This window comes from Mesorhizobium sp. M1050, from assembly GCF_040318715.1.
In the GTDB taxonomy this organism is placed as follows: domain Bacteria; phylum Pseudomonadota; class Alphaproteobacteria; order Rhizobiales; family Rhizobiaceae; genus Mesorhizobium.
On sequence record NZ_JAMYMV010000014.1, the window covers coordinates 54959 to 110734 of the forward strand.

Annotated in this window: 48 protein-coding genes and 1 tRNA gene (1 of these 49 running past the window's edge); 37 read left to right on the forward strand and 12 right to left on the reverse strand. The window is 60.6% G+C overall.

The genetic code is table 11. From position 1 onward, the window contains the following. Positions 1-195 carry the start of a threonine synthase gene (gene thrC / locus NKH57_RS11130; protein WP_352944175.1) on the reverse strand. The gene continues 1203 nt to the left of window position 1, outside the view, so only the first 195 of its 1398 coding nucleotides appear in the window; it begins with the start codon at positions 193-195; its stop codon lies off the left edge, out of view. 128 nt (positions 196-323) lie between these two features. On the opposite strand from thrC, the gene NKH57_RS11135 reads away from it, so the two are divergent. Beyond that, positions 324-1052, forward strand: coding sequence for a hypothetical protein (locus tag NKH57_RS11135; RefSeq protein ID WP_352944177.1), 729 nt, complete (start codon positions 324-326; stop codon positions 1050-1052). Between the two features lie 42 nt (positions 1053-1094). On the opposite strand, the gene NKH57_RS11140 is transcribed toward NKH57_RS11135, so the two are convergent. After that, positions 1095-1784: an HAD family hydrolase gene (locus tag NKH57_RS11140; protein WP_352608446.1), complete on the reverse strand. Its 690-nt coding sequence runs from the start codon at positions 1782-1784 to the stop codon at positions 1095-1097. A gap of 162 nt (positions 1785-1946) precedes the next feature. Here NKH57_RS11140 and NKH57_RS11145 point away from each other — a divergent pair, with 162 nt between their 5' ends. Continuing rightward, positions 1947-3080: a site-specific DNA-methyltransferase gene (locus NKH57_RS11145; protein ID WP_023759150.1), complete on the forward strand. Its 1134-nt coding sequence runs from the start codon at positions 1947-1949 to the stop codon at positions 3078-3080. A 57-nt stretch (positions 3081-3137) separates the two neighbouring features. On the opposite strand, the gene NKH57_RS11150 is transcribed toward NKH57_RS11145, so the two are convergent. After that, positions 3138-3749 (reverse strand): HAD family hydrolase, encoded by a 612-nt coding sequence (locus NKH57_RS11150; protein ID WP_352944180.1) that lies wholly within the window; start codon positions 3747-3749, stop codon positions 3138-3140. Next, positions 3742-4899 carry an A/G-specific adenine glycosylase gene (gene mutY / locus NKH57_RS11155; RefSeq protein WP_352944182.1) on the reverse strand — a complete coding sequence of 386 codons (1158 nt, stop codon included), beginning with the start codon at positions 4897-4899 and terminating at the stop codon, positions 3742-3744. Before mutY ends, NKH57_RS11150 begins: the two co-directional genes overlap by 8 nt. 55 nt (positions 4900-4954) lie before the next feature. On the opposite strand from mutY, the gene NKH57_RS11160 reads away from it, so the two are divergent. From NKH57_RS11160 to NKH57_RS11175, 4 genes are all read left to right on the forward strand, one after another. Further along, positions 4955-5455, forward strand: a complete 501-nt coding sequence (locus NKH57_RS11160; protein WP_352608438.1) for a DUF721 domain-containing protein — start codon at positions 4955-4957, stop codon at positions 5453-5455. A 162-nt stretch (positions 5456-5617) separates the two neighbouring features. Further along, complete coding sequence (locus NKH57_RS11165) at positions 5618-6370, forward strand: DsbA family protein (RefSeq protein ID WP_352944184.1); 753 nt, start codon at positions 5618-5620, stop codon at positions 6368-6370. Between the two features lie 105 nt (positions 6371-6475). After that, positions 6476-9934, forward strand: coding sequence for a chromosome segregation protein SMC (smc, locus tag NKH57_RS11170; protein ID WP_352944186.1), 3459 nt, complete (start codon positions 6476-6478; stop codon positions 9932-9934). Between the two features lie 398 nt (positions 9935-10332). Next, on the forward strand, positions 10333-10725 hold the full coding sequence (locus NKH57_RS11175) for a hypothetical protein (RefSeq protein ID WP_352944188.1): 393 nt from the start codon (positions 10333-10335) through the stop codon (positions 10723-10725). A 218-nt stretch (positions 10726-10943) separates the two neighbouring features. On the opposite strand, the gene NKH57_RS11180 is transcribed toward NKH57_RS11175, so the two are convergent. The 3 genes from NKH57_RS11180 to NKH57_RS11190 all read right to left on the reverse strand — a co-directional run bounded on the left by NKH57_RS11180 (position 10944) and on the right by NKH57_RS11190 (position 13806). After that, positions 10944-13034: an O-antigen ligase family protein gene (locus NKH57_RS11180; RefSeq protein ID WP_352944190.1), complete on the reverse strand. Its 2091-nt coding sequence runs from the start codon at positions 13032-13034 to the stop codon at positions 10944-10946. A gap of 224 nt (positions 13035-13258) precedes the next feature. After that, positions 13259-13333: transfer RNA gene (locus tag NKH57_RS11185), tRNA-Gln, on the reverse strand. A 128-nt stretch (positions 13334-13461) separates the two neighbouring features. Then, on the reverse strand, positions 13462-13806 hold the full coding sequence (locus NKH57_RS11190) for a VOC family protein (protein WP_023760596.1): 345 nt from the start codon (positions 13804-13806) through the stop codon (positions 13462-13464). Between the two features lie 214 nt (positions 13807-14020). On the opposite strand from NKH57_RS11190, the gene ppdK reads away from it, so the two are divergent. The 3 genes from ppdK (at position 14021) to NKH57_RS11205 (ending at position 18963) form a co-directional block, all read left to right on the forward strand. Then, a complete protein-coding gene (gene ppdK / locus NKH57_RS11195; RefSeq protein WP_352944192.1) occupies positions 14021-16705 on the forward strand; it encodes a pyruvate, phosphate dikinase in 2685 nt (894 codons plus the stop codon). A gap of 243 nt (positions 16706-16948) precedes the next feature. Beyond that, entirely contained in the window at positions 16949-18052 is a 1104-nt protein-coding gene (locus NKH57_RS11200) for a glycosyltransferase family 9 protein (protein WP_352944194.1), read from the forward strand. Positions 18053-18216: 164 nt separating this feature from the next. Then, complete coding sequence (locus tag NKH57_RS11205) at positions 18217-18963, forward strand: polysaccharide deacetylase family protein (RefSeq protein ID WP_352944196.1); 747 nt, start codon at positions 18217-18219, stop codon at positions 18961-18963. Between the two features lie 73 nt (positions 18964-19036). Here NKH57_RS11205 and NKH57_RS11210 read toward each other — a convergent pair whose 3' ends face one another. Next, positions 19037-19426 carry a DUF427 domain-containing protein gene (locus NKH57_RS11210; RefSeq protein WP_352944198.1) on the reverse strand — a complete coding sequence of 130 codons (390 nt, stop codon included), beginning with the start codon at positions 19424-19426 and terminating at the stop codon, positions 19037-19039. Between the two features lie 142 nt (positions 19427-19568). Further along, on the reverse strand, positions 19569-19925 hold the full coding sequence (locus NKH57_RS11215) for a hypothetical protein (protein WP_352731114.1): 357 nt from the start codon (positions 19923-19925) through the stop codon (positions 19569-19571). Between the two features lie 181 nt (positions 19926-20106). On the opposite strand from NKH57_RS11215, the gene NKH57_RS11220 reads away from it, so the two are divergent. Beyond that, positions 20107-21735: a fatty-acid--CoA ligase gene (locus tag NKH57_RS11220; protein WP_352944200.1), complete on the forward strand. Its 1629-nt coding sequence runs from the start codon at positions 20107-20109 to the stop codon at positions 21733-21735. Between the two features lie 205 nt (positions 21736-21940). Further along, complete coding sequence (locus tag NKH57_RS11225; RefSeq protein ID WP_352944202.1) at positions 21941-22726, forward strand: DUF1499 domain-containing protein; 786 nt, start codon at positions 21941-21943, stop codon at positions 22724-22726. A 70-nt stretch (positions 22727-22796) separates the two neighbouring features. Here the strand turns inward: NKH57_RS11225 and NKH57_RS11230 are convergent, their stop codons facing one another. After that, positions 22797-23795, reverse strand: a complete 999-nt coding sequence (locus NKH57_RS11230) for a LacI family DNA-binding transcriptional regulator (protein WP_023760588.1) — start codon at positions 23793-23795, stop codon at positions 22797-22799. Between the two features lie 191 nt (positions 23796-23986). Between NKH57_RS11230 and NKH57_RS11235 the strand changes: the two genes are divergently transcribed. Genes NKH57_RS11235 through NKH57_RS11255 form a run of 5 tightly spaced genes read left to right on the forward strand, consistent with a single transcriptional unit; the run spans position 23987 to position 28692 of the window. Then, positions 23987-25027: an ABC transporter substrate-binding protein gene (locus tag NKH57_RS11235; RefSeq protein WP_352944204.1), complete on the forward strand. Its 1041-nt coding sequence runs from the start codon at positions 23987-23989 to the stop codon at positions 25025-25027. Positions 25028-25054: 27 nt separating this feature from the next. Next, a complete protein-coding gene (locus NKH57_RS11240) occupies positions 25055-26095 on the forward strand; it encodes an ABC transporter ATP-binding protein (RefSeq protein WP_352944206.1) in 1041 nt (346 codons plus the stop codon). After that, a complete protein-coding gene (locus NKH57_RS11245; protein WP_352944208.1) occupies positions 26092-26973 on the forward strand; it encodes an ABC transporter permease in 882 nt (293 codons plus the stop codon). Before NKH57_RS11240 ends, NKH57_RS11245 begins: the two co-directional genes overlap by 4 nt. After that, entirely contained in the window at positions 26966-27757 is a 792-nt protein-coding gene (locus NKH57_RS11250; RefSeq protein WP_352944210.1) for an ABC transporter permease, read from the forward strand. The genes NKH57_RS11245 and NKH57_RS11250 overlap by 8 nt, the downstream gene beginning before the upstream one ends. 14 nt (positions 27758-27771) lie before the next feature. Further along, positions 27772-28692, forward strand: coding sequence for a phosphorylase family protein (locus NKH57_RS11255; RefSeq protein WP_352731099.1), 921 nt, complete (start codon positions 27772-27774; stop codon positions 28690-28692). A 34-nt stretch (positions 28693-28726) separates the two neighbouring features. On the opposite strand, the gene NKH57_RS11260 is transcribed toward NKH57_RS11255, so the two are convergent. Next, positions 28727-29635, reverse strand: coding sequence for an MBL fold metallo-hydrolase (locus NKH57_RS11260; RefSeq protein WP_352731097.1), 909 nt, complete (start codon positions 29633-29635; stop codon positions 28727-28729). 123 nt (positions 29636-29758) lie between these two features. Between NKH57_RS11260 and NKH57_RS11265 the strand changes: the two genes are divergently transcribed. Further along, positions 29759-30349: a biotin transporter BioY gene (locus tag NKH57_RS11265; protein WP_352731095.1), complete on the forward strand. Its 591-nt coding sequence runs from the start codon at positions 29759-29761 to the stop codon at positions 30347-30349. 97 nt (positions 30350-30446) lie between these two features. On the opposite strand, the gene NKH57_RS11270 is transcribed toward NKH57_RS11265, so the two are convergent. Then, positions 30447-30719, reverse strand: a complete 273-nt coding sequence (locus tag NKH57_RS11270) for a hypothetical protein (RefSeq protein ID WP_352944213.1) — start codon at positions 30717-30719, stop codon at positions 30447-30449. A 186-nt stretch (positions 30720-30905) separates the two neighbouring features. Between NKH57_RS11270 and NKH57_RS11275 the strand changes: the two genes are divergently transcribed. The 20 genes from NKH57_RS11275 to NKH57_RS11370 all read left to right on the forward strand — a co-directional run bounded on the left by NKH57_RS11275 (position 30906) and on the right by NKH57_RS11370 (position 55524). Further along, positions 30906-32183 (forward strand): sugar transferase, encoded by a 1278-nt coding sequence (locus tag NKH57_RS11275; RefSeq protein ID WP_352944215.1) that lies wholly within the window; start codon positions 30906-30908, stop codon positions 32181-32183. A 41-nt stretch (positions 32184-32224) separates the two neighbouring features. Further along, on the forward strand, positions 32225-33064 hold the full coding sequence (locus tag NKH57_RS11280) for a nucleotide sugar dehydrogenase (protein ID WP_352944217.1): 840 nt from the start codon (positions 32225-32227) through the stop codon (positions 33062-33064). After that, a complete protein-coding gene (locus tag NKH57_RS11285; RefSeq protein ID WP_352944219.1) occupies positions 33064-34089 on the forward strand; it encodes an NAD-dependent epimerase in 1026 nt (341 codons plus the stop codon). The genes NKH57_RS11280 and NKH57_RS11285 overlap by 1 nt, the downstream gene beginning before the upstream one ends. 46 nt (positions 34090-34135) lie before the next feature. Then, positions 34136-35029 (forward strand): glycosyltransferase family 2 protein, encoded by an 894-nt coding sequence (locus tag NKH57_RS11290; RefSeq protein ID WP_352944221.1) that lies wholly within the window; start codon positions 34136-34138, stop codon positions 35027-35029. Then, positions 35026-36294, forward strand: a complete 1269-nt coding sequence (locus NKH57_RS11295) for an MATE family efflux transporter (protein ID WP_352944223.1) — start codon at positions 35026-35028, stop codon at positions 36292-36294. The genes NKH57_RS11290 and NKH57_RS11295 overlap by 4 nt, the downstream gene beginning before the upstream one ends. Beyond that, a complete protein-coding gene (locus tag NKH57_RS11300) occupies positions 36287-37063 on the forward strand; it encodes a class I SAM-dependent methyltransferase (protein WP_352944225.1) in 777 nt (258 codons plus the stop codon). Before NKH57_RS11295 ends, NKH57_RS11300 begins: the two co-directional genes overlap by 8 nt. Before the next feature lie 62 nt (positions 37064-37125). Continuing rightward, a complete protein-coding gene (locus NKH57_RS11305) occupies positions 37126-37878 on the forward strand; it encodes a class I SAM-dependent methyltransferase (protein ID WP_352944249.1) in 753 nt (250 codons plus the stop codon). Continuing rightward, positions 37856-39013, forward strand: a complete 1158-nt coding sequence (locus NKH57_RS11310) for a glycosyltransferase (protein WP_352831148.1) — start codon at positions 37856-37858, stop codon at positions 39011-39013. Before NKH57_RS11305 ends, NKH57_RS11310 begins: the two co-directional genes overlap by 23 nt. Beyond that, positions 39013-40155, forward strand: coding sequence for a glycosyltransferase family 4 protein (locus tag NKH57_RS11315; protein WP_352944227.1), 1143 nt, complete (start codon positions 39013-39015; stop codon positions 40153-40155). The genes NKH57_RS11310 and NKH57_RS11315 overlap by 1 nt, the downstream gene beginning before the upstream one ends. Positions 40156-40564: 409 nt before the next feature. Continuing rightward, a complete protein-coding gene (locus NKH57_RS11320; protein WP_352608091.1) occupies positions 40565-40744 on the forward strand; it encodes a hypothetical protein in 180 nt (59 codons plus the stop codon). Positions 40745-40892: 148 nt separating this feature from the next. After that, positions 40893-41387, forward strand: a complete 495-nt coding sequence (locus NKH57_RS11325) for a hypothetical protein (RefSeq protein ID WP_352608093.1) — start codon at positions 40893-40895, stop codon at positions 41385-41387. Then, the gene (locus NKH57_RS11330; RefSeq protein WP_352944229.1) at positions 41368-42405 is read left to right on the forward strand and encodes a polysaccharide biosynthesis/export family protein; all 1038 of its coding nucleotides are present in this window, start codon (positions 41368-41370) and stop codon (positions 42403-42405) included. The genes NKH57_RS11325 and NKH57_RS11330 overlap by 20 nt, the downstream gene beginning before the upstream one ends. A 38-nt stretch (positions 42406-42443) precedes the next feature. Then, entirely contained in the window at positions 42444-44816 is a 2373-nt protein-coding gene (locus tag NKH57_RS11335) for a GumC family protein (protein ID WP_352944231.1), read from the forward strand. After that, entirely contained in the window at positions 44704-45963 is a 1260-nt protein-coding gene (locus NKH57_RS11340; RefSeq protein ID WP_352944233.1) for a tetratricopeptide repeat protein, read from the forward strand. Before NKH57_RS11335 ends, NKH57_RS11340 begins: the two co-directional genes overlap by 113 nt. Continuing rightward, entirely contained in the window at positions 45849-47291 is a 1443-nt protein-coding gene (locus NKH57_RS11345) for an O-antigen ligase family protein (RefSeq protein WP_352944235.1), read from the forward strand. The genes NKH57_RS11340 and NKH57_RS11345 overlap by 115 nt, the downstream gene beginning before the upstream one ends. A gap of 135 nt (positions 47292-47426) precedes the next feature. Next, positions 47427-48308, forward strand: a complete 882-nt coding sequence (gene rfbA / locus NKH57_RS11350; protein ID WP_352944237.1) for a glucose-1-phosphate thymidylyltransferase RfbA — start codon at positions 47427-47429, stop codon at positions 48306-48308. Further along, positions 48309-48863: a dTDP-4-dehydrorhamnose 3,5-epimerase gene (rfbC, locus tag NKH57_RS11355; protein WP_352944239.1), complete on the forward strand. Its 555-nt coding sequence runs from the start codon at positions 48309-48311 to the stop codon at positions 48861-48863. It begins immediately after the preceding gene. A 27-nt stretch (positions 48864-48890) separates the two neighbouring features. Further along, positions 48891-49961: a dTDP-glucose 4,6-dehydratase gene (rfbB, locus tag NKH57_RS11360; RefSeq protein ID WP_352944241.1), complete on the forward strand. Its 1071-nt coding sequence runs from the start codon at positions 48891-48893 to the stop codon at positions 49959-49961. Next, positions 49958-50851 (forward strand): dTDP-4-dehydrorhamnose reductase, encoded by an 894-nt coding sequence (rfbD, locus tag NKH57_RS11365; RefSeq protein WP_352944243.1) that lies wholly within the window; start codon positions 49958-49960, stop codon positions 50849-50851. Before rfbB ends, rfbD begins: the two co-directional genes overlap by 4 nt. An 11-nt stretch (positions 50852-50862) precedes the next feature. Further along, the gene (locus tag NKH57_RS11370; RefSeq protein WP_352944245.1) at positions 50863-55524 is read left to right on the forward strand and encodes a glycoside hydrolase family 99-like domain-containing protein; all 4662 of its coding nucleotides are present in this window, start codon (positions 50863-50865) and stop codon (positions 55522-55524) included. Positions 55525-55776: the final 252 nt, after the last annotated feature.

Consider the following 55776-nt stretch of genomic DNA (forward strand, 5'->3'; position numbering starts at 1 on the left):
GTCGCCGAGAAACGGCGACAGCACGCGGATGGCAAGATCAGGATAGGCAAGGCCGCGCATGGCTCGGATCTCGGCCGCGGAAAACCGCGGCCACTCGCGCGGCACATAGAGCCCGCCGTCGCGCGCCAGGCCAGCCAGCACGGCGTCGGAAAATCCAAGAACGGGGGCTTCGCCTCGGGTACTCACATATTGCATGTCACAAATCCGTTACTGCTTGGCTTTTCCGTCCACTGCAAGGTGGTTAATTTCTGCGCTGGCTCAGTCGCATTTTTGCCGCGCGGTTGATATACGTCACCAGCTTTGCGAGAGGGAAGTGCAGTTTCATGGTGTTTCGTACATTTAGTGGTCGCTTTTTGGCGGGTCTTGCGCTCACCGGCTTTATGCTTGCCGCCGCCGGGTGCCAATCGGGCGACAATGGCATTCTGAACCTCGGCTTTGGCAAGAAGGACCCGACGGCGCCACCGCCGCCGCAGGATCCCAAAGTACTGGCCAGCCAGTTGCAAGCCTATTGTCCCAGAGTGACGGTGCGTGACGGCACGGCCTTCTTCAACACCTATTCCAAGGACGTCCAGAAGCCCAGGCCCAAGCTCAAGAAGACGGGCGACGCCGCGCAGGATGCCGCCGCCCAAGCAGAGGCCGACGCCGCCGCTGCTGCTCCGCCCGACGAGTCTGCGAACATCGTCTACCAGGCATCGGTCAGTGACGTGACACGCGACTGCAGCCGTGCCAACGGCCAACTGACGATGAAGATCGCGGTCGCCGGCAAAATTGTGCCGGGGCCGAAGTTCTCGCCCGGCAACATCACCATGCCAATCCGCATCGCCGTGATGCACGGTGCCGAGGTCCTCTATTCGCAGATCCACCAATATCAGGTCCAGGTTACCGATCCCTCGGTCGCAACCCAGTTCGTCTTCACCGATTCCAATGTTGTCGTACCCGAACCGACGGCGCAGGACTATCAGGTCTTTGCCGGCTATGATGAAAACGCGCCGAAGGCGACGACGGACAAGCTGAAGAAGACCCGCAGGAAGAAAGCTGTCGCGACGAACTAAGTCTCGGCATTTGGATGAAGCGTGCGTCGCGGCTCACGCTTTTCAGGCATCCGCCGACCACTCCGACAGCGCTGCGATCACGCTTTTCAGCTCTGCCCAGCGGCGTATCACCGTCTCGGCTCCGGCCTCGGTCAGCGCGTCGGCATGGCCGGGATAGCTGTGGGCGGCGCCGGTGAAGCCGATCACCCGCATGCCGGCCGTCCTGGCGCCATGGACGCCGTGCACGGAATCCTCGATGACGAACGTGTTCGCCGGGTTTGCGTTGAGTTTCTCCGCCGCAAACAGGAACACGTCTGGGGCAGGCTTGGTTTTTCCGGTCGGTGTTTCCATCGCGGAAAAAATGCGGTCCTTGAAGAAGGGCATCAGGTGAACCTTCTCCAGCATGAATTCGATGCGCTCGGAGCGCGAATTCGAGCAGACGCAGTGCGGCGCGGTGACCGCGGCGACTGCCTCGCGCGCGCCATCGATGGCACGTACGTCGCTGCGCAATTTGCGGTCGACCAGTTCTTCGGCGCGGTCGATCAACGATACCTGGAACGGGATGCTGGACTTCTCCTCGACCCGTATCATGATGTCCTTGAACGTCAGACCAGCGTAGGTCTCGGCGAGTTCTTCCGCAGAGATTTCGTACCCGGCTAAGGTCAGCAGCTCCGCCTCGACGCGGGCGGCAATGATTTCGGAATCGACGAGCACGCCGTCGCAATCGAAGATGACAAGGTCTGGCTGGGGCATGGTGATCCGGACAATGGGAGTATGAAGGGCCTCGGGAGGTGAGGCGGCGCGGCATACACCAACAGGGCCACCTTCGCAAACTCGGCAGTCTTCACCGAATATTTACGCTGATCGGTAACCATAACAGAGAGTAAAACAGTAACGCGTGCCCTGGGTGTCAGAATGTCTGCCGTGCGTCTTCTCGACGAGCTATCCCACGCTCCCCTGCAATCCGAATGGCTGGACACGATCCTCAAGGGCGACTGCGTCGCCGCGCTCGACCGGCTGCCCGAAAAGTCGATCGACGTCATCTTCGCCGATCCGCCCTACAATCTGCAGCTCGACGGCGATCTGCACCGCCCTGATCAGTCGAAGGTCGACGCGGTCGATGACGACTGGGACCAGTTCGAAAGCTTCGAGGCCTATGACGCTTTCACCCGTGCCTGGCTCCTGGCGGCGCGGCGGGTGCTGAAGCCCAACGGCACCATCTGGGTCATCGGTTCCTATCACAACATCTTCCGGGTCGGCGCCAAGATGCAGGACCTCGGCTTCTGGATCCTCAACGACGTGGTCTGGCGCAAGACCAACCCGATGCCGAATTTCCGCGGCCGCCGCTTCCAGAACGCCCATGAGACGATGATCTGGGCCTCGCGCGACCAGAAGGGCAAGGGCTACACCTTCAACTACGAAGCGATGAAGGCGTCCAACGACGACATCCAGATGCGCTCCGACTGGCTGTTTCCGATCTGCACCGGGGGCGAGCGGCTGAAGAACGACAATGGCGACAAGCTGCATCCGACGCAGAAGCCGGAAGCGCTGCTTGCCCGCATCATGATGGCGTCGACCAAACCGGGCGACATCGTGCTCGATCCCTTCTTCGGTTCCGGCACCACTGGCGCGGTCGCAAAACGCCTCGGCCGCCATTTCGTCGGCATCGAGCGCGAACAGGCCTATATCGACGCCGCCAACGAGCGCATCGACGCGGTGCGGCCGCTGGATGGCGCGGATCTCACCGTGCTTACCGGCAAGCGCGCCGAGCCGCGCGTCGCCTTCGTCAGCCTCATCGACACCGGGCTGATGATGCCGGGCGCGACGCTCTACGACGCCAAGAAGCGCTGGGCGGCCAAGGTGCGCGCCGATGGCACGGTGGCGATCGGCGACAGCGCCGGCTCGATCCACAAGATCGGCGCCGAAGTGCAGGGGCTGGATGCCTGCAACGGCTGGACCTTCTGGCACTATGAGCGCAGCGGCGGCCTGACCCCGATCGACGAGCTTCGCCGCATCGCACGGCTTGGCATGGAGCGGGCAGGGGCCTGATCTCCTGCCAATTGCTGCGAAAGTAGCAACGCAACGGATCGCTGGAAGCGGTTCAAATCACGCCTTGATTCCAAGGCGTTGAAGGTCTGCTCGAAGCGTCTTCGCATCGGTGAACAGCACCGATTGCCAGCCTGCCGCCTTGGCGCCGTCGACATTCTTCTGGCTGTCGTCGATGAACAGCGTCGCCGCCGGTTCGAGGCCGAAGGCGGCGACGTGATGGTCGTAGATACCACGATCCGGCTTGATCATGCCGATCTCGCCCGAGATGGTGACCCCGCGCGGCCGCTCGAGAAAATCGAAGCGCTCGCGGGCCTCGGCCAGCGTGTCGCTGGCAAAGTTGGTCAGCATGGTCACGTCGTGGCCGCTCTCGATCAGGCCGACCATGATGGCGACGCTGTCTTCGTAGGCATGCGGCACCATTTCGTGCCAGTGGCGGCGGAAACCGCGGATGTTTTCCGCGTGGTCGGGGTGGTCCGCTATCAGCAGCGCCTCGGCCTCTTCCCAGGTCCGGCCGCGGTCCTGCTCGATGTTCCAGTCATGCGTGCAGACATTGTCGAAAAACCACTTTCTCTCCTCGGCATCCGGAATGAGGCGGCTGAACGGAATGTTGGGATCGTAGTGGATCAGCACTCTGCCGATGTCGAAAACGATGTGGCGTATTTCAGTCATGGGGCCTCTTTGCACTGTGTGGCGACGGCTTTTTCGTCGCGCCGGGTATCGCAGCCTCGATTGCCTTTTTCATGACAGTCGGCAACGCCTCGCCGGAAATCTCGTGGGCGAGCGACCAGAAATGCCCTTCCGGCGCATCACCTTTGATGTGGGCGTGAAAGACTTCGAGTTCGAGAGCGAAATGGGTGAAGACATGGGCAATCTGGCCGGCACGCCGCCAGTCGGCAGGGAAAGGCGCGGCCGCTTCCGTGGTCCCCCCATCGATCCGCGCGGTCCAGCCTGTCGTCGGCACCTCGGTCATGCCGCCAAGCAAGCCCTTCTCCGCCCGTTTGCGCAGCATGATGGCGCCGTCGCCCCGCACGGCGACGAAGGCGGCGCCGCGCCGCAAGGGCTTCTCGGCCTTGGGCAGACGCACCGGGAAGTGCTCGGGATCGCCTGAAACGACGGCGCTGCAGTCTTCGCGCAGCGGGCACAGCATGCAGCGCGGCCGGCGTGGGGTGCAGATGGTGGCGCCGAGATCCATCATCGCCTGGGCGAAGTCGCCCGGCCTTGTCCCCGGCATCATGCGTTGGACATGGGCGCGGATCTCAGGCTTGGCCTCGCTCGGCGGCGTCGTGATCGAAAACAGCCGGGAGATGACGCGTTCGACATTGCCGTCGACGACGGCGGCGGGGCGGTCGAAGGCGATCGCCATGATGGCCGCCGACGTATAGGCACCGATGCCGGGCAGTTCTCTCAATCCCGTCTCGGTGTCGGGAAACCGGCCGCCACGCAGGGCCACCAGCTCGGCGCAGGCCTTGAGATTGCGGGCGCGGGAGTAGTAGCCGAGCCCGGCCCAGGCTTTCATCACGTCCTCGGTCGGCGCCGCGGCCAGTGCCTCGACATCAGGCCATTTCTCGACGAAAACCCGGAAATAGGCCTTCACCGCCTCGACCGCGGTCTGCTGCAGCATGACTTCGGACAGCCAGATGCGGTAGGGATCAGGCCTCACGCCCCGCGCATGCTCGCGTGGCGTGATCCGCCACGGCAGTTCGCGATGGTGCACATCGTACCAGCCGAGCAAGCGGGATGCGATATCGTCACGAACTCCAGATGTGGCTTTGCCACTATCTCGGGAGGCGGTCTTGCGGGTCTGGTCTGCTGGTGCCATTGATCGGGAATTGGCCTTGGCCGATACTGATGAACGTCGTGGCTGGAGAACGTACATGGCAGGGAGAACGCCCTACGGCAATCCCGTCCCGGTCAGCGACCTCGCGACCAAGATCCTCGATCCGGTGCTGCGCAAGCGGGCCGGCATTTCGATCGGCCTCGTCCAGTCATGGGAAGAGATCGCCGGCCCGCGTCTGGCCAGCCACTCGCGCCCTGAAAAAATCCAGTGGCCGCGCCGCATGCATGAGGACGATCCGTTCGAGCCGGCGGTACTGGTCATCGCCTGCGAAGGCATGGCGGCACTTCATCTGCAGCACGAGACCGGCGAGATCATCAACCGGGTCAATGCCTTCCTCGGTTTCACCGCCATCAGCCGCATCAGAATTCTGCAGAAGCCAGTGACAGCCGACAAGGCAAGGCGCAGACCGGCCCTTAGGCCGCTGACGGCAGCCGAGAAGACGAAACTGTCGGGGACTGTCGGTCTTGTCGACAATGACGGACTGCGCGCCTCGCTGGAAAAACTTGGCGCGACCATTATCGGGGAGAGGAAGTCATAAGCCGTTGAAGAAAGTCATGGATTTGTCGTCGATATCTCGCTTTCGTGATCGCCTTTGTCAGGTTTGGAGATTGGATTGGGGATGGAGATGCCTTAATTCGCGCCAACTCTCGCCTTTTCGTGTCTTTGCATTGCAAAATTCAACCCTTGTCAGGTGATTCGTATGAACCGTCCCCCGTTTGGCCAAAGTCTGTCTCGCAGAAACGTCCTGTCTTCGCTGGCGGCCATCCCGGCGGTTGCCCTGCTCGCCGCCTGCAGCGACTCCAGCGAGGAGGCCAAGGCCGCGGATGTGAAGCCAGCGACCCCGGCCGCTCCCGCCAAGCCTGCGACGGCGGCCACGCCGGCCGCCGCTACCGCGCCGGAAGCCCAGGGCACCGTGGACATGGCGGAACTGATGAAGCCGGGCGCGCTGCCCGACAAGCAGCTTGGCAAGGACGACGCCAAGGTCACCATCGTCGAATACGCCTCGATGACCTGCCCACACTGCGCGCATTTCGCCGAGACCACCTTTCCGGAACTGAAGACCAAGTACATCGACACCGGCAAGGCGCGCTACATCCTGCGCGAATTCCCGTTCGATCCGAGCGCCGAAGCCGGTTTCATGCTGGCGCGCTGCGCCAAGGATAACTATTTCCCGATGGTGGATGTCCTGTTCAGGCAGCAGGCGAACTGGGTCGGCGTCCAGAACACCAAGGATGCGCTGCTGCAAATCTCGAAGCTCGCCGGTTTTACACAGGAGTCCTTCGAGGCCTGCTTGACGGACCAGAAACTTCTGGACGATGTGAGATCGGTCCAGAAGCGCGGCGCTAATGAATTCAAGGTCGACTCGACACCGACCTTCTTCATCAACGGTAAGACCTACAAGGGGGCGATGTCGATTGAGGAAATGTCGGCCATTATCGACCCCTTGCTCTGACATACGGTCAGCGCTGAGGCGGCGCCGCTTCGGCGCGCGCCGCGTCTCGTTGTGCCGTGAATTCCCATCGCAAAACCGTGCAAACCCGCTTGATAGGCTGCGCGAATGAAGTTTTCGCGCCTTCGCCTTCTCGGTTTCAAGTCTTTCGTCGAGCCCGGTGAGTTCGTCATCGAACGCGGACTGACCGGCATTGTCGGGCCGAACGGCTGCGGCAAGTCGAACCTTGTCGAGGCACTGCGCTGGGTGATGGGCGAAAGCTCCTACAAGAACATGCGCGCGTCCGGCATGGACGACGTCATCTTCTCCGGCTCGGGCACGCGCCCGGCACGCAACACCGCCGAAGTGACGCTTTTCCTCGATAACAGTGACCGTTCGGCGCCCGCTGCCTTCAACGATGCCGACGAACTGCAGGTGTCGCGCCGCATCGAGCGTGAGGCGGGCTCGCTCTACCGCATCAACGGCAAGGAAGCGCGCGCCAAGGACGTGCAACTTCTGTTCGCCGACCAATCGACCGGCGCGCGCTCGCCGTCGATGGTCGGCCAAGGCCGTATCGGCGAACTGATCCAGGCCAAGCCGCAGGCGCGCCGCGCGCTGCTCGAAGAGGCGGCCGGCATTTCCGGCCTGCACACCCGCCGCCATGAGGCCGAGCTGCGGCTGAAGGCGGCCGAGCAGAACCTCGAACGGCTGGACGACGTCGTCGGCGAACTGGAAAGCCAGATCGAAAGCCTGAAGCGCCAGGCGCGCCAGGCGTCCCGCTTCAAGAACCTGTCGGCCGACATCCGCAAGGCCGAAGCAACGCTCCTGCATCTGCGCTGGACACTGGCCAAGACGCAGGAGGGCGATGCGCGCTCGGCGCTTGCGGTTGCCACGGCGCTTGTCGGCGACCGCGCCGCCGCACAGATGGCCGCCGCCCGCGAGCAAGGCATCGGCGCTCACCGTCTGCCCGATCTGCGCGACGCGGAAGCCGCCGCTGCCGCTGCCTTCCAGCGCCTGTCGATCGCCAAGTCGCAGATCGAGGAGGAAGCCGGCCGTATTCGCGCCCGTCAGACCGAACTCGAGCGCCGGCTGCAGCAACTCGACGGCGACATCGCCCGTGAGGAGCGCATGGTCCGCGACAATGCGGACATCCTCGAACGCCTTCGCACCGAAGAAGCCACGCTGAATTCCGAAAACGCCGGTGCGGCCGAGCGCGAGGCCACCACCCGCGCCGCTTTCGAACAGGCGGCATCGACGCTTTCGCAAAGCGAATCCAAGCTCGCCTCGCTGACCGCCGAGCGGGCGGAGGCCGCCGCCGCACGCAACCAGATCGAGCGGACGCTGCGCGACACCGCCGAGCGCCGCGACCGCTTCGGCCGTCAGCTTGCCGATGTCGACCGCGAATTGTCGGAGATACTCTCCAAGGTCGCCGGCCTGCCGGATCCGGCCGAGAAGCGCGTGCTGGTCGAACAGGCCATGGCGCTGCTGGAGGAAGCCGAGGCTGCCGTATTGGAGACCGAACAGTCGGTCATCGATGCGCGCGCTACCGAGAGCTCTGCCCGCCCACCGCTTCAGGATGCCAGGGCCGAACTGGCACGGATCGAGACGGAAGCGCGCACGCTGGCCAAGATACTCAATGCCGCCAGCGGCGACCTTTTCCCGGCCGTGCTGGAGCAGATCAGTGTCGATCGCGGTTTCGAGACGGCGCTTGGTGCGGCCCTTGGTGAAGACCTCGACGTGCCGCTCGACCGCAGCGCACCGGTGCATTGGGGCGAAAGCGGAATCCAGCCCGGCGACGCGGCTCTGCCCGAAGGCGTCAGGAGCCTTGCCAGCGTGGTTCACGCGCCGGCACAGCTCGCCCGACGCCTGGCGCAGATCGGTATCGTCGAGCCGGGCGATGGCCGCCGCCTGCAGGCGTTCCTTGCTCCCGGCCAGCGGCTGGTCAGCCGCGAGGGCGCGCTGTGGCGCTGGGATGGCTTTACCGCCAGCGCCGACGCACCGACCGCCGCCGCACAGCGGCTAGCGCAAAAGAACCGGCTGGCCGAACTCGATGCCGAGGCGATACAGGCGACGCTCGTCCTGCGCCAGGCCGGGGAGGCGCTTGCGCAGGCCGAACAGGCGCTCCGCCTGGCGAGCGAGGCCGAGCGCAATGCGCGCCAGGCCGGTCGTGACGCTCAGCATCGGCTGGACGCTGCCCGCAATGCGCTGGTTGAGGCTGAACGGGCCGGCGGCGAATTGCAGAGCCGCCGCGCGGCACTGGATGAGGCGCGTGCCCGCATCGTCGACAGCTATGAGGAGACCTCGGAAGCCTTCGCCGAGGCGGAAATGCTGCTGCAGGACGCGCCCGATCTCGGCGACCTGCAATTGCAGCTCGAACAGTCCTCGGCCAATGTCGCCCGCGACCGCGCCACGCTTGCCGATGCACGTGCGGTGCACGAGGGTCTGCGGCGCGAAGCCGAGGCGCGCGCGCGCCGGCTCGATGCCATTGGCGCCGAGCGCAGCAACTGGCTGGAGCGGGCTGAAAACGCCTCGACGCAGATCGCATCGCTTGGCGAACGCAAAGCCGAAGCCGAGGCCGAACGCGAACGGCTGGCGGATGCTCCCGATGAAATCGACGCCAAGCGGCGCGCGCTGCTGTCGCAGCTCACCGAGGCCGAGACCTTGCGCAAGGCGGCGGCCGACCGTTTGCAGGAAGCCGAGAACCGGCAATCCGAACTGGACAAGGCCGCCACCGGCGCCATCCAGTTCCTGGCCGAAGCGCGCGAGACCCGTGTTCGTGCCGAAGAGCGGCTGACCGCGGCCGACGAACGCCGGCTGGAGGTCGAGGCGCGCATCCAGGAAACGCTGAACACGCCGCCGCATCTGGTCATTCGCCACACCGGTCTGGAGGCCGACGGCCCGATGCCCGACATGGCCGAGATCGAGCGTCAGCTCGATCGGCTGAAGATCGAGCGCGAGCGGCTGGGCGCCGTCAACCTGCGCGCCGAGGAAGAGCAGAAGGAGCTTTCCGACCGGCTCGAGGCGATCGTGTCCGAACGCGAGGACATCATCGAGGCGATCCGCAAGCTCAGGCAAGCAATCCAGAGCCTCAACCGCGAAGGTCGCGAGCGATTGCTTGCCGCCTTCGACGTCGTCAACAGCCATTTCCAGCGGCTGTTCTCGCATCTGTTCGGCGGCGGCACGGCGGAGTTGCAACTGATCGAATCCGACGATCCGCTCGAGGCCGGGCTCGAAATCCTGGCCCGCCCGCCCGGCAAGAAGCCGCAGACCATGACACTGTTGTCCGGTGGCGAGCAGGCGCTGACGGCGATGTCGCTGATCTTCGCCGTGTTCCTGACAAATCCGGCGCCGATCTGCGTGCTCGACGAAGTCGACGCCCCGCTCGACGATCACAATGTCGAGCGCTTCTGCAATCTCATGGACGAAATGGCTAACACCACCGAGACGCGCTTCGTCATCATCACCCATAACCCGATCACCATGGCGCGCATGAACCGGCTGTTCGGCGTGACGATGGCCGAGCAGGGCGTCAGCCAGCTTGTGTCGGTCGACCTGCAGGCCGCCGAAGCGATGCGCGAAGCGAGCTGACCCGGTCCGGCTGTCGACTATCCGCCGTTGCGGTGCATGGCCCAGTTCGCGCACGTTGCGACCACAAGAACCGCACGCCATACAAATGCAATCGGTAGCCCAATCGAACACATCCAGATCGCGCGCTATCGGCGCCGTGCCCCTTAAGGGCCCCGATCATGGCCTGACCACGACCGGGCAGATGGGCTCGCTTCCGAGCTAGTTGCAGCCGCAATTCAACGCTCGATCACATCCGATAACATTTGCGTTCCAAGTCATTCAACGCCGGAGTGGCCTCCATATATGCCTTCTCGGGCCGAGGACCGCCGGCCGATGAATGCGCCACTGCGGCTCGACGCGACCAAACGGCCCTTTTGGAAAGCGGCTTCGCCGCTCGCTTCATCAAAGGAGATATCGTCATGCGCACCTTCATGCCAAAAATCATCGCGGCCGCATCGATCTTCGCGGCCATACCGCTTTCGAGCGCCTACGCTGTGCACCGTCACCACAAGGTAAAGGTCGACACCCAGACCACGGCATCGGTGCCAGCGGATCCGGAAGCGAGGGCGGCGTCAGAGCAGTTGCTCAGCGTGAAGCAGGGTATCCGCGTGGCCAGGAAAACTGGCAAGATCACGCAGGATCAAGCCCGCGACCTGATGCAGCAGGCGGATATTATCCAGCACACTCCGTCGACTTCAGCCCGTTCGAAGCTTGGGCAGATCAATGCGCTCGATCAGCGGCTTCAGGCTACCACCGGCCAAGGAACCTACATGGGTGATGGCGCGGATGGCGGCTACTATCCAAACGGCTGACCAACACACGCCCTTCAAAAGGTGACCGCCGGCGTGAACGGCTTCCTCAACCTCACGCCAGCACCGCGACGCGGCGGTGCGGGCCGGGCTCTTGCAGGGGCGCCCTGTGCGCGGGGCAGGGCGGTGGCGCCTTGCGACGATTGCACCGGATCTTTGAAAAAACGACGGAACCATCACTGAGTCAGACCAGTTGGCCGGATGCGGTGCCAGAGCCGGCCCTAGAAATAGGTTCGCGGCGCGACAAGGTTGTTCTGCTGGCGAACATAAAAACAGTAGAAGCCGAACGCTGCAGCGAACCACATGAAGGCCTCGCCCATAGCCAGCCGGTTGTTTGAATTGGTAAGGATGGTTATGGCGAAGAAGACCAGTGTTGAGATGTAGCAGGACCATGCGGCCGGAGCGATAAGCTTGGCCCGCATGGCCAGCAGAACCTGCCTGGACGACCAAGTGTAGAGGAAGGCAAAGAACGCCAGTCCGACCACACCATAGCGCACGGCAATCTCCAGATAACCGTTGTGGAAGACGTTTAGGATCATCGGATGATAGGTTCTGTGCTGCCATTCGGTCAGCCAGCTGGAACTGGCTCCGAAGATCGGGTGGCGTTTCCAGATCTCGATCGCATCCGCCCACAGCATCAGCCGTTCCTTGGCTGCAAGCGGCGTCGTATCGCTCGCGATGGCGCGGTCGAAGGCTGAGAGGACGCCATGCCCCAAGACATCCGGAACCAAGGCCTTGACGAAGATCATGGTGTCGCCGGCGGTGGACGAGAAGATGTTGTGGGTCGCGACAACGCCGGCCGCCACGGTCGCCAGCACTGCACCTGAAACCAACAGTTCGCGGCGATGGCCTCTCGCTAGGGTCATGACCGCCAACAAGAGCAGGGCAAGCGCAAGCGCAAGCCAGACGCCCTTCGACCGCATCTCAATGATGTTGACGAGGGCAAACAGCAGGACGGCTGTCGACAGCGCCCAATGCAGGTTCTTGGTTGCTTTCCCGAGGTCCGTTCTCTGGGCCGTGTATGCCATGAACTGCAGCGCGCAAAGGAAGATGAAGCCGGCAGCCACCGACGCGTGGATGGGATTGTTGAAAAGCCGCGGGGTCGGTTGGATACCTTGAAGCATGTCCGAATAGAAGGTGTCCGCCGCCAGGAAGACAAGACTGAGGATCATGAACCAGAATACGAGCCGCGCGGGCTGCCTGATAAACAGCAGAAACGCGAAGCCGGTCGTCGCATAGAACAGCGGAAACATGTAAATGCCTTCGGCGCCACCCAACTGGTGGGTGCCGAAATAGACGATCGCCAGCCGGATGAAGACGTAGAGCGACCAACCCAGACACAAAAAGCCGACCCAACCGATCAGCGGTTTGCTGTAGGTCCACAAATCCACCTTGAACCAGCGGATGACCGCGACCAGGGCCAGCGCCAGGCCCGCATAGCGGTAGGTGTCGGCCTCGCGCCACACCGCGGAAACCATGGCGAGAGTGGCGAGCGCCGCAAGCAACAGAAGCAAGGTATGGCGCGGGGCGTTGTCCTTGGCATAGTCCAGGGTTTCTCGCGGCAAAGGCGGCCGCAGCAGGACGTGATGCAGGCGGCGCAGTTCGTCCTTGGCCCGCAACACTCCGGCACTTAGCCGGCTCGGCCCGCCAAGCCTTGCAAATTTGTAGCTTCCCGAGGGACCGGCTATGCCAGAAATCTTGCTGCTGGCAGCGAAGCTAAGCACGTTTTGGCGAACTGAATAGATTTTCAGGCCGGTGTCCCAAAAGCGTTCGAGTGCGACGTCCCATGGCATTTTCATCACGGCGAGCGCCGACAACAGTCCCTGGGCTCCCTCGCGCGTCACCAGATAGGCGGCGGCCGAACCTTGCGGGCCATGCAGCGCGCGACCGATCTCATCGCCTTCCATCGTCGCGACGGCGCGCATGAAGAAGCTCGTGCGATGGTTGGTCAGCTTGATGGCATCGAAATCCGGCACCGCGGCGATGATGGCCTCGATGCGCCGCATCGTGCTTTCGCTGAAGAGGACGTCGTCTTCGACAATCAGGCCATAGGCGCCGCCACCGGCGAGGAATGTCTCCAGCGCCCGGATATGGCTGCGGTAACAGGCATATTCGCCGGGCAGAATGTCGCGTCCGCTCAGCTTGCGCGCCGCTGGAAGATCGATCTCCGTCCAGTCCGCCTTGGCGAGGGCGCGGCCGTCGACGGCGGCAATGCGCTGCAAGGCCAGGCCGGCCGCTTCGGCGCTGGCGACCAATTCGCTCCAGCGACCGGTCTCGCGATCGAGGTTGATGGCGAAGATAGGAAGGTTCATTGAAGTTCCATGTTGAGCCGCCACCCCTCTTGGTCGAATCTTCGATGACCTTGTATGGAAAAGAGGGAGATGTTCAATACTGTTCAGACTGCATAGTGACGATCCCAGTTTGCCGCGATTTGCACTGGGAGGCTCGAACCACTCCAAACCCAACGGGCCAAAAGTGTTACCCATATCTCCGGTATAAACCGTAACCCATGTGTCCGGAACGGACCTTAAAGGGATGGCTGGGGCGCCAGGATTCGAACCTGGGAATGTCGGTACCAAAAACCGATGCCTTACCACTTGGCGACGCCCCAATTGCCGTCAGAGTCGCTTGTGCGGCGCGTTATTAGCAGAGCAGCCGAAAAGCACAATCCTTATGAGCGACGGTCAGAACGATCAAATTTGGTGAGGCAAAGCAGCGCCGCCGGACGACATGCGACGGCTACTCGGACCACACCGCCATCTCGTTGCCGGCCGGATCGACAAAGTGGAAGCGGCTGCCGCCGGGGAACGCGAAGATCGGCTTTACGACCGTGCCGCCGGCATTTTCGACAGCGCGCAGCGTTTCCTCCAGGTCCCTGCTGTAGAGCACGGGCAGCGGCTTTGCCGATGCTTCCGCGGCATCGGCCTGAAAACCGCCGTCCAGGCCCTCGGCAAAGGCCGAATAGGTCGGTCCATAGTCGGTGAAGGACCAGCCAAAGGCGCCACTGTAGAAGGCTTTGAGCCGGTCCAGCGTTCCGCCGGTCGCCGGCATTTCGAGATAGTCGAGCTTTCCGGACGATTTCATGGGCGTCTGTTTGTTCATGGTTTGTTCTAAACCAAAAGCTGCGCGATGGCAAGTCTTTTTGCCGCATCCTTGGACACGGCTTTTGCTTAATCGATTGTAGGGGCCGGGCGGCTTCGCCGACGCCTTGCCTTTCGCACTGCAGCATCATATCGCTCCAGGGTCGGACCGGCGGAACTACCCGTTTCGCCAATCTCCTGCAACCGGAGAGCAATGCATGACCAAATGGGTTTTCACCTTTGGCGATGGTGCGGCGGAAGGCCGTGCCGGCGACAGGAATCTGCTGGGCGGCAAGGGCGCCAACCTGGCCGAGATGTGCAGCCTGGGCCTGCCGGTGCCGCCGGGCTTCACCATCACCACTGAGGTCTGCAACGCCTATTACGCCAATGGCCGCACCTATCCGGCCGAATTGGAAGCCGATGTCGCGGTTGCGCTCGATCACATCGGACACCTGACCGGCCGCCGGTTCGGCGACCCATCGAAACTGCTCCTGGTATCGGTGCGTTCGGGGGCTCGCGCCTCGATGCCCGGCATGATGGATACCGTGCTCAATCTCGGGCTGAACGACGAGACGGTGGAGGCGCTGGCCGCCGATTCCGGCGATGCGCGCTTTGCCTATGACAGCTATCGCCGCTTCATCCAGATGTATTCCGATGTCGTCATGGGCCTCGACCATGAGGTGTTCGAGGAAATCCTGGAGGACCAGAAGGGCGGGCTAGGGCATGAGCTCGACACCGAACTGACGGCGCTCGAATGGCAAGGCGTGATCGCGCTCTACAAGGCCAAGGTCGAGGAAGAACTCGGCAAGCCATTCCCGCAGGATCCGCATGAGCAGCTATGGGGCGCGATCGGGGCCGTGTTCTCGAGCTGGATGAACAACCGCGCCATCACCTACCGGCGCCTGCACGACATTCCCGAAAGCTGGGGCACTGCGGTCAATGTCCAGGCCATGGTGTTCGGCAATATGGGTGAGACATCGGCCACCGGCGTTGCCTTCACCCGCAACCCGTCGACCGGCGACAAGATGCTCTATGGCGAGTTCCTGGTGAACGCACAGGGCGAAGACGTCGTCGCCGGCATCCGCACGCCGCAGAACATCACCGAGGCGGCGCGCATTGCAGCGGGCTCGGACAAGCCGTCGCTGCAGAAGCTGATGCCGGATGCGTTCCGATCCTTCGTCACCATCTCCGACAGCCTGGAAAAGCACTACCGCGACATGCAGGATCTCGAATTCACCATCGAGCGCGGCAAATTGTGGATGCTGCAGACCCGCTCCGGCAAGCGCACCGCCAAGGCGGCTCTGAAAATCGCCGTCGAGATGGCGCGGGACAGACTGATCACGAAAGAGGAAGCCGTCGCCCGCATCGACCCGGCCTCGCTCGACCAGCTGCTGCATCCGACCATCGATCCGAAAGCCGCGCGTGATGTCATCGGCATCGGATTGCCGGCGTCGCCCGGTGCCGCCACCGGCGAGATTGTCTTTTCCTCCGCTGACGCCGAGGAGTTGAAGACGCAAGGCCGCAAGGCGATCCTGGTGCGCATCGAAACCAGCCCCGAGGACATTCACGGCATGCATGCGGCGGAAGGCATCCTGACCACGCGCGGCGGCATGACCAGCCACGCCGCGGTGGTGGCGCGCGGCATGGGCAAGCCTTGCGTGTCGGGTGCCGGCTCGCTGCGAGTCGACTACAGGGCAGGCACACTGATGGCGATGGGCTCGACCTTCCGCAAGGGCGACATCGTCACCATCGATGGCGGCAATGGCCAGGTGCTGAAAGGCGCCGTGCCGATGCTGCAGCCGGAACTTTCCGGCGATTTCGCCGCCATCATGGAGTGGGCGGACGCGGTGCGCCGCATGAAGGTGCGCACCAATGCCGAAACGCCGCTCGACGCGCGCATGGCGCGCTCCTTCGGCGCCGAAGGCATCGGCCTTTGCCGCACCGAGCACATGTTCTTCGATGGCGACCGCATCGTCGCCATGCGCGAGATGATCCTGGCCGACACCGAAAAGGACCGGCGTACGGCGCTCGCCAAGCTTTTGCCGATGCAGCGTTCGGACTTCCTCGAATTGTTCGAGATCATGGCCGGCCTGCCGGTGACGATCCGCTTGCTCGATCCGCCGCTGCACGAATTCCTGCCCAAGACCGAGGAGGAGGTGGCCGAGGTTGCCGCCGCCATGCAGGTGTCGCCGGACAAGCTCAGGCAGCGCACCGAGGCGCTGCACGAGTTCAACCCGATGCTCGGCCATCGCGGCTGCCGGCTGGCCGTCTCCTATCCCGAAATCGCCGAGATGCAGGCGCGCGCCATTTTCGAGGCGGCCGTCGAGGCCGGCAAGAAGGCCGGTGCACTCGTGGTCCCCGAAATCATGGTGCCGCTGGTCGGCCTGGTGAAGGAGCTCGACTACGTCAAGGCGCGCATCGATGCGGTTGCCAAGAGCGTCATGGAGGAAACCGGCGTCAACATCGAGTATCTCACCGGCACCATGATCGAACTGCCGCGCGCGGCGATCCGCGCCCATGTCATCGCGCAGTCCGCCGAATTCTTCTCCTTCGGCACCAACGACCTGACCCAGACGACGTTCGGTATTTCACGCGACGATGCGGCCTCGTTCCTGGAGACCTATCGCAAGAAAGGCATAATCGACCAGGATCCGTTCGTCTCGCTCGACATCGACGGCGTCGGCGAACTGGTGCGCATGGCTGCCGAAAAGGGCAGGGCGACGCGGCCCGACATCAAGCTCGGCATTTGCGGCGAACATGGCGGCGACCCGGCCTCGATCCGCTTTTGCGAAGAGGTCGGCCTCGACTACGTGTCCTGCTCGCCCTATCGCGTGCCGATCGCCAGGCTGGCGGCCGCACAGGCGGCGGTGCGGGTCGCGAGAGCAACTCCAGGAAAACTGTGAAACGGCTTTTTCCCGGGAAAGCGCGCAGCGCTTTCCCGGGGGAATCGCGTCAAAACAAAGAGTTAGAGCAGTTCGCCGTTTCGTGAAACGGTGAACTGCTCTAAGTCAGGCCGCGGATAGTCTATCCAGGCTGAGCTTACCGTTTTGTAAGCCAAGTCACACGAACGTGCTGAAGGCATTGCATAATCTCGCCACTGTTCCCGCCCAGTTTGCGATTATCCCGCCAATTGTCCCCGGAAGCAGATGTTGCAGACCTCACCCGTGCCGTTCCGCTCTATCCTGGTCATCCAAACGAAGTTCATCGGAGATCTCGTCCTCGCCTCGACATTTGCAGAAAACCTGCGGCTCGAATTCCCCGGCGCCAAAGTCGTATTTCTGTGCGAGGCTAGCTTCGAGAGCTTCGTGATCGCTCATGGCATCGCTTCGGAGGTGGTCACGTTTCGGCGCGCCCGTATGCGCGGCACTAACCTCGAGCGCGGGAAAGAGCTTTACGCCATGGTGCGGGCGTTACGCCGGTTCCGTTTCGACCTGACGATCGACCTGACCGATTCAAAGACGTCGCGCATTGTCAGCGGGCTCGTCAACGCAAAGACCCGCGTCGGCTACAATCCTTCCGAAAGACCCTTGCGTATGCTGGAGCGCCAGCCCGCCAATATCTTTGCCAAGCCCTACGGCTTTGATGGCCAGCATTTTCTGTACCGCTACCTCTCGCCGCTCGAAGCGCTCGGCATCGAACTCCGCAAGGTGATTCCGAGCCTTCAGCCGCTGCCGCTGGAGACGGCGAATGCATTGGCGCTGCTGGGCAAGCACCACCTGCGGCCAAACGCCTTCATCGCCGTGCATGCGGGTGCAAGCTTCGAGGGGCGACGTTGGCAGCCGGAGCGGTTTGCCGCGGCGATCGGCGAGATTATGGGCGAAACCGGTCTGGACGTCGTCCTGGTGGGCGGCCCGGACGAGCGGGAGATTGCCGAGCGTATCGTCGCCAGGACCGCGCCGTCGGTCGTCAATCTCGTCGGGGACCTGTCGCTCGAAAGTCTGCTGGCGGTGCTGAAGCAGGCCCGGCTGTTTCTCGGCAACGAGAGCGGCCCGATGCACATGGCTGCCGCCACCGGAACCCCGGTTGTCGGGCTGTTCGGTTTGACGCGTCCGTCGCGCTGGGGTCCTGTCGGCGTGCCCAGCATCTCGCTCCAGCCGCCGATGCCTTGCAACTGCCTGGCCAAGGGCCTCTGCCGCGCGCCGGATCCCAGCAAGGCCTGCTGCGTCTGGGGCCTGGAGGTCAAGCCGGTTGTCGACGCGGTGCGCGAGGTTCTTTCGCGCACCGAAATGAAGCTGGGACGCGCCATCTGAGATCGTCGTAGCGCAGCCAACCGCTATCGCCGCAATGGCCTTTTCATCACACGAACGGTCAAATTGTCGCGACAGCTACTTTCCTGCTATCCACCATCCCGATTTCCGCCTTCATGCGGGTCTTGGCATGCCGGCTTGAAACGACCGGTCAGGAATTAGGTTTGATGCGCCTGCTGCGAAAAAATCTCTGCATGATCGCCATGTCGTTGGCGATGGTATCCGCCGGCCATGCCGCGCCGCTCGTCGAGCCCACCCTGCACATCAGGCCGGAGGCGAGCGGAGCCGGCCGCGTTGCGCTCACGCTCGATGCCTGCGGCGGACAGACCGACAACCGGATTCTTTCGGCTTTAGTGGAAAACAAGATCCCCGCCACCATTTTCGTGACCGGCATCTGGCTGAAGCGAAACGCCGCTGCCGTCGAGATCATGCGCGCCCATCCCGATCTGTTCGAGCTTGAGAATCACGGCGGCCATCATATCCCGGCGGTCGACACGCCGCGGAAGATCTACGGTATCCGCAGCGCCGGCAGCCCGGATGCGGTGCTGGCCGAGGTCGAATCGGGTGCCGCCGCTCTTGCCGGGACCGGCGAGCCGGCGCCGAAATGGTTTCGGGGCGCAACCGCCGAATACAGCCCGTCGGCAATCGCCATGATCCGCAAGCTTGGCTTCAAGATCGCGGGCTTCTCGATAAACGGCGACGGCGGCTCATTGCTTGGCGCCAAGGAGACCGCGCGGCGCATTGCGGCGGCCAAGGACGGTGACGTGATTATCTCGCACATCAACCAGCCGACCCATGCCGCCGGCGAAGGCGTGGTGCAGGGGCTCCTGGCGCTCAAGGCCAAGGGCCTGACCTTTGTGCGGCTCGACGATGCCGATGCCGATGGCATTGGCGATCACGGCACCACCGACTGACCGGCGCATTGATATTCAGGTGATGCCGGCCTGACCTGAATCCCAACGCGCCTCACGCGGCGGTCGCAGTCGCTCAGTCCGGTTTGGCTTCGATGCTGACCTTACTGGCATAGAACGCGCCGTGGTTACGGATCTCAGCCATTTCGTCGAAAGGATGCTCGTAGGCCCACATGGCGTTCTGGCCGGTTTCGCCGGCAGGCAGCACGCTCCAATAGCTTGCGTCGCCCTTGTAGGGGCAATGGGTCGAGTGTTCGGTGCCGGCGAGCTTGCCGAAATCGATGTCGGCGAACGGAATGTAGAAGACCGCGGGATAGGGGGGCTCACTCAGCACCTTGGCCCTCGTGGATGAAGCGATGACCGCGTCTCCGGCGCGCACGGTGACTGTGCCGGCAAAGGGCTCGATGGTGATGACTTTGTCGGGATTGCGTTGAAAACCGGGGGCGGGGTTGGTGATCTGGTCCATGCGGGGTCTCCTTGCGTCGATTTTTCAGATGTGTCGCGCAAGGGCATTGTTCAAGGCCGGCCGTGGCCATGCAACACGCAGGCCCAATTGGACCGATACCGACGGTGCCTCCGAAGCAAATTGAAATACCTGTCGCCAGCAATCAGGCGGCGGCCTTGAACACGTCCATGAGACCGGCATAGGCAGCAGCGATGCCGGCGACCGGGTTGCTGCTCCTCGACGCGGTTTCGACCTTCAATGGGCCGCCGCCGGTCGGCAGGGTGAGCAGCAGGAACTGGCGATTGCCGCCGTCGCCGACGGATGCGGCCGCGACATGCTGGCCTTCGCCGTGGTTCTGGACGCACATCTTGAACAGCAGCGTGCCGCCGACCGCTTCGAGCGCGCCGCCGACAACTTCGACAAATTCGTCTTCGGAAACAGTCTTTGTGCCCGGCACCAGATCGGTCAGACTTTCGGCAAGCGTACTCTCGAGGGTCTTATCGTCGAGTTGCGCGTCCATGCGAACCTCTTTCAGTCGCCAATCGCCCCCTTGCCCGTTAACGAAGCTTAACGCCGAGGATGGCCGGATTGTGGCGGTTTTCCGCCAATGCAGCGCTCGACCATCATGGCGGCTGGACAATCCGGCGGTTCGCTCCACAATGGCCCGAAAAGCGCATGCAAAAGCGTTAAGGGAGGATCGAATGCTGGGATTGATGCAGGAATGGCCGCTGCTTTGCCATAAGCTCATCGACAATGCGGAGCGGCAGCATGGCGTGCGCGAGATCGTGTCGCGATCGATCGAGGGGCCGATCGTGCGCACCACATACGCCGACATCCATCGTCGCGCCCTGAAAGTCGCCCAGCGGCTGGAGCGTGACGGCTATCGCCTGGGCGATCGCATCGCCACGCTCGCCTGGAACACCGCGCGCCACATCGAGGCCTGGTATGGCATTATGGGCATCGGCGCCATCTACCACACACTCAATCCGCGGCTGTTTCCCGAGCAGATCGTCTGGATCATGAACCATGCCGAGGACAAGGCTGTCTTCGTCGACCTGACCTTCCTGCCGCTGCTCGAGAAGATCGCCGGCGCCGTCAAGTCGCTGAAACGGGTGATCGTGCTGACCGACAAGGCGCACCTGCCGCAGACGACACTGCCCAACGTGGTCGCCTACGAGGACTGGCTAAACGAGGCGGATGGCGACTTCGCCTGGAAGAGCTTCGATGAAGGTACCGCCGCCGGCATGTGCTACACGTCGGGGACCACGGGCGATCCGAAGGGGGTCGTCTACAGCCATCGTTCGAACGTCTTGCACGCCATGATCGCCGCCATGCCCGATGCCATGGGCCTGTCGTCGCGTGATACGATCTTGCCGGTCGTGCCTATGTTCCACGCCAATGCATGGGGGCTTGGCCAGAGCGGACCGATGATCGGCGCCAAGCTGGTCATGCCTGGCTGCAAGATGGATGGCGCCTCAATCTACGAACTGCTCGACACCGAGAAGGTGACCTTCAGCGCCGCCGTGCCGACTGTCTGGATGATGCTGCTGCAGCATCTGGAGGAGACCGGCAAGAAGCTTCCCTATCTCAACAAGGTCGTCATCGGCGGCTCGTCCTGCCCGCGCGCGATCATGTCCAAGTTTCAGCAGAACTACGATGTCCAGGTCATCCATGCCTGGGGCATGACCGAAATGTCACCTCTCGGCACACTGTGCACCTTGAAGCCGGCCTATGCCGGTCTTGAGGGTGATGCCCGGCTCGATGTCCAGCAGAAACAGGGCTACCCGCCCTTCGGCGTAGAAATGAAGGTGACCGACGACGACAACAAGGAACAGCCCTGGGACGGTAAGACATTTGGCCGCCTGAAAGTGCGCGGACCGGCCGTTGCCCGCGCCTATTACGGCGGTGCGGGCCCAGAACAGTTCGACGAGGACGGCTGGTTCGACACCGGCGACGTCGCTCACATCGACGCCGGCGGCTATATGCAGATCACCGATCGCGCCAAGGACGTCATCAAATCCGGCGGCGAATGGATTTCGACCATCGACCTCGAGAACCTGGCTGTCGGCCACCCCGATGTCGCCGAGGCTGCCGCCATCGGCGTTTGCCATTCGAAATGGGGCGAGCGGCCGCTGCTGGTCGTCGTCCGCAAGCCGGGCAAGGAACCGACCAAAGCGGACATTCTCGGCTTCATGGACGGCAAGGTGGCCAAATGGTGGATGCCGGACGATGTCGCCTTCGTCAGCGAAATTCCGCACACCGCCACTGGCAAGATCCAGAAGATCACCTTGCGCCAGCAGTTCAAGGACTATCGCTTGCCGACGGATTGACGGGGTGTCGCGCGTTTCGGCTTCAAGCGGCCGCAAAAAGGCACTAGAGCAATTCCAGGAAAAGTGTGAAGCGGTTTCCCGGCAAAAGCGCCTAGCGCTTTCCCTTGGGAATTGCGTCAAAACAAGGCGATGGAGCGGTTTGCCGGTTCCGCGAAACGGTGAACCGTTCTAAGTCTCCGTTCGGGTAGGGGCAGCACAGAAAACGATGGTTAGCATTCCTGAACGGCAAACGTCGAGGGCGGCCGGCTGGTCGCGGCGCACGGCCGCTTTTTCGGCGGTGCTGCTGCTGACCGTTTTCGTCGGCCACCGCTTCGATCTCGTCGAAACGCCGGCCTTCCTGTGGGTGCTGGGCATTGTCGCGTTGCTGGCGGCCTTGGCGCTGTTGTTTGCCGGATTCGCCTTTTCGCGGCTATGGAACTTCGGCGACCGCGGCGGCCGCGACCTGACGGTCGGCACCCTCCTGGCGCTGCTGGTGCTCGCACCTTACGGCGTCGCCGCCTACTGGGCGACAATCTACCCGCCGCTCAGGGATATCTCGACAGATTTCGACGAGCCGCCGGCGCTCGACGTGGGTGACCGGACGAAAGAAATGAACGTGCTTTCCCCGTCGACGCCTGGCGAACAGCGGCTGCAGACCGATAGCTATCCGCTGGTCAGTGCACGCAGCTACGCCCTGCCATTCGAGACTGTCGTCAATGCCGTCGAAACCGTCCTTGACCGGCGCGATTGGGATTTGTCCGAACCCTATCCTGACCTCGCCGGGCAAAACGATGTCACCATCACCGCCGTCGCCAAGGGGTTCGTGATCGGTCTTCCGGCCGATATTGCGATCCGCGTGACCGACGATGGCGATGCGGTCATCGTCGACATGCGGTCAGCTTCGCGATACGGCCGCTTCGATCTCGGCGACAACGCCGCGCGCATCGTCGATTTCCTCGCCGAACTCGACCAGGAAGTCGCCGGTCAGGTTGGTGCGGCGCCCGCCGAGTGATGTTTCAGAACTGGTTGTAGTTAGGCCGATCCGCCTCGACCGCGGAGATGCGGCTTGAGCCTGCGGCCGACTATTCGGCGGGCTCGTATCTGCCCTGCAGCAAGATCGCCGCCGCCGGCCCAAGCGGATTGACGATCCGGCTCTCCAGGACTTCGATAAGCTTGCGTCCAACCGCCGCCATATCCACGAAATGAACACCGATCTTTGCCGGCAGGAAGCGTGCCAGCCGCGTGCTGTCGCGACTGACAATGTGGACGTCGTTGCCTGGCACGAGACCTCTTCTGCCAAGAGCATGTAACGCTCCTAGAAGGCCCAGTTCGTTGGCGCATGCCAAGCCTGTCGGCGGATCTGACGACGCCAGCATGCGATCGAACCAGGCTGCACTCAATTCCATCGTGAACATGCCGTGACCGATCAGTGATTGGTCGATTGGGATGCCGGCCTCGGCCATTGCCCTTCCATACCCGGAAAGACGCATGGCACTCGTCTGATCTTCCGGAACGAGAAGTTGCAGTGCAATGCGTCGACAGCCCTTTTCCATCAGCCGCCGGGTCGCCTCGTAGGCGATCTGTTCGTTGTCGATATCAACATAAGGATATGCGACATCCACGTCGGTTCTTCCGAACGCGACAAATGGCATGCGTTGATCCAGCAGCAGCTTGACGCGCGGATCGCCCGACACCATGCGCGTAATGATCAGTCCGTCTGTGCTGCGCGCCTGAAGCTGCCGTTGCACACTCTCAACGGGATCGTCGTCGGGAGTCGTGGAATAAATGGACAAACTATAACCGGCTTGCCGGGCAGCCAGCGTCATGCCTTCGATCAAGGGAAGCTTCAACAGATCGGACAGATGGTCTCGTGTCTCCATCGGGAGCACTGCCGTCAGCGTCAGTGTCCGACCGGTTTTCAGCGCACGACCATGATGATCTGGCACATAGCCAACCCGCTTAGCCACCTCCTTGACGCGGGCTATGGTCGAGGGCTGTACTTCCGGCCCATCCTTCAGAGCGCGTGACACCGTGGTTACCGACAGGGAAAGTTCCGCCGCGATCTGCTTTAGGTTGGCCATTGTTCGCCCGACTTCGAAAGCGCCGGCTGATTGCTGACCTCCATAGCGTTACCGGATTCGACATCCCGGTCAATCCGAACTCCCGTAGAAACCAGCTTGACTCCCTTGCATTAAGGTGAAATCGTAACGTTACGATTACAAATAAACGGGCCTTTCAGGCACCATTCGTAAAAGATTGGGGAGGAGAACCTATGTCTTGGCTACGCATTTCCTTAACAGCATTCGCAGTCTCGGCAGCCTTGCCCGTCTATGCCAAGACAGTCACCATCACGACCGCGGGCGGCGACTATGGCAACGCCATGAAGGAGGCCATGTGGGCCCCTGCTGCAAAAGAGCTTGGCTATGATGTCCGCGAGGAGACCCTAAGCGACGGCTTGGCCGCCCTGAAGATGCAGGTCACCTCGGGTGCGGTCACAACCGACGTCATTCACCTGGGCTCACCGGAAGGCGCGCAGGCCGCCGCACAATCGCTGCTGGAGCCGCTCGACTACAAGATCATCGACCCAAAGGCCGTGCCGGCTGGCGCAAAGTCCGACTACTGCTATCCGTTCGACTCCTATGGCACCGTCTTGTCGTGGAACACCAAGACCTATGGCGAGAACCCGCCGAAGACATGGGCGGAGTTCTGGGACGTTGCCAAATTTCCTGGCCGTCGTGCGCTGCGTGCCAATGCCCAAGACTCGATTGAGATCGCGCTGCTCTCCGATGGCGTGGCACCGGCGGACGTCTATCCCGTTCTCAGCACGCCGGAGGGTCTGGATCGTGCCATCAAGCGGCTTGAAGCAATCAAACCAAATGTCGCCGTGTGGTGGACCTCGGGAGCGCAGTCGGCGCAGTTGCTGAAAGATGGTGAGGCGGATTTGGTCGTTACCTGGAACGGGCGGGCCCAAACCGTGAAAGCGGATGGCGGCGCGGCTGACTACACGTTCAAGGGTTCGGTCATTGGCACCGACTGTCTTGCGGTGCCGAAGGGGGCGCCGAACAAGGAAGCAGCCATGAAGCTCATCGCGGCGATGACACAGCCCGCGCGCGTGGCGAAGCTGACCGACTTCATAGCCTATGGCCCGGTCAATCCTGCTGGCTATGAGGGTGGCCTTATTCCCGAGGACCGTCTGAAGACCCTTGCGACCGCGCCTGAAAATGCCGGCACTTCGGTGTTTTCGAATTCAGAATGGTGGGTCAAGAACGGTGAGGCTGCCCAAAAAGCCTTCGATGAGATGATGGCCCGCTGAGTCTCAGCTGTAAGACTGGAGCAGATGATGGAGTCGCTCCCGATCACCATCGACAACGTCAGCAAGTCTTACGGGACATACGTCGCACTGGATGATGTTTCGCTCGACATTCAAGCTGGCGAATTCCTCACGCTGCTAGGGCCATCGGGATCGGGCAAGACCACGTTACTCATGGCTCTGGCCGGTTTTGTCCGGCCGGATTCCGGCAAACTCTTGTTGGGGGATCGGGACATCACCCGCCTGGCCCCCAACAAGCGGGACATCGGCATAGTGTTCCAGAACTACGCCCTGTTCCCCCACATGAACGTCCTGTCGAATGTCGCGTATCCGCTGGCGCTGCGAAAGATGCCGAAGGCGAAGGCCCGTCGGCGAGCGCTTGACACATTGGCCCGCGTGAAACTGGAAGGTCTGTCGGAGCGCAACATTGCCGCATTGTCTGGCGGTCAGCGCCAGCGGGTGGCGCTGGCACGGGCAATCGTCTTCGAGCCACGCGTGATGCTGATGGACGAGCCGTTGTCGGCGCTCGACAAGAATCTGCGCGAAACCATGCAGTACGAGATCCGGCGTCTGCATGACGATCTGGGGATCACCACGATCTATGTGACGCATGACCAGCGCGAAGCGCTGATCATGTCAGACCGGATTGCGGTGATGAATTCCGGCCGCATCCAGCAGATCGACACGCCGCAGCGGATTTATGATCGCCCATCGACCCGCTTCGTCGCGGAGTTCATGGGGGAGGCCAACATTGTTGCCCCAGGCCTGGTGCGCAGAATCGACGGCGCCGATGCGTCGCGCGCCACTTTGATGATCCGCGCGGAAAGCTTCCATCTTGATGAGAAGCTAGTCGGGCGAGACGGGATAGCGCTCGAAGGAACACTGCGCGCCAAGGCGTTTCGCGGGGAGAACTGGCTTCTTACCCTTGCGCTGGATGGCGGCGGGCAAGAGGTTCTTGTCTGCATTCCGGCAGCCCTGGCCAGCGGCTGCGGCGAGCTTGCCACCGGCCAGCGGGTGACCGCCTATGCGCCGGCAGCGAAAGTTCACCCGTTACCGGAAACGATAGCGTGACCGCGACCGCTGATCCCGCACTCGCGGCAGACGCCCTGCGCGAGCGGCGGTTCTTCCTGTCGCTTTCGCTGCCAGCGTTGTTCATCGTTGGACTGGCGGCGATATTGCCTATCCTGTGGATCATCCGGCAATCCTTCCTGACAACGGGAGGCGAATACACTTTCGGCAATTACGAGAAGGTGCTTTCGAGCGGGCTGACATGGTCGGCACTCGTCACAACCCTTGAGCTATCCTTGGCCACACTGGCGATCTGCATTTTTCTCGGCACCCCGCTGGCGCTCGCTCTGGCCAGCGCCAGACCAAGGGTCGCCAATTTGCTGATGGCATTCGTCATGCTGCCATTATGGACATCGATCCTGGTGCGCACCTATGGCTGGCTCGTGCTCTTGCGGCGCGATGGCCTGATCAACGCGGCTTTGACAGGTTCAGGCCTGACAGCGGAGCCATTGCCGCTGGTCTACAACTTCACGGGAACGCTCATCGGCATGGTTCACTACATGCTGCCGCTCTTTCTGCTGCCCGTTTATGCCGCGATGCGCGATATCGACGCAAACCTCATTCGCGCGTCGTCGAGCATGGGAGCCTCTCTCGGGCAAGTGATCCGCACGGTCATTCTGCCTCTTTCGGCCGGCGGCATCTTCTCGGGTTCGACCATCGTCTTCATCTACACCATAGGGTTTTTCATCACACCGGCGGTGCTTGGCGGCGGCAAGGTAAATCCTCTCTCTACCCGGATCGAGCGCACGCTATCGACCTTTCAGGATTGGGGGTCGGCGAGCGTCCTGGGTATTCTGCTCCTCGTCGTCATGGCTATGATCGGGGGGATGTTCCTGGCGGCACGGCGACTGTTGACGCGCAACGGTGCGGCCCATGCTTGAGGCCTATCCTGACAACAGGCTGTCCCGCATTTTTCTGTGGGGCTTTTCCGCACTCGTAATGGCGTTTTTGATGTTGCCAACGCTCGTGGTCGTGCCGCTGTCCTTTTCGGCGTCCAATCTTCTCGAGTTCCCGCCGCGCGCATACTCGTTGCGCTGGTACGAGACTTTCTTCGGGTCGGCGACATGGATGGCCGCACTCAGGACGAGCCTCATCCTTGGGACATTGACGGCGATGGTTGCCGTGCCCCTGGGGCTGCTGGCCTGCATTTCGATAAATCGGCTCGGCGGAAAGGCCGCGGTAACCATTCAGGGCGTCCTGCTCACCCCGTCCATTGTGCCGGGCATCCTGCTTGCGATCGGTCTCTTCTTTGTTCTGGCGGCGCAACGGCTGGTCGGGACGCTGTTCGGTGTGCTGGTTGGACATGTCGTGCTGGCCATTCCGGTCGCATGCATTGTGTTGTTGCCCGCCCTGGCCCGCTTTGACTGGAACCAGGTTCAGGCGGCTCGTAGCCTCGGTGCGAACTGGGCCAGAGCTATTGGCGGAATAATTGTTCCCCAACTTCAGATCAGTTTGCTGTCGGCGACATTGATGGCGTTTCTGACTTCGCTTGATGAGTCTGTGATTTCAATCTTCATCTCAAGTGGTCGCAACAGCACGATGCCGAAGCTTATGTTCCTATCGCTGCGCGATCAGATCGATCCGACCATTGCGGCGATCTCGACATTGTGGACCGCCATCGTCGTGGCCGTCGTCCTGATCGTGACCCTTCGCCGAAAATCCTGACCGAGACTGGAAACATGCCTACAAATCATCACCCAGCCGCCGATCTGGCGTATCAATCAACGGACATACCTCAGGTAGGGTTGGCCATCATCACCGGCTCTGCAAACTGGGGGCTTGCCTTCCCGGAAGATGTCGAAGTCGATGGTGTGCGCACCTTGCGGCGCGACATGAGTTTTGAAACGCCTTTCGGTCGCTCCGACAACTGGAAGCTTCTCGAGTTCGATGCGTCGATTACAGCCGAAGGTAAAACGAAACGTGCATTGTGCATGTATTCGCACGGCAATCCCCGAGACCATATCGACCATTCCTGCCATCGCCGCGCGTTCTGGGTCCTGATGAACGCGGGTGTACGACAAGTGCTCGCCTGCTCGACCGTCGGCGCCGTCAACAAGGCGATCCAGCCCGGAGACATGGTGGTGAGCGCCGATATCATCGAACTGTCGCAGACCCCGTTTTCACTGCTACCTGGCCGCCAGAGCTTCGACTGCTCGGGCAAGCAGATCGTATGTCCAAGATGCGCGGCATTGCTGGCCGAGACCGCCCGGCGCCATTGGCCTGCCGAATGCCGGGTCCATGGCATCGAACAGCAGTTGGTCGCTGCCCACTGCTACGGGCCGCGATTGACAACCCCCGCTGAAGCTCTGGCGTATCGGAACATGGGAGCGGACGTGCTCAACCATTCAATCGCCCCTGAGGCTACCTTGTCGCGCGAGATCGGCGCGTGTTTCGTGCCATGCGCGTTCGTGACCGCAGGTTTCAACGACTATATGGACCGCAACCGCCAGGAATTGTTGCAGGAGCACGTGTTGCCGAGCCTTTCCATGACAGCCTCGCGGGTTGCGCTGGAGACCGCGGCACGACTTCCGGCTAACCCCGAATGCTCCTGCCAGGGCTTGAAGTCGCCCCAACCGACAGCGCGCTCCAGCCGTTTCTAGCGTACGAGAGCACGGATGAACTCGTGCCCGGGTTCTAACCCGCCGGCACAAAGATACCGGTGATAGCCGGGTCGCCGTCAGTGCTGACAAGACTGCGCGCCACCAGGTCCTCGAGATGAGCAAGCACCGACAATCCGGCGGCGCCATGCAGCCGCGGGTCGGTATCGCTGTAGATCGCCTTGACCATGTCCACGATCGTCCGGTCGCCCGCTCTGACCCGCTCCAGTATGGCGCGCTCGCGCATCTTGCGGTGCGTCTTCAGGCCGCGCATGAAAGCGCGCGGTGCGGTCACCGCCCCGCCATGTCCTGGCAACAGCAAACGGTCCCCACGTTCGATCAGCCGGTCCAGCGAGGCCATATAGTCGGCCATCGCCCCATCCGGCGGGGCGACGATGGAGGTTGCCCAGGCCATGACATGGTCGGCCGAAAACAGGATGCCGGTTCCTTCCAGAGCGAACACCGCGTGATTGGCGGTGTGGCCCGGGGTCAGAACGGTCCTGATCGACCAGCCGTCGCCGTTGACTACCTCGTCGTCGGAAAGCGTGATGTCGGGGGCGAAAGCCATGTCGGCGCTGGCGTCGAGCGCATTGGTCTCACCGATATGCAGCGGTCTTGCAGGGCGATGCGGTCCCTCTGCCAGCACCACGGCGCCGGTGCGCTCTTTCAGCCGGGCCGCCAGCGGTGAGTGGTCGCGGTGCGTGTGGCTGACGAGGATATGACTGACCGGCCGGCCTGCGATCACGTCAAGCAGGGTCTGCAGATGCGCCTCGTCGTCCGGGCCCGGATCGATCACGGCCAGCGTATCGTTGCCAACGATGTAGCTGTTGGTGCCGTGTAAGGTGAAGGGGCTCGGATTGCGGGCCGTGATGCGCTGGATGTCAGGCGCGACGCTTACCCCTTTGCCATAAAGGGGATCGAAGCTGGTATCGAACTTGAGTGCCATGGCGGATGCATCGGTGCCTTGTTTCAGGAACGGCAAAACCGATTGCCGCATAACACGCAAGCCAATATAGGAGAACGTGAGGCCGCGAACATCGGATAGCGGCAACCGGATTGGGGAAATACCATGGCAATTGCAACAACGACGCGTCCGCTTGTTTCTCTGGCTCTGCCGCAAAATGGCGCGGCGCGGCTGGCAACGCAGCTTTTCCTGGCCATCGCCGGAACGCTGCTGCTGACCCTGTCGGCCAAGACCAAGGTGATGCTCGGGCCAGTCGATATTTCGATGCAGACGCTGGCCGTGCTGCTGATCGCCGCCGCCTTCGGCATGCGTCTCGGCGTCGCCACCCTGCTGCTTTACATGGCGGAGGGCGCCATGGGCTTCCCTGTCTTCCAGAGCACCCCGGAGAAGGGCATCGGCATTGCCTACATGCTCGGCTCGACCGGCGGTTATCTCGCAGGCTTCGTCGTCATGGCAGCGCTTGTCGGCTGGGCCGCCGATCGCGGTTGGGACCGCCATCCGATCAAGCTTTTCAACGCCATGCTGATTGCTGAAATCGTCATGATGGCCATGGGCTTCGCCTGGCTGGCGCTGCTGATCGGCCCGGAAAAGTCGTGGCAGTTCGGCGTTGTGCCCTTCATCGTTGGCGACCTGATCAAGGTGGCGCTCGCGGCAAGCCTAGTACCGGCCGTGTGGTCGTTGCTGAAGCGCGGCTGAAACGCGAGCGGGTAGGTGCCGGCGGCTTGAGCGGTCAAGCCCGGCTGGAACGGCGTGACTGGCGGATTTCGGCCTGGTGTCCGCCAAGTAATCTCACTTAGGTTTCCGGAAACAGCGCATCCTGTGCGTCGGCACATGGCCGATCATCGGCACCTGCCGGCTGGCCAAGCATCCGACCAGCTCCCGTCACGACGACGCCAAGATCCAGCGGCTTCGGGAACACAAGATTCCTCGCCCCGAAACCGATCTGCCCAAGCTCCAGCGCGCCTCGCACTGAGAACTGCACCTCGTCATTGCCTCGATAATCATGGCATCGACGTTGCGTGCACAGCGGCTTTTCTGAGGCATCAAAAACAATGATGTTGATCAAGACTTCTGATAACTATTGATATGAAACAGATACTTGCTGAGGCAGACGAAGTGTTGTAGCCATTGCTCTTCGACTGTGTCGAGTCGCCGGGGGTGAGATGTTCGATTCGTTCTACGAACGAACGGGTAGGTCAGATGCAGAATCGCGCTGGCCTGTGGCCGCAACTTCGGGAGAAGGGGCAAGGCGTTGAATGTCGCGGCTTCAACTATTGTCGGAAGCCGGCATTTCCTGTTCAGGATTCGATTTCAGCTGCTTGGCGGACTGACATTCGCGATTTTTGCCCCTGCCATTATCCGGATTGTCTTCAATCCTGAGTTTATCTATTCGGCATACCTTCAGGTAACGGTGACTGCCGCGGCGATTGCGCACCTTGCGGGTTTCCTCTCCTATCGCCGCATCGGAAATTTCCCGGGAGTGGCCGCGGCAAGCTACATCTTGCCGACATTTGCCTTGTCCTACGGGGCTGTCTTCCTGACCATCTTCTTTTTCCGGTTCGAGTACAGCCGGTTCCAGGCCGCAGCAAGTTTCACGCAGTCCACGCTCTGGTATTTCGGCCTGAGCCTGTTGACGCGGCATCTCGACCCACACCGGCTCGTCGTGGTTCCCGGCGGAGATGTCGAGCGTCTCAAGACCTTGCCCGGGGTGCACTGGTTCTGGATCAAGTCAACCAGCACGGTCATTGAAACAGCCAGCGGCGTGGTCGTCGATCTGCGTGCCGATCTTGGCGCGGAATGGGAGCGGTACATCGCCGATCGGGCCCTTTCGGGAACGCCCGTATACCATGTCAAGCAAGTCAGGGAATCTTTGACCGGTCGGGTCGAGATCGAGCATCTGTCCGAAAACACGCTTGGCTCCCTCAATCCGAACCAGGCCTATCTTAAAATCAAGCAGGCGGCCGACTGGATTTCCGCGTTTGTCTTGGTCGTCGCCCTTTCCCCCGTGCTGGCAGCGATAGCGCTGCTGATCCGGCTGGACTCAGAGGGTCCCGTGCTGTTTCGCCAGCAACGCATGGGGTACCGGGGCAAGATCTGCACGGTCTACAAGTTTCGCTCGATGCGGCAACATGGCGAGGCCGGTAGCGACAGGGAGGAAGCGATCACCAAGTGCGACGACGATCGCATCACCCGCGTCGGACGTTTCTTGCGAAAATTCAGGCTCGATGAGTTGCCGCAGGCCATCAACATTCTGCGTGGTGAAATGAGCTGGATCGGGCCGCGGCCGGAAGCCGTCGTGCTGTCGCAGTGGTACGAGACTGAGTTGCCGTTCTACCGCTACAGGCATATTGTCAGGCCAGGTATAAGCGGGTGGGCACAAGTAAATCAGGGGCATGTAGCCGCCGTCGATGACGTCATGGAAAAATTACACTACGACTTCTATTACATAAAGAACTTTTTACCCTGGCTTGATGTTCTGATAACACTCAAGACAACGAAAACAATGATCACCGGGTTTGGCGCGCGATAGCGCAATGCGAAGCATGAATCTGAATAACAAACAGGAAGCAGATGGATCTCGCCTCCAGGAAGATAGCCATCATCGGACTTGGCTACGTCGGCCTGCCGCTGGCGGTCGCCTTCGGTGCCACCAGGGATGTCGTCGGCTTCGACATCAACCAATCGAGGGTGGACGCGCTGGAGCGCGGCGAGGACCATACGCTGGAAGCCAGCACCGATGAGATCAGGGCGGCCAAGGTCATCAAGAACACCCAGAGGGACCTCAACATCGCGCTGATGAACGAGCTGTCGCTCATCTTCGGCAAGCTGGGCATCGACACGTCCGAGGTGCTGGAGGCCGCCGGCACCAAATGGAACTTCCTGCGCTTTACGCCGGGTCTAGTCGGCGGTCACTGCATTGGGGTCGATCCCTACTATCTTACCCACAAGGCCCAGGAACTCGGCTATCATCCGGAGGTGATTCTTGCCGGCCGCCGTATCAATGACGGTATGGGTCAGCACGGGGCGGATCAGACGGCCCGCCTGATGATGCGCAAAGGGACGCCAGTCGTCGGCAGCCGGATACTGGTGATGGGCACGGCTTTCAAAGAAAATTGCCCGGACCTGAGAAGTTCCAAGGTCGCCGATATCGTCTCCCGGCTGAAGGAGTATACTGCCGGCATCGACATCTGGGATCCTTGGGTCGACGCGCAGGAATGCGCGCGCGCCTTCGGCATGACGAGCATGAAGGATATTCCCGACGAGCCCTATGACGGCGTCATCGTGGCCGTCGGCCACAGGCAGTTCCGCGCGCCGGGCGTCGATGGCCTGCAGGCGCTTTGCAAGACCCCAGGCGTCATCTACGACATCAAGGGTCTGTTCCCCAGACATGTCACGGATGGGCGTTTCTGATGAAGGTTCTGGTCACCGGCGCCGCCGGCTTCATAGGCTATCACGTATCGAAGCGGCTGCTGGAGCGCGGCGATGAGGTTGTCGGCATCGACAATGTCAACAGCTATTACGATCCGCAGATCAAGGAGGCGAGACTGGGGCTGCTCGATGAAGCGAGCCGCAAGACCAATGCGGGCTATCATTTCATCCGCGGCAATCTCGCCGACAAAAGCGTGGTCGACGATTGCTTTGCCGATCACGCATTCGACCGGGTGATCCATCTCGCCGCCCAGGCCGGGGTTCGCTACAGCCTGGAAAACCCGCATGCCTATGTCGAAAGCAACATCATCGCCTACGCCAACATGCTGGAAGCCTGCCGCTACAGCGCCGTTGCGCACCTGACCTATGCCAGCACCTCGAGCGTCTACGGCGCCAATACCGACATGCCATTTTCCGAGCACCGGCCGGCCGACCATCCGCTGCAGTTCTACGCGGCGACCAAGCGCGCCAACGAGCTGATGGCACACAGCTACAGCCATTTGTTCAGGCTGCCGACGACGGGGCTTCGCTTCTTTACCGTGTATGGCCCCTGGGGGCGCCCGGACATGGCGCTTTTCCTGTTCACCAAGAACATCCTTGCCGGCGAGCCGATCAAACTGTTCAACAACGGCAATCACACGCGCGACTTCACCTATGTCGATGACATCGCTGAAGGCGTCGTGCGGGCCAGCGACAGCCCAGCCACGGCCAACATTGCCTGGGATTCCAGCCATCCGGATTCGGCCACGAGCAGCGCCCCCTGGCGCATCTTCAACATCGGTAACAACAGCCCCGTGAAGCTGACCGCTTATGTCGAGGCGCTGGAAAACGCGTTGGGCAGGAAAGCCATCGTCGAACTGCTGCCGCTGCAGCCCGGTGACGTGCCCGACACCTTTGCCGACACGTCGGCGCTGGAGCAGGCGGTGGGCTATCGTCCGACGACGACGGTGACCGAGGGCGTCGGGCGGTTTGTCGAGTGGTACCTGGCGTATTTTGGACGGGGATAGGCCTGGTCTTGGCGGTTCCCGGCGGATCCGCGCATAGCTGCGTTCCATGACCGCGCAACCAGGGGGAGAGGGGATCGATACGGCTCGCAAACAGGCAGATTGCAATCCATTGCGGTCCCAGGCGCTGTTGAGCGTTTGCATCCCCACGTTCAATCGGCGGGATCGCGTTGCAGCACTGGTTCAGGAGCTGCTGCGCGCGACGTGCCCAGTGCAAATATGTGTCCATGTCGACGGTTCGACGGACGGGACAAGCGAAGCGCTTGCGGAGATCGCGTCACGCGATGCGAGATTGGTGGTCACGACAGGCCCGAACGGCGGCAGAGGGGTCGCGATGTTTTCGGCGATCGCTTCCGCCACTGGCGACTATTGCATGATTTTCGATGACGACGACGATCTCTTCATCGATCGCTTGCCGGAGGTTTGTGAGCGTCTCTCCCGGCAAGGTGCCGATGAGAAGATTGCGGGATTTGTGTTCTCCATGGTTCTCGAGGGACCAGATGCAGCAGCAAATCGGTTCCCGTCCGAGCGTACGAACCTGATCAGGATGCGAGCCGACGAAGGTGTGGTCGGCGACAGGAAAGAGGTCATCAGAACTGCCTTGTTGAAACAGGTTGCCGTGGCCCCTGCGGGGCGGTTCCGCCGCGTTCCAACATCTCTTCTCTGGTCCAGATTGGCGATCGAACACGATGTCATTTGTGTCAACATCGATGTCGGGCGAAAGAGGTATTTGGCTGAGGGGATGACCGCAAGAATTCGGCTTCTTCAGCGGCAAAATGCGTACCCGATGTTGTTGCTGAACTTGAATTACATCAGGGCATTCTGGCTTGGGCGATATCGCTCGGGCCGGTTCCTGAGCAAGGCGGTCCTTGCCTGCTTGCGCTTTGGTGCGTTGAGTTTTCCCTTCTTGCTCAAGAGGTCACTAGCACGGGTGATCTCATGAACATAACCAGCCTGTGGAAATTCGTGGAGGCCGTTGTCATACGAATTGTGCCCGGCCTTTTGAACATAGTGACTTTACTATACATCGGAAGCCGCCTGGAAACTGGGCAGTATGGGATTTTCAGCACGACGATTGCGACCGTTTTACTTATCTCGACGCTTGTTTTTGGAACTGCGACCTATTCGATAATACCGTTTTCCGCAAAAATGCATGCCGCTGCATTGGGTAGAGAGTACGTATCGTCGATTTTGGCTGCGCTGGCCATTGTGGCGTTGTTTGTGATCCTGGCTGGATCGGCGCTGGCGTGGTTCGGATTTGGCAACGCCGTCGCCGCAACCATCATCGTTTCGTTCGGCTTGCACACCGCACTTCAAGAGGTCCTGAGATCGCAGCTGCGGTTGTGGGCGTACGGTTGGTCAGCGATCGGCCAGGCTGTCGCATACCAGGCGGGAGCGGTAGTCCTGCTTGCCGGAGATGCAAAAGCAGGTTCTGCTCTTACGGCCTTTTCGCTCAGCTATTTCGCCGGAGCGCTGATTTCATTTGCCTTGCTGGGACCGATGAATCTGAGGCGGCCGCGCCTTTCCTACCTTGGCGGGTCTCTGGCCACAGGCTGGGCATTTGTGCTGAGCAATCTGGCCGAGAGTGGTATGTTTGTCGGCATTCGATACATCATCTTGTTGTTTGGCTCTCAGGCTCTTCTCGGCGTCTTCTCGTTCTGTGTCGATCTCTCGCAACGCTCCGTCGGGTTCTTCATGAATGCGGCCAGTTTCGTGTTCGTGCCGCGGGCGTTTCTCAATGCCGCAAATGGAGAGGTCAGGGAGTTTCGGCGCGGATTGTTCGAGGGCGCGACCATTGCGCTGATTTTTGCGGTTGCGTCTGCCATGGGGGTAATCGGCCTGTTTTTTTCCGGCTATGCGTCCGAATGGCTGGGAAGGTCATTCCACCCAGCGGTCTTTGCGATCGTTTCCTGCGCTGTCCTGGTAAACAGGACGAAAAAGGTGGTCATCGATCCGTTTGCGCTACGCTCGACTAACGCAATGACGCTGACCTATTCCTACGCGGCAGGAGCATTGGCTTGCTGCTGTTTGGCGGCATTGAGTCTGTGGTGGCGGCTGCCGCTTGGCAGCGAAATGGCATTCCTGTCCGGCTATGTCATAGCCGCGGCTTGTTCGTTTTTCGCCTTAAGGGGCGTGATGGCGGACAATGGGCCTGATGCAACGCAGCTAACCGTTTTTTGTGGCCGGTCGGATGCCGGAAATGAATGAGAAGAAGGTATTCTATGACGAGAAGAACGGTCGGATCGTCCATGTCGGCACGATAGCCGACGACGACTATTGGGATTCCCACTGGGCCGAAGGGACTGTCTCGAGGCCAGATCGCTTTGTCGTCGAAACGACCAAGCGATATCTGTCAGGATCGGCCAAGGTCCTGGACGCCGGATGTGGCCTGGCCAACACGGTCTACGGCCTGCATCAGGTGGGCTTTTCCGCATATGGAATCGACTTTGCGCGAAAGACCGTGGGGATCGTGAATCGCGCCGCGCCGTATTTACAAGTGACGGTTGGGGACGTTCGGGCAACAGGCTTCGCGGACGAATTCTTCGATGGTGTGTGGTCTCTCGGCGTGATCGAGCACTTCTTCGACGGGTACAGCGAGATCGTACTGGAGATGCGGCGCATCATCCGGTCGGGAGGAATTGCCTTCGTGACGGTGCCGAGCATTTCTCCTCTCAGGAGATTGAAGGCCAGCATGGGTCTCTACCCCAGTTTTTCAGGTGAGCGGGCCGGATTTTACCAGTTCATCCTTGAGCCATCTTCGATTGTTTCCGAGTTCGAGCAGCACGGCTTCAAACTTATGGACACACGACCAAGGGGTGGCTTCAAGGGGTTGAAGGACGAGACGTTTTTCAAAAAGCCGATGCAGGCTTGGTACGACAGCAGGAACAGCATCCTAAGAGGTTTGCGGGCTGCTGCCGATCGGTTGCTCAGCCCGTTTTCACATCATACGCGGCTCTATGTGTTCCGCAGGATATAGCGCGGATGTCTGGTCCGAGTGGACACAGATCGGCGAACGAAATTGACGGTGAGGCAGTGTCGATGTTGCGAAAGTTTATTCGCGCGAACGTGGCCATTTCCGAGTTGCTGGACAGCGTTCTACCCTTGCGCGTTCGTATCGACGGCAACCGAACGTTTGCGACGGAGATAGGACCTGCCTGGCTTGCCTCCGATGCGCTGGTTTACGACCTCGGCGGGGGTGCAAGGCCGTTCGTCGACCTATCCGAGAAGCGGCGCCTGAGGCTTTTTATCGTTGGGGTCGATCTGGACGCGCAGGAATTGTCGAAAGCGCCGCGCGGAATATACGACGAGGAGATTGAAGCGGACCTTACCTCGTTTGTGGGCAGGGGCGATGGCGACGTCGTGATTTGTCAGGCGACGCTCGAACACGTCCGCGACGGTGAAGGCGCCTTGCGTGGTATTGCCAGTTGCGTGAAGCCGGGAGGCGTGGTCGCCATTTTCTCGCCCTCGCGCAACGCTGTTTTCGCAAGGTTAAGTCGGGTCCTGCCAGAGGGCATGAAGCGACGGTTGCTTTTTGCGATCTTTCCCGAAAAGGGCAAGGGTCATGACGGGTTTCCGGCTTTTTACGACAAGTGCCTGCCCAGTGAGGTCGAAACAATCGCAAAACGGAACGGCCTGGAACTCATCGAGCGTCGTCTGTTCTGGAAGAGCTCCTATTTCTATTTTTTCGTGCCGGCCTTTCTCGCCTGGCGCATCTGGTTAGGCGTTTCGGCGCTGTTTCTCGGCAAGGATGCTGCCGAAACCTACGCCTATGTCTTTCGGCGAAAACAGTGAATCCCTGCAGCTCATGAAAAGGAAGCTCGCGCTGGTCGCCATTCCGCTCGACATCAGAGGTGGAGCCGAAGCCATCCTGAAACTGGTTGCGCAGGCACTTGCGCGCCGTCCCGACTGGGACGTCGAAATCGGCTTTCTGGGTAGCCAGGCGGCGGGGGATGCCGTTGGAACACTCCAGGATGGAATTCGGCGCAGTTACGGCTTCGGCGGCGGCAAAGCGATGAGCGAGCTTTTGCTTGCCCCGCGGCTGATCCGGCATCGGTACGATTTGGTTTTCTCAAGCCACACGCGGGTGAATTCGTTCCTGGCCGCCGCCCGAAGCGTCGGGGTTCTTCGAAGCCGCAGGCTGATCGCTCGCGAATCCACGGTACTTCTGGATCGCTTCAATGGCCCTCGCGCACTGGCTTACAGGGCGCTCTACGCTGCCTATGGCAGCCAGGACATGGTTGTCGCGCAAACGAGCTACATGAATGAACGCCTGCGCGACGTGTTGCCTCGGCGAGCAATCGATAAACTGTGTACGTTGCCCAACCCGGTTGACGAAGATCTCATCGTCAAAATGTCCACCGAAATGTTGGCGGAGGACGACGCGAAGATGATTTCCCGTCGTCCGCAGATTGTCTGGTGCGGCCGGCTGATCGAGGTAAAGCGGCCAACGATCGCGATTGATGTGCTCGCCGAGATCAGGCGAAGAACCGGCGAGGATTATGAGCTTAGCATGGTTGGGGCGGGACCCATGGAAGCGGAGCTAAGAGCCTACGCCGGCAAGTTCGATCTGGACTCTCGAATAAATATGCTCGGCCAGAGAGACAATCCATTTCCGCTGTTTCGTGCATCGCGCGCCGGCCTGCTCACCTCGGCGATGGAAGGATTTCCAAACGTCCTTCTGGAAATGATGGCTTGCCGGATTCCCGGCATCGTCACCACGCCCTGTGCGGGAGATCTGGACATGCTGTCCGGCCTGGAGATTTCAGCCGGATTTGGCGCATTGGAAATCGCGGACGCACTGTTGAAGGTCATTCACGCCGGCGATCGGTCGGCCTTGTATGGAGAGACCCTGTCGGAAAGGTCGCCTGGGCGATTTGCGGACGTGCTGTTAGGAGCGCCTTCGCCATGCCCGGGCGGGAGCCAATGATGCCGGCTGCTCGCAGCAAGATAATTGTCTCGACAAACACGTCCTGGAACGTCGTCAATTTCCGCAAGGGGCTGATCGAGGCATTGCAGAGCCATGGCTATGACGTTGTCATCGTGGCGCCGAGAGACGAATACACTTCGCTGATATCGGCCATGGGCTGCCGCTATGTCGAACTCGAAATGGACAATTCCGGCATGTCGCCTTTGCGGGACATGGCACTTCTGTGGCGCTTCTGGCGTCTCTTGCGGCATGAGAGGCCGTTGGCGTTTGTCGGGTTTACGATCAAGCCCAACGTGTTCGGCTCCATCGCCGCCAATCTGAACGGCGTTCCGGTCATAAATAACATTTCCGGACTGGGGACAGCATTCGTCCGCGGTGGGCTCCTGCTCAGAATTGCCAAGGCCTTGTATCGGGTGGCGCTGGCCCGTTCCAAAATGGTTTTCTTTCAGAATGACGATGACAGGACGCTGTTCGTCATTGGGAATTTGGTTCGCAAGGAGCAGACCGGGCTTTTGCCCGGCTCCGGCATCGACCTCGTGCGTTTTACTCCGTCGTCCGAAGCGCGCACCAACCCTGGAGCGATTGTGTTTCTTCTGGTGGCCCGGCTTCTCTGGGACAAGGGTGTCGGCGAGTTTATCGAGGCGGCCCGTCTGGTTCGCCAGAAGATGCCCGGTGTGCGTTTCCAACTACTCGGCTTTCTCGATGTCGAGAACCGGACCGCCGTCAGTCGGCAGCATGTCGAGCAATGGGTCGGTGAGGGATTGATCGAATATCTCGGCACCACCGATGATGTGCGGCCTTTCCTGCGTGCCGCCGATTGTGTCGTCTTGCCTTCCTACAGGGAGGGAACGCCGCGTTCGCTGCTCGAGGCGGCCGCGATGGGCAAGCCGCTGATCACCACCGACGTGCCCGGGTGCAGGGAGGTGGTGGGCCACGCCATCAACGGCTTCCTGTGCAAGGCGAGGGACACTGATGATCTGGCAAGCAAGATGATCGAGTTTGCAATGATGGATGATGCCTCCAGGGGCCGGATGGGAGTGGAGGGCAGAAACAAGGTCGAGCGGCAATTTTCGGAAACTATCGTCATCGCGAAGTATATGCAGCAGATAGAAAAGCTGGATGGCCTCGCGGCGAAAGAATGAAAGGGCTTGACGGCCAAGGGGGAAGACCTGGCTGCCATATTTACGCAGGGCCGAATTCTCTGCGGCGAGTCGATTCAAGCCGGTCCAATGTGCAAGTCTTGCTGAACCGCCACGGACTGGATGCTCTTGCGGCGAAGTGAATGGATCTGCCCTGGCCCCGGCCAACGAGTTTCCTGCATTAGGGTATTTGTGGTCTTCTGCTGGGTAACGTCGGTTTCTGAGATTTTTGGTCGAAACTGTTCATTCGATATGGCTAAAGTACTGTGCTATGACAGTTACGAATCGGCCTAAATTGCCGCCAACGCGAAATGTGTTGGAATTGTGATCGAAAAACTGCTACGTGCTGATCTGCTATCTTTGAATTGGTGCGTCGAAGGTGATGCAGAGGGGATCAAAGACAGATGAATCTGTGAGCAAAACGGCGCCTGCCGTATTTGTTGCGTCGATCGAGTTCGGCGGCTGCAGCCTGAATGTGCCGGCCAATTCGAGTCTCGATATTTTCCGCCTCGACGACAACATTTGCCTCAAGCTTGTTGGTTCCGAACAGACGGCCGCAATTCAGCCGTCCGGTGGCGGCGGTGGGGGTTGACCTACTGGAAGCGATTTTGCCTGCGCGCTTCTGACAGTTCGCGGCGACGCAGTACGACGTCAGCGGCGTCAGCCTCTGACGGAGATTGACGGGGGAGCCGGTGTGATTCATTCCAAGAGGGTGAGTTGCAGGTTTGGGTGGGGTAGAAATGGGGATTCGTCGTAGGTTCGGGGCTGTTTTCGTTTTTGTTGTATTCGCCGCAGAGGGCATTCTGTTTGCAACGCCCGATGCTTTCGCTCAGGAGACCTGTTCCTGTCTTGCGACCGTGCCGGCGTCCGCCGGTGCGGTAGGTCGCCTTACGCAGGTCCATGGTAACGTTCAAATGTCCCAGGCCGGCGGCTATGCTGGCGTGGGTCCCGAAGCACCAGTGTATTCGGGCGCGCGCATCATGACCGGGGCAGAGGCGTCCGCTTTGCTTGCGGTGGGTGCCAACTGCGCATTCGATATTCCTGGCAACACCACGATCAAGGTCGATCCTGTCGAAGGTGGCATGTGCGTTTCGCTCGATACGCCAGTTGCGACGGTTGTGCCTGCCAGCTCGAAGCCTGTCATGCTGCCAGCTCTCTTGGGCGCCGCCGCGGTTGGTGGCGCCGCCGCTCTTATTACCGGGCTGCAGGACGACGATGACGCTGTCAGCCGATAGCCGAGGTCCGACACCCGCTGTTTTGCGTAATTTTGTCGAATGCGTCATTCGCCGTCATGCGGGTAGCGCATTTGTGTTTTGTCGAGGCGACGCTTCTGGCGGTCAACCGTCCGGACGCGATATTGCAGGATCGGGCGCTCGTGCCCATTGGAAAGCGGAATGCGAAAAGGTCGGGTGCCAGCAGCGTAGGCCGTTTCGGCGGATTTGGCCGGCTGTTCAAGAGCGGGACCCACTGATCGGCATCTTCGATTTTGCAAGGCGTAATGCAGGCACCGTGACAGCGCTGCTCGCATCGCTGGCGATATCTGCTTGCACCAGCACCCCGTCGACATCGACGTCGTCCACAAATCCTGTCAGCGCCCTTCAGCCGGCGGCGTCCTCCAGGGCTCTTTCAGGCGGCGGCACACTGCAGGTGGTGAAGGACCTGCCGCCGCCGCAGAATACGCAGAATGGCCGCGAGCAACCCCTCTCTGCCAATGATGTGCTGGAGGTTAGCGTGTTCCAGGTCGACAATTTGAACAGGACTGTTCAGGTCGACGCAGGCGGGCAGATTTCGCTTCCGCTAATCGGAACGGTGACTGCGGCCGGCAGGACCGTGCGTCAACTCGAGAAGGAAATCGAGACTGGCTACGGTGAAAAATACCTGCAAGCGCCTGACGTGACGATTTTCGTCAAGGAATCGATTGGCCGGCGCATCACGGTCGATGGCGAAGTCAACAAGGCCGGTATCTATCCTGTGTCCAGCGGTGCTTCTTTGCTGGACGCGATCGCCCTTGCCGGAGGCTTCAATCCGGTCGGTGATGCCGGCAAGGTCTTCGTCTATCGGAATATCGGCCAAAACAAGCTCGTGGCAAACTACAATGTCGAGGAAATCCGGGCCGGCAAAAATCGCAACCCACGCATTTATGGCGGCGATGTGATCGTCGTGTTTGCTTCCAAGTCGAAAATCGCGATGAACAATTTGAAGGATGCCCTGGGTCTCGCGTCCAGCGCGGCCCGCATTGCGGTCATTCCTTAGGACAGGGCACGACGAACAACCCCAGGGTCACCTCGCACATGCTCGATCGTAACAGGCAGTCCCAACTTGCCGGATCCCGACAGGCCCTGTCTGCGGACCTCCCCTATGACGTGCCGCAAAACTACGGTCCTTATGGTCGTGACCATGGCGGTCGGGATGACGGGTTCAACCCGCTCAAGCTGTTGTTTTACATTGTCCAGTATCGTTGGTTGATCGTCATGATGGCCGCTGCCGGACTTGTCGCCGGCGTCATCGTGACAATGATGCAGACACCAAAATATCAGGCAACGACGCAGCTCGAAGTGCTGGTCCCTTCGGCGAAGGTCTTTCAGGACATCGAAGTTGTTTCCGAAAACAGCGACGTCAGGGCCTTCCTGACCGCCCGTGAAAAGCTGAAGAGCCGTGCGCTGGCTCAGCGCGTGGCCTTCCAGCTAGGGCTTGGCGAAAAGCCGGACTTCCTGTTTCCGACGCCGAGCTTTTCGCTGAGCAACATTGTCTACCGGGCATTCGGACTTTCGAAGTCGCCCTCCATCGAGGAGAGAACGCCCGAGGAGCGCGAGGCAATCGCCATCAAGCGAATCCTGGACGATCTGACGGTCAATCTGGTCACCAATACAAGCCTGCTGTCGATCACCTTTGTCGATCAGAAGCCGAAATATGCAAGCGACGTAGCCAATCAGGTCGCACAGAGTTTTATCGATCAGCGACTGGACCAGACCAGCGAGACCTCTGATCTGGCAAGGCAATTCATCCAGGAACAGGTTCTGCAGGTGAAGCAAAAGCTGCAAAAATCCGAGGAGGAATTGGTCACCTACGCAAAAGACGCCGGCATCACGGTCACAGGCGACGACAAATCGCTGATCGACTCTAACATCGAAGCCCTGAACACCGCGCTGGCCATGGCGATCCAGGAGCGCCTGGATGCGGGGCGGGTCGTGAGTCAGATAGAAAAGGGACGCGGATCAAGCCTCGGCCCGGTTCTGGAAAGCGAAGGTCTGCAGAAGCTCAGCGAAAAGCTGGCGGATCTGTCCAGCCAGTATCAGCAGAAACTGGGCATCCTGAAGCCTGGTTATCCGGAAATGCAGCAATTGCAATCGCAGATCAGGGAACTGCAGCGGCTCTATGACAATGGCGTTCTTGCGATAACGGATTCGTTGCGACTGAAATACCAGGAAGCGCAAGGCAAGGAGGCCGACCTAAAATCCAAGCTCGCGGAAATGGAGAGACAGCAGGCCGTCTTCAACGACAAAAATATCAAATACACGATCCTGAAGCGTGAGGTCGATTCCAATCGGTCGCAGTACGACAGCCTTATCACCAAGCTGAATGAAGTTGGGGTTAGCTCGGAACTCAAGACGCAAAGCGCCGCGATCGTCGACTTCGCTTCGCTGCCCGTAGCCCCCTATTCTCCACGCCTGAGCATCAATCTTGCAATCGCGCTGGCGCTTTTCATGGCTTTGACTGCATCGATCATCTACATCATCGAGCTCTTGAACAACACCTTCACCAATCCGGAGCAGGTCGAGAAAGAGCTGGGACTGGCGATGCTCGGCATCCTGCCGCTTGTCGACGACCGCGAACTCATAGCCAGCATCGCCGATCAAAAATCCGGGCTCTCAGAGGCCTATCGTTCGTTGCGAACATCGCTGCAGTTCTCCGGTGCGGAGGGTGCGCCGCGATCGCTGCTGGTGACCAGTTCGGAACCTTCGGAAGGCAAGTCGACCACCTCGTTCAAGCTCGGCCAGGATTTCGCGGCGCTCGGCGCAAGGGTTCTGCTGGTCGATGGCGATCTTCGCAAACCGAACCTGCATCGGCTGTTCGGTCTCGACAACGTGATCGGGTTGAGCAACCTTCTGACGAATACCGTTCGCAAGGATGATTTGGCGGGCATTTTCAGGACGACGAAATACCCTAACGTGACTGTACTGACGTCCGGGACCATTCCGCCGAACCCGGCCGACCTTCTCTCTTCGCAGAAGATGGCAATGATCTTGACCAATCTCGGCAAACGCTTCGATCTGGTCATCATCGATGCTCCACCGGTCGTCGGCCTTTCCGACGGCCCAATCCTTAGCCGGCTGGCGGAGGGCACGTTGATGGTCGTTTCCACCAACCAGGTGACGCGCAAATCAGCCAAGACGGCGCTCAGGCGTCTGCGGGCGGCCGGTGCGAATGTGATCGGAGGGGCGATGTCGAAGTTTGCAGTGAACAAGTTCGACTACAACTATGCCTACAAATATATGAACTACCAGTACTACGACTACGGCGCGAGCACCCCGAAAATCGAAGGCAAAGTCGATGATGGAGCAGGCCAGCCCGCTCACGCGAAATCTCCTGCGGTCAGGCGTTTGGTTCGTCGCCTCCGTTCTAGTGTTGGCCGCTTCGTCGATCGGGCTAAGTCGGCTGCTTGAGGCCGGAACGCCAGCCGTCTCGCTTGCGATCGATCCGCTGAACATAAATGCGTTGATAGGTGACATCACAGGTGACCTGAACGAAACGGGCAGTGATCCTGATCTGGATGCTTTGGCTGCCAGGGCGAGGGGTGCGCTTCGCTTCAATGTCGCGGATGCCCGGCTCTACAGCCTATTAGGCGAGATCAAGTACCGGCAAGGCGAGAAGGACGAAGCCTTTGAATTCTTCGACCAGGCTCGAAAACTGTCCAAGACGGAAATCCATGCACTTCAGAGATCGATCGACCGTTCGATCGAGGTAGGTGATCTGTCACGCGCGGTCGCTGAGATCGACACATTGCTACGTCGGTGGCCGGACCGCTTTCCACTCATCGCGGCGGGCATGCCGGCGATTCTTTCAGATCCGGACGGATACCGGGCTGTCCTGGCAGCCATAAAGATAAAGGCTCCGTGGAGGTCCAATCTTTTCGCTGCCCTTGGTCAGGATCCGCAAGGCCTGCGCGCGGCAAGTCAACTGTTGCTCGACCTTACCGGATCGAGTGCACCACCGACATCGAAGGAACTGTCTGCCGTGATCAACGGCTACATCAGGCAAAAGGACTATGAGCCGGCCTATCGGCTGTTCCTTTTCAGCCTGTCCGATCAGGAGCGGACGCTGGGCGGCTATATTTTCAACGGCGGCTTTGAACCGGTCCGCAGCGGCAAGCCCTTCGACTGGCAGATTCACGATCGCTCCGGTCTGGAAATTACCTTTGCCGGGTCGCGCGATGTCGGCGAAAGCGACAGCGGAGCCACCGTTCGATTTTTGAACACGCCGGTGAAGAACGCCGCGCTCCAGCAATATGTCGAATTGCCTCCCGGCTCCTATAGGATTTCCCTGACTGCCTCCGGGAGAAACCTGAAGTTGCCAAAGGGGCTGTTCTGGTCCATCCGCTGCGCAGATCCGGCCAGCGAAATAGCCCGGTTCAACATTCAGGCAGGCACATTCAACCGGCAGCATCTGAGCCTTGATTTCGCGATCGGACCGAACGCGTGTCCGATGCAATTGTTGCGGCTGGAAACAGCAGCCATCGCCGAGAGCTGGCGATTTCGATACGTCGGCACGTTGGTCATGCACAAGCTGAGCATCGAAAGAGTTTCATTGTGAGAGCGCGCTCGAGCCGGTCCACGGAATGGGAAAAGTATCTGCTTGGGTCGGTTCTTTTCCTGTCGATGCTGATTGGCGGCGGCACGGCGAGTGGCCTCTACACCGAAACGCTGATCGAGATTGCAGCGATCGTCTCGGCCGCGGCCGTCTTTTCAAGGCCATCGGGGCAGCGCATCCCTCGTCCGGTCTTGTGGCTGCTTGCCCTGACCCTTGTCGTGTTCTGCCTTCAGATCGTGCCGCTGCCTGCGGCTCTGTTGAGCGGATTGCGGCCGGAGCTGCTGCTCGCAACTCCGTGGCTCGCCGGCGAAGCCCGGCTGCGCTTCGTCAGTGTTGGCGTCGGGCGAACGATCGAGTGCTTTCTGTATTTTTCGGCGAGGGCAGCATTCTTTCTGAGCGTTATCCGCTTGCGCACGGATCAGGTCTACGGCCTGCTGCCGTTCTTTTTCATGGGTGTCATCTGTAACGGATTGGCCGCCGCGATCCAGTATTCACTCTCCGATACGGTTGCCATAGAAGGGTTGTTGCCGTTCACGATCAATGCGGGACTGTTTGCCAACCAGAACCACTTTTCGGCGTTGCTGTTCGTTTCCATCCCTTTCGTTGTCTGCCACGGCCTGTTTCGCGGGCACCTTCTGTCTGGATCGCTCGGATTGATAATGCTGTTGCTGCTGCTTCTGGCCGCCGGTTCGCGCGCCGGTATCGTGATAGGATTGGCGATCACCATAATATCGGTTGTCTTTCTGTCCGCTCGCTCCAGGCTAAGTCGGTATGGCGTCCTTGCGGTCTTCATCGGCCTTTCGCTCTACACGATAGGCGCGTGGACGAAGATCGATGCGGAGGTGGTTGATCCGGAATTTGGACGAGCCGAATTCGCCCGCACCACGATTGCGGGGATTGAAGAGAATTGGGCGACGGGAGTGGGTTTCGGCAGTTTTCAGAAGGTCTACCAGATTTACGAAAAGGGCGAGATGATCTTCAAGCCCTACGTCAATCACGCTCATAACGACTATCTGGAGCTGGCACTCGAGGGTGGCGCGCCCGTTGTTCTTCTGATCGCGGCTTACCTGACATTGCTTTTCGCGTCGTCTGTTGGGGTTCGGCGGGAGCCGCTGCAGAAAGCCGCGTTCCTATCGGTGTCTTTTCTTCTCGTTCATTCGCTGGTTGATTATCCCTTGCGCACAGCGGCGCTTGCGATGATTTTTGCCTACATGAATGGCATCATCTTTCACAAAGGCTTTCCTGTGCGGTTGAGCCAAAGGGGCGGGTCGACCGAGACCCATGATGACGATTTGCGTGTTCCCGCCAGGCCGTTGACGCCTGCGAGATGAGAGTAGGTGGACTTGCCGGGAGCGGCGCCGGACGCGGTCCGGTCGTTTGTCGATTGCCGAGATTGACAAGCCATTGCGTGGAACCTAAGCACAAGCAGCAAGGCCAGGGGGCTTTGGCATGTCAAGGAGAGCTTCTTGAAAGGAATTATCCTTGCCGGGGGCAGTGGAACGCGCCTTTATCCGCTAACATTAGCAATCTCTAAGCAGATTCTGCCGATATACGACAAGCCGATGATCTATTATCCGCTGAGCGTTTTGATGCTCGCGGGTATCCGAGAGATTCTGGTCATTTCAACACCGCGTGACCTGCCGGTCTTTCGCGATCTGCTTGGCGATGGATCGGAGTTCGGGCTCGATCTGTCCTATGCCGAGCAACCGCAACCCAACGGTCTGGCGGAAGCCTTCATCATCGGCCGGGATTTCATCGGCAAGGACAGCGTGTCGATGATCCTTGGCGACAACATCTATTTCGGCGATGGGCTGTCGCAGCTTTGTCGCACTGCGGCCTCGCGCGAAAAGGGTGCTTCGGTGTTCGCCTATCATGTCGAGGATCCCCAGCGTTATGGTGTCGTATCCTTCGACAAGGCCACCGGGACGGCGCTGACGATCGAAGAAAAGCCGCAGAACCCGAGATCCAACTGGGCTGTCACCGGTCTCTATTTCTACGACAATGACGTCGTCGACATCGCCCCCTCCATCCGGCCCTCGGCGCGTGGCGAACTCGAAATCACGGCGGTCAACAATGTCTATCTCGAGCGCGGCCAGTTGCATGTGCACCGGCTGGGGCGCGGCTATGCCTGGCTCGACACCGGTACGCAAGACAGCCTGCACGAAGCGTCTTCCTTCGTGCGCACCATCGAGCATCGCCAGGGCATCAAGGTCGCCTGTCCGGAAGAGATTGCCCTTGAACAGGATTGGCTGACGGCGGACCAGGTTCTGCGTCGCGCCGACCGCCTGGGCAAGAACGAATATGCCGCCTATCTGCGGCGGCGTGTCGTGGACCTGTCGGAGGGCTAGATGCTGGAAGTCAGGTCCCTTGGCATCGATGGCGTGCTGGAAATCGTGCCGAAGCGGCATGGCGACGCGCGCGGGTTTTTCGTGGAAACCTATAATGCCGAACGTTTTGCGCAGGCTGGGATAGATCTACTTTTCGTGCAGGACAATCATTCCTATTCCGCCGCGGCAGGCGTTTTGCGAGGGCTTCACTACCAGCTCGCGCCGCGGGCGCAGGACAAGCTGCTGCGCGTCATCCGCGGCAGCATTCTCGACGTCGCGGTCGACATTCGCCGCGGCTCGAAAACCTTTGGAAAATGGGTCGCACTCGAAGTGTCGGCTGAAGAGGGCAACCAGATTCTGGTGCCGAAAGGCTTTGCGCACGGCTTCGTGACGCTCGTGCCCGACACCGAGGTCCTGTATAAGGTCACCGACACCTATTCGCAGGCGCATGACCGGTCTATCCGTTTCGACGATCCCGCCATCGGCATCGAATGGCCGTCATTGTCCGGCGGGTTCCAGCTTTCGGACAAGGACCTGAAGGCGCCGCTATTGGCCGCCGCCGAGGTGTTTGCCTGATGATTGCCAAAGGATGAGGACAGTGGCATGAATTTTCTGGTGACAGGCGGTGCTGGCTTCATAGGCTCGGCGGTATGCCGGCATCTGTGCGCCAACCCGGCCTATCGCGTGACCAATCTCGACAAGCTCACCTATGCGGGCAATTTGGCATCGCTGCGGCCGATCGAGAACGCGCACAATTACCGCTTTGCGCAGGCCGATATCTGTGACGAGAAGGCGGTGCTCGACATCCTCCGCCGGGACGATATCGACATCGTCATGAACCTTGCCGCCGAGAGCCATGTCGACCGCTCGATCGACGGGCCGGGCACGTTTATCGAGACCAACATCGTCGGCACCTACAAGATCCTCAATTCCGCGCTGGAATACTGGCGCGGCCTGCCCGAGGAGCGGAAGAGCCGCTTCCGCTTCCATCATGTCTCGACCGACGAGGTGTTCGGCGATCTGCCTTTCGATGGCGGCATGTTCGTGGAGGAAACGCCCTACGCGCCGTCTTCGCCCTATTCCGCTTCCAAGGCCGCCTCGGACCATCTGGTGCGAGCCTGGCACGAAACCTATGGCCTGCCGGTCGTTCTTTCCAACTGCTCGAACAATTACGGACCCTATCACTTTCCCGAAAAGCTGATCCCGCTGGTCATCCTCAATGCGCTCGACGAAAAGCCGCTGCCGGTCTATGGCGCCGGCGCCAACGTGCGCGACTGGCTGTTCGTCGAGGATCACGCGCGCGCGCTGGAACTTGTCGCAACCAAGGGGCAGCCGGGCGAAAGCTACAATGTCGGCGGCAATTCCGAGCGGACGAATCTGGGCGTCGTCGAGACGATCTGCGATCTGCTCGACATCAGGCGTCCCCGGGCCGGTGGCAAGAGCTATCGCGACCTGATTTCCTTCGTCACCGACCGTCCCGGCCATGATCGCCGCTACGCCATCGACGCATCGAAGATCGGCCGTGATCTCGGCTGGGCGCCCAACGAGAACTTCGACAGCGGGCTGGCCAGAACCGTGGACTGGTTCCTCGACAACAAATGGTGGTGGGGGCCGATCCGCGAACAGCACTATGCAGGCGAGAGACTGGGCGAAGCGCGCAAGGGGGCCGCGTGAGGGTCGTCGTCACTGGACGCGAGGGCCAGGTCGCGGCAAGCCTCCTGGAGGCCGGCCGGCGACGCGCCGGCGTGGAGGTCGTTGCCATTGGCCGGCCGGAACTCGATTTGGCCAGACCCGAGATGGTGATCGAAGCCATTGCGGCCGCCAAGCCCGACATCGTCGTGTCGGCCGCCGCCTACACGGCCGTGGATCAGGCCGAGGATGAGCCCGACCTGTCATTCGCGGTGAACGCCGTCGGCGCCGGCAAGGTGGCGGAAGCGGCAAGGCGGCTTGGCGTTCCAATCATCCACCTTTCGACCGACTATGTCTTCGACGGCTCGAAGGACAGCGCCTATGTCGAGACCGACGCGACCGCACCGGCCAGCGTCTACGGTGCCTCCAAGCTTGCCGGCGAGCAGGCGGTGGCATCGGCCAACCCGCGCCACCTGATCCTGCGCACGGCATGGGTCTACAGCCCGTTCGGCAAGAATTTCGTCAAGACCATGCTGCGGCTTGCCGCCGATCGCGACGAGATCGCCGTCGTGGCCGATCAATGGGGAAATCCAACATCCGCACTTGATATCGCCGACGCAATCCTGCATGCGGCAGCACAGCTGCATGACGACAAGAGCGTCAGTGCGCCCGGCATCTATCACCTGGCCGGAACCGGCGAAGCCAACTGGAGCGGCTTTGCCCGTCATATCCTGGACACAAGCCGCGTGTCTGGTGGCCCTTGGGCGCGGGTAAGGGACATTGCAACGATGGACTACCCGACCAAGGCGCGCCGCCCCGCCAATTCCCGGCTATCGAGCGCGAAATTCGCCTCCGCGTACGGCTGGGATGCGCCGGACTGGCGGAAGTCGACGGAGACGGTGGTGCGGCGGCTTCTCATCGATGGGACGAAATAGGCATTGATGGCATGAGCAAGCATCCGTCACTCGAAAATATGCGCGATGGTATACCGGCCGGCGAGGTGGCGCCGAAGGCGCGCGCCAAGGCGAAAGCCGCGCGGCCTGGAAAACACGACGGTTCACTTCGTGACCTGTACAACGCGCATCGTGGCAAAGTGTCGGATAAGTGGTCAATCTATCTCAGCACATATGACCATATTTTTTCAGAGTATCGAAACAAGCCGGTTCGGATTCTGGAAATTGGAGTTCAGAACGGCGGGTCGCTAGAGATATGGCAAAAATATTTTCCGAATGCGGAAATTATCGTCGGCTGCGACATCAATCTGGCCTGCGGAAATCTGGTTTTCGATGACAAGAAGATTGAAATATCGGTAGGTAACGCCAATACCGGTGAAGTAGAGCGCGATATCATTGCGAGGTCGGAGAAGTATGATATTATAATTGATGACGGATCGCATTTATCATCGGATATAATATGCTCGTTCGCTCGATACTTCCCCCATCTTTCTGAAGGGGGGATGTACATAGCGGAAGATCTGCATTGCAGTTACTGGCAGGAATTCGAGGGCGGTCTCTATGATCCTCTTTCCTCGATGTCGTTCTTCAAGCGCCTGCTTGACGTGGTCAACCATGAGCATTGGGGGCTGGATCGTCGTCGGGTCGATGCCCTGGCCACTTTCGCGGACAGGCACCAAGCCGCATTCGATGAAGCTTCTCTCGCGTCGGTTCATTCGGTTGAGTTCTTGAACTCGCTTTGCGTTGTTACGAAGCGGCCGATTCCGGAAAATATCCTGGGCGCGCGCAGCGTGCACGGCCTGGCTGCGCTAGCCGACGGGAGCGTGGTGCCTCTCGACGACACCGAGAGCAAGGCGACCGATCAAACCGGAAATCCATGGTCGTTACGGTCGACGACTATGGAAGAGGAGATCGAAACCAACAGGCAACTGATAAAACACCATGGAGTGCAGATCGAGGCCTTCTCTAGTGAGATAGTCGAAATGCGCGAACAGCTCCGGAATCGCGAAGACGAAATCGCGCGGGCAAGGGCGCTGGCCATCGCCAGGGCCGAAGAGATCGCGCGGATGAGCGCGCAGGCCGTAGCGACCGCCGACGAGACAGCGCGGGCAAGGGCGCTGGCCATCGCCAGGGCCGAAGAGATCGAAGTCCTGCGAGAAGAACTGTCGGTTGCACAGGTGGCGACGAGCACGCTGCTTGGAGAACGCGACAATGCGCGCTCTGAGGAAACCCGGTTGCATGGTGTTCTTGATGCCGTCTATGCCAGCACGTCTTGGCGACTGACCAAGCCTTTGCGCGGGATTGGGAACCGCGTCCGCGCGATCGGCCATACACCCATGATGGCTCGCCGCTTGGTGGCTCGAGGCGCCTACACCTGCTGGCACAATCTGCCGCTGCCTATCGACGTCAAGCGGAAGATAAAGAGAGCGGTGTTTTCGACGTTCCCTTCGCTGTTTGGCGTTACGAATGCCTACCGCGCTTGGAGAAACATGGAGGCGCCCGACGCGCCCAACGGGATGGCGTTGCACGGGGCGCTGGTCAGCTCTGGCCCGATCTTTGCGCCCGAACCCGTCTATGTGCCACGTCTCGAGGCACCGCCGCTGCTCCAGAAGCCGGTGCGCATCATTGCGTTCTATCTGCCGCAATTCCACCCGATCCCCGAAAATGATGAATGGTGGGGGCAGGGTTTCACTGAATGGACCAATGTCAGGCCCACAGAGCCGCAATTTGCCGGCCATCAACAGCCGCACGTGCCAGATGCGCTCGGCTATTATGATCTGCGCGATACCGCCGTGCAGCACCGCCAGATCGAACTGGCAAGGCTCTATGGCGTGGAAGCCTTCTGCTTCTATTTTTATTGGTTTGCGGGCAAGCGGCTCTTGGAAAAGCCGCTTGAGAACTGGCTTGAGGACAAGAGCCTCGACATGCCGTTCTGCGTCTGCTGGGCCAATGAGAACTGGTCGCGCCGTTGGGACGGGATGGACCAGGAGATCCTCATCGCCCAGGACCATTCCCCCCAGGACGATCTCGCCTTCATCGCCGAGGTCGCGCCTTATCTTCGCGACCCTCGCTACATCCGCGTCGGTGGCAAGCCGCTGCTACTCGTCTATCGGCCAAGCCTGCTGCCGGCGGCAACCGAGACAGCGCGGCGCTGGCGGACTTGGTGCCGGGAGAACGGCATTGGCGAGATTTTCCTGGCCTACACCCAATCGTTCGAATCTGTGCCGCCCGATCGCTACGGGTTCGATGCCGCTGTGGAATTTCCGCCTAACAATTCCGCACCGCCAAATGTCACGCATACAGTGACGCCGCTGCATGAGGATTTTGCCACGACCGTCTATGACTGGTCGGTTTTCCTGCAGCGCAGCGAGACCTATTCACCCCGCAAATACAAGCTCTTCCGTTCGGTTTGCCCTGGCTGGGACAATACGGCACGCCGCAAGCGCGGCGGCACCGTGTTCATCAACAACACCCCTGCGCTCTACCGCAGATGGCTGGACAATGCCATTGAGGACACCTTGGCCCATGTCAGCGAGCCATCCGAGCGGCTGGTTTTCGTCAATGCCTGGAACGAGTGGGCGGAAGGCGCCCATCTGGAGCCCGATAGCGCCAACGGCCACGCCTACCTGCAAGCGACCCGCGACGCGTTGGAGGCGGCCAACAGGAAATCCAAGTCCCGGATCGTAATCGTTTCGCACGACGCCCATCCCCATGGAGCGCAATTGCTGGCTCTCAATATGGCCAAGGGATTCAAGCTACTTGGCTTTGACACCGATCTCATTGTGCTGGGTGATGGACCGTTACTCGGCCGTTTCGCCCACGCCGCGACCGTGCACAGGATCAACTTGCCTGAGCAAGGCGATGCCGATGTGTTGAAACGCTTGGCCACCATCAGAAACAACGGCGCCGAAGTGGCCGTTGTCAACACCACCGTATCGGGTAGGCTCGTGCCGCTGTTGAAGCGGGCGGGGTTTCGCACCGTTAGCCTCGTCCACGAACTGCCCGGAATATTGGCGTCCTATGGTCTTGCTGACGCAGCCGCAGCCATTGTCGAGAGCGCTGACACGGTCGTTTTCCCAGCCGAGATCGTCAAAGCCGGATTCGAAGAGTTCGTTGGCGGGCCGGTCAACCAGTCGGTAGTCAGGCCGCAAGGACTCTATCTGCGTACGCCCTACCACGCCGATGATCGCCAACGGGTCCGCGAGGCGATCCGCGCGAAATTGCAGCTCTCGACTAAAGCCAGCATCATCTTGTGCGCGGGCTATGCCGACCATCGCAAGGGCCTCGATCTTTTCGTTGATGCTTGCCTCAAGGTTATGGCATCCAGGTCGGATGCGGTTGCAGTCTGGGTCGGCCATGTCGATACTGTCTTTCACGCCAAGCAAATGCGTCGGGTGAAGGAAGCGGGACTCGAGAACCGCTTCCGCTTTGTCGGATTGGTGGAAAATCCGCAGGAGTACTATTTCGCGGCAGACATCTACGCCTTGACCTCGCGTGAAGATCCGTTCCCCTCGGTGGTGCTCGAGGCGCTTGATGCCACAGTGCCGGTCGTTGCCTTCGAAGGCGCTGGCGGCTTCCAAGATCTGCTGAAGCGTGATTGCGGAATCCTTGTGCAGGCCTTCGACACTGATGAGATGGCCAAGGCTATCGGCAATCTGCTCGACAATCAGGGCGAAGCACGGCGTCTGGGGGGCGTCGGACGTGATATTGTTCGCCAGGAATTCAGCTTCAATCACTACCTGCATGACCTGCTGATTTATTCCGAAAGGCCATCGCCGCGGGTGTCGGTCATTGTGCCGAATTACAACTACGCTCGATATCTGGGTGCGCGCCTGAACTCGATCGTCGATCAGACGACAAGGCCCTACGAGTTGATCGTGCTCGACGACGCCTCGACCGACGAAAGCGTCGAAGTCATCGAGAAATTTCTGGCCGGTTGCGACATTCCATTCCAGCTGGTCCTGAACGCCGAAAATTCGGGCTCGGTATTCCGCCAGTGGATGCGTGGGGTCGAAATGGCGCGCGGCGATTACATCTGGATCGCCGAAGCCGACGATCTTGCCGATCCCGATTTTTTGGTCGAGCTTCTGCCCGCTTTCGAGCGCAAGGAAGTGGTGATCAGCTATTGCCAGTCGCGCCAGATAGACGGCACCGGCCGCGTTCTGTCCGAGCACTATCTCGACTATGTGGCCGATATCGATCGGTCCCGTTGGACGAAGCCCTACGTCGTGGACGGCCGCCAGGAAATCGCCGAGGCGCTCTACCTCAAGAACACCATTCCAAACGTCAGTGGCGTCTTGTTTCGAAGGGAAGCGCTGCGTGAGACACTCAGCCGGAGCCTCGACGAAATCGCATCCTATAGGAATGCGGGCGACTGGGTCACCTATCTGCGATTACTGGAGAAGGGCAATATTGCGTTTCATCCTCGCGCGTTCAATTCGCACCGCCGGCACCAATCAAGCGTCACGATAGGGAGTTTCAACGCCAGCCATCTGCAGGAGATCGCGCGCGTGCAATCCGAAACGATTGCCCGCTTCGATCTGGGAGCGACGGCGCAAGCTTCGGCAAGCGCATATGCCCAAGGCCTGTACGAGCGGTTCGGCCTCGCGACGGGCGACAAGCCACGCTTCGAGAGGAATAGTCCTCGGTCATAGGGCCGAGGGTTGCGATGCCTCTCGAATCGTTCTTCGGACCTCGACGTTGGAGCCGGTGTCGCTCGTATACATCGCTGCCGGCGGAACCAAAATCCAACAGTGCGAACTCGCGACAGCGGGCCAAAGGCTGGCTTAACGCCAGGGCCTTCCTATATTGGCCGGAACACCTAGAGCGGAATGAATTGAGGCTGAATCGGCGTGGGATTCCCTTAGGCGTGCAAATCTGATTCAACCTTCATGCTGGGCAAGGAG

Coding starts and splice junctions, on each gene's coding strand:
- NKH57_RS11220 (WP_352944200.1), top strand. CDS start 20,107: ATGCTGGGATTGATGCAGGAATGGCCGCTGCTTTGCCATAAGCTCATC.
- NKH57_RS11180 (WP_352944190.1), bottom strand. CDS start 13,034: ATGAACCTTCCTATCTTCGCCATCAACCTCGATCGCGAGACCGGTCGC.
- NKH57_RS11145 (WP_023759150.1), top strand. CDS start 1,947: ATGTCTGCCGTGCGTCTTCTCGACGAGCTATCCCACGCTCCCCTGCAA.
- NKH57_RS11135 (WP_352944177.1), top strand. CDS start 324: ATGGTGTTTCGTACATTTAGTGGTCGCTTTTTGGCGGGTCTTGCGCTC.
- NKH57_RS11165 (WP_352944184.1), top strand. CDS start 5,618: ATGAACCGTCCCCCGTTTGGCCAAAGTCTGTCTCGCAGAAACGTCCTG.
- NKH57_RS11300 (WP_352944225.1), top strand. CDS start 36,287: ATGAATGAGAAGAAGGTATTCTATGACGAGAAGAACGGTCGGATCGTC.
- NKH57_RS11280 (WP_352944217.1), top strand. CDS start 32,225: ATGGATCTCGCCTCCAGGAAGATAGCCATCATCGGACTTGGCTACGTC.
- NKH57_RS11255 (WP_352731099.1), top strand. CDS start 27,772: ATGCCTACAAATCATCACCCAGCCGCCGATCTGGCGTATCAATCAACG.
- NKH57_RS11175 (WP_352944188.1), top strand. CDS start 10,333: ATGCGCACCTTCATGCCAAAAATCATCGCGGCCGCATCGATCTTCGCG.
- NKH57_RS11305 (WP_352944249.1), top strand. CDS start 37,126: ATGTTGCGAAAGTTTATTCGCGCGAACGTGGCCATTTCCGAGTTGCTG.
- NKH57_RS11210 (WP_352944198.1), bottom strand. CDS start 19,426: ATGGACCAGATCACCAACCCCGCCCCCGGTTTTCAACGCAATCCCGAC.
- NKH57_RS11200 (WP_352944194.1), top strand. CDS start 16,949: ATGTTGCAGACCTCACCCGTGCCGTTCCGCTCTATCCTGGTCATCCAA.
- NKH57_RS11250 (WP_352944210.1), top strand. CDS start 26,966: ATGCTTGAGGCCTATCCTGACAACAGGCTGTCCCGCATTTTTCTGTGG.
- NKH57_RS11150 (WP_352944180.1), bottom strand. CDS start 3,749: ATGACTGAAATACGCCACATCGTTTTCGACATCGGCAGAGTGCTGATC.
- NKH57_RS11340 (WP_352944233.1), top strand. CDS start 44,704: ATGATGGAGCAGGCCAGCCCGCTCACGCGAAATCTCCTGCGGTCAGGC.
- NKH57_RS11330 (WP_352944229.1), top strand. CDS start 41,368: ATGACGCTGTCAGCCGATAGCCGAGGTCCGACACCCGCTGTTTTGCGT.
- NKH57_RS11315 (WP_352944227.1), top strand. CDS start 39,013: ATGCCGGCTGCTCGCAGCAAGATAATTGTCTCGACAAACACGTCCTGG.
- NKH57_RS11160 (WP_352608438.1), top strand. CDS start 4,955: ATGGCAGGGAGAACGCCCTACGGCAATCCCGTCCCGGTCAGCGACCTC.
- NKH57_RS11285 (WP_352944219.1), top strand. CDS start 33,064: ATGAAGGTTCTGGTCACCGGCGCCGCCGGCTTCATAGGCTATCACGTA.
- NKH57_RS11325 (WP_352608093.1), top strand. CDS start 40,893: ATGGGGATTCGTCGTAGGTTCGGGGCTGTTTTCGTTTTTGTTGTATTC.
- NKH57_RS11290 (WP_352944221.1), top strand. CDS start 34,136: ATGACCGCGCAACCAGGGGGAGAGGGGATCGATACGGCTCGCAAACAG.
- mutY (WP_352944182.1), bottom strand. CDS start 4,899: ATGGCACCAGCAGACCAGACCCGCAAGACCGCCTCCCGAGATAGTGGC.
- NKH57_RS11235 (WP_352944204.1), top strand. CDS start 23,987: ATGTCTTGGCTACGCATTTCCTTAACAGCATTCGCAGTCTCGGCAGCC.
- NKH57_RS11295 (WP_352944223.1), top strand. CDS start 35,026: ATGAACATAACCAGCCTGTGGAAATTCGTGGAGGCCGTTGTCATACGA.
- rfbC (WP_352944239.1), top strand. CDS start 48,309: ATGCTGGAAGTCAGGTCCCTTGGCATCGATGGCGTGCTGGAAATCGTG.
- NKH57_RS11240 (WP_352944206.1), top strand. CDS start 25,055: ATGGAGTCGCTCCCGATCACCATCGACAACGTCAGCAAGTCTTACGGG.
- NKH57_RS11215 (WP_352731114.1), bottom strand. CDS start 19,925: ATGGACGCGCAACTCGACGATAAGACCCTCGAGAGTACGCTTGCCGAA.
- NKH57_RS11260 (WP_352731097.1), bottom strand. CDS start 29,635: ATGGCACTCAAGTTCGATACCAGCTTCGATCCCCTTTATGGCAAAGGG.
- NKH57_RS11225 (WP_352944202.1), top strand. CDS start 21,941: ATGGTTAGCATTCCTGAACGGCAAACGTCGAGGGCGGCCGGCTGGTCG.
- NKH57_RS11335 (WP_352944231.1), top strand. CDS start 42,444: ATGCTCGATCGTAACAGGCAGTCCCAACTTGCCGGATCCCGACAGGCC.
- ppdK (WP_352944192.1), top strand. CDS start 14,021: ATGACCAAATGGGTTTTCACCTTTGGCGATGGTGCGGCGGAAGGCCGT.
- NKH57_RS11230 (WP_023760588.1), bottom strand. CDS start 23,795: ATGGCCAACCTAAAGCAGATCGCGGCGGAACTTTCCCTGTCGGTAACC.
- NKH57_RS11140 (WP_352608446.1), bottom strand. CDS start 1,784: ATGCCCCAGCCAGACCTTGTCATCTTCGATTGCGACGGCGTGCTCGTC.
- NKH57_RS11190 (WP_023760596.1), bottom strand. CDS start 13,806: ATGAAATCGTCCGGAAAGCTCGACTATCTCGAAATGCCGGCGACCGGC.
- rfbB (WP_352944241.1), top strand. CDS start 48,891: ATGAATTTTCTGGTGACAGGCGGTGCTGGCTTCATAGGCTCGGCGGTA.
- NKH57_RS11370 (WP_352944245.1), top strand. CDS start 50,863: ATGAGCAAGCATCCGTCACTCGAAAATATGCGCGATGGTATACCGGCC.
- NKH57_RS11265 (WP_352731095.1), top strand. CDS start 29,759: ATGGCAATTGCAACAACGACGCGTCCGCTTGTTTCTCTGGCTCTGCCG.
- NKH57_RS11310 (WP_352831148.1), top strand. CDS start 37,856: ATGTCTTTCGGCGAAAACAGTGAATCCCTGCAGCTCATGAAAAGGAAG.
- NKH57_RS11205 (WP_352944196.1), top strand. CDS start 18,217: ATGCGCCTGCTGCGAAAAAATCTCTGCATGATCGCCATGTCGTTGGCG.
- smc (WP_352944186.1), top strand. CDS start 6,476: ATGAAGTTTTCGCGCCTTCGCCTTCTCGGTTTCAAGTCTTTCGTCGAG.